Here is a 57,671-nt window from a genome sequence, read left to right on the forward strand (position 1 = left end):
GTCGCTTCATACACTTCTTCAATTAACTTGATATCGTAAATTGGCTGAGTTAAAAAATACTCCGCTCCAGCATCTATTTTTCGTTCCATTCGCTTAACCGCTGCTTTTAAGTGCCTCACGTGAGGATTAAATGCGCCGCCTACAGAAAACCTTGTCGCCGGTCCAATTGATTTCCCTAAAATTGAACGTCCATCGTTCATTTCTTTAATCATTTTAATAAGCTCAATAGAGGATAAATCATATACAGAAGTGGCACCGGGAAAATCACCAACGCGCGCTGGATCACCAGTTAAAGCTAACACTTCTTCCATCCCTAACGCCGATAAACCTAACAAATGAGATTGTAGTCCAATGACGTTATGATCTCTACACGTTAAATGCGTCAATACTGGGATATCATGCTTCGTTAATAACGCACCCATCGCCATATTAGAGACACGAGGCGATGCTAATGAATTATCTGCTAGAGTAATAGCATCTGCTCCCGCTCTTTTTAACGCTCTTGCTCCTTCAAAAAAACGCTGTGTATCTAACGTTTTCGGTGGATCTAATTCCACTACAACTGTCGTTTGTTTTTTTGCTTTCTCTGCTAGAGTGACGTGAGCCTTCGAACGTTTCTCATGCGTATGAACGACTTTTGGCCTTTGAATCGTTTCTTTTTCGATTACAGGGGTAATATTCGCAACAGCGCGCTTCATACTTTGAATATGTTCTGGAGTCGTACCACAACAGCCACCCAATAACCGAATACCTTGCTCAATAAATTTCGGTGTCATTGCTTCAAAATAAGCTGGACTTCCCTCATATACGTAACGTCCCTCTACATAATTCGGGAGACCTGCATTTGGGTATGCTGATAAATAGCCATTTTGCGGAATCGATATCATTTTGAAAGCTTCCGTCATATGAAGCGGCCCCAGTTGACAATTCAATCCAACAACATTTGCACCGTAATCTATAAACTGCTTTAATATTTCATTGACATCATTTCCATTTTGAGTCGTACCTGCTTCATGTAACGCTAATTGCGCAACAATCGGAATATTCGTTTGCTTACGCAACACTTTAACAGCATGAAGTAATTCAAATTCATCATAAAAAGTTTCTAATAGTAATCCATCAACCTGTTCTTCTAGTAAAGCCCCCGCCTGTTCAAGTAACATAAACTCCCTTTCCATATCAGTCGTTGTAACAGCTCCGATATGTTTCATACCACCAATTGTTCCTAAAATTGCATTTTTATCTGTCACAGATGCTTTCGCCAATTTCACTGCCGCTCTATTAATTTTTGTAACTTGATTTTCTAAACCATACATACGTAATTTCGCCTCATTTGCTCCATACGTATTCGTTTGAATTACATCTGCTCCAGCAGCTACATATTGTTTATGAATGGATATAATTAGATCTGGATCAGATACGTTCAATTCTTCAAAGCTACTTTGCAAACCATGTGAATGCAATAACGTTCCAACCGCACCATCACCTATTACAATTCCTTTTGATAATAAATCTAGTAATTTCACGAATCTCCCTCATTTCTATCAATATAAAAACCCCCTCTTCACTTTGAAGAGGGGGACATAATTGTTCCTCCTCTTATTATGCAAAACATTCGTTTTGCAGGTATTAGCACCGTTTCAAACATTTCGTTTGAAGGTTGCCGGGTTTCACAGGGCCTTTCCCTCCACCGCTCTCAATAAGAGTTGTCTTTATTATTTTATTTATGTAGCTAAAAGGAAATGCGTTCCCCTTTTAACAATGTTTGTTAATTTTTTAATAAATTTAGCATGCACAAAATTAAAAGTCAATGACACTTGCGGAAAAATAAAAATTATTTAAAATAAAGTTGCAATTCAATTATCTTTTATTGTAAAGTTAAAAACATAATAAAAATTTCATACGAACATTCTTATCTAGAGAGGTAGAGGGACTGGCCCTGTGACGCCTCAGCAACCATTAACATTTTGTTAATAAGGTGCTAATTCCAGCAAATTGTGAAAGATTTGACAGATGAGAAGAAGACTCTATTCAAACCGAAAGCCTTCTTCTTAGAAGGCTTTTTTTATTTTATATTCACTTAATGTTTCAATTTAAAAAGGAGGAATTTTCACATGTCAACAATCGAAACAAAACTAGCACAAATCGGAAATCGTAGTGAAACTACAACTGGAACGGTTAATCCACCAGTTTATTTCTCAACCGCTTATCGCCACGAAGGAATTGGTAAATCTACTGGCTTTGACTATTCACGAACTGGTAATCCAACTCGCTGTCTTTTAGAACAGGCGATCGCAGACTTAGAATATGGCGAACAAGGTTATGCCTGTAGTTCAGGGATGGCGGCTGTTCTCCTCGTCCTTTCTCTATTCCGCTCTGGAGACGAACTTATTGTATCTGAAGATTTATACGGGGGAACGTATCGATTATTTTCTGAGCATGAAAAAAAGTGGAATGTTCGATGTAGATACGTAAATACACAGTCTATTAAACAAATTGAGCAAGCTATCACAACTGAAACGAAGGCTATTTTCATAGAAACTCCAACTAATCCATTAATGCAAGTTACTGATATTGCTGCTGTCGCAACTGTAGCGAAAAGGCACGGACTACTTCTTATTGTAGACAACACATTCTACACACCTTATATACAGCAACCATTAACAGAAGGTGCTGACATTGTACTTCATAGCGCAACGAAATATTTAGGGGGACATAACGATGTACTAAGCGGGCTTGTCGTTGCAAAAGGAAAGGAACTTTGCGAGGAAATCGCTCATTATCATAATGCATCAGGTGCAGTTTTAAGCCCATTTGACTCATGGTTATTAATTCGCGGTATGAAAACGTTAGCGCTTCGCATGAGACAACATGAAGAAAATGCGAAAGCAGTTGTTGCGTATTTAAATGATGAAGACGGGGTGACAGATGTATTTTATCCAGGAAGAGGCGGCATGATTTCATTCCGCCTTAAAGATGAAGCTTGGATTAATCCATTCTTACAATCTTTATCCTTAATTACATTTGCCGAAAGTCTTGGTGGTGTAGAAAGTTTAATGACTTATCCAGCAACGCAAACACATGCTGATATTCCTGAAGAAATTAGAACAGCAAACGGCGTATGCAATTGTCTTCTTCGATTCTCAGTTGGCATTGAAAATAGTAACGATTTAATTCAAGACTTAAAGCAAGCCATTAAACTCGTAAAAGAAGGTGTAAGAATATGAGCTATTCTATAGATACACTCTTACTACACAACCAATATAAACATGACTCGCAAACAGGCGCTGTGAACGTTCCTATTTATAACACATCAACTTTTCACCAGTTTGATGTAGATACGTTCGGAAAATATGACTATAGCAGGTCAGGAAATCCAACTCGTGAAGCTCTTGAAGATATCATTGCTTTATTGGAAGGCGGAACAAAAGGATTCGCCTTTGCATCAGGCATTGCAGCGATTTCCACTGCATTCCTCCTTCTTTCACAAGGTGATCACGTACTCATTTCAGAAGATGTGTACGGAGGCACTTACCGAGTGATAACTGAGGTACTCTCCCGTTACGGTGTTTCACATACATTTGTTGATATGACCAATTTAGAAGAAATAAAACAAAACATGAAACCAAATACAAGGCTCTTTTATGTAGAAACACCTTCTAACCCACTTTTAAAAGTGACAGATATTCGCGAGGTTTCTAAACTCGCAAAATCTATTGGCGCTCTTACTTTTGTTGATAATACATTTTTGACACCACTATTCCAAAAACCACTTGAACTTGGAGCTGATGTCGTTCTTCATAGTGCTACAAAATTTATTGCTGGTCATAGTGATGTTACTGCCGGATTAGCAGTAGTAAAAGATGCAGAACTCGCTCAAAAGCTTGGATTTTTACAAAATGCATTCGGTGCTATTTTAGGACCTCAAGATTGTTCTCTCGTACTTCGCGGTCTAAAAACATTGCACGTACGCCTCGAGCATTCAGCTAAAAATGCCAATAAAATCGCACATTATTTACAAGAGCACGCTAAAGTACAAAATGTCTATTATCCGGGATTACAAACACATCTCGGATTTGATATTCAACAATCTCAAGCAACATCAGCTGGAGCGGTCTTATCGTTTACTTTGCAGTCAGAAGATGCACTCCGCCAATTTTTATCAAAAGTAAAATTACCTGTTTTTGCAGTTAGTTTAGGAGCTGTAGAGTCAATTCTTTCTTATCCAGCAAAAATGTCACATGCAGCACTGTCGCAAGAAGCTCGTGATGAAAGAGGAATCTCTAATTCATTACTTCGGTTATCAGTCGGTCTTGAAAATGTTAACGATTTAATATCCGATTTTGAAAATGCCCTTTCTTATGTAGAAGAACCTGTAAATGCATAGAGAAAAAGAAGATATGAGATTAGGTTTTCATATCTTCTTTTTCTGCGTTTTAGTTATATTCATTTGAATTTCTTCTTTTCTTATAGTCCATAAAAAAATAAAAGTATATCATCTATTTCTAAATAATGGATTAATTGATATATTAAGAAATAAAAAGGGGTGAAAATAATGGATATTTGTTCAGATATTTTAATCGTTATCGATTTACAAAATGGCGTATGTTATAGCGAGGAGCATTTATTTGATTTACAGAACTTACTAACAAAAGTAAATAAAAGAATTTATTCATACAGAAAATTAAATAAACCAATCCTTTTTGTTCAACATTGTGATGATGATTTAGTACCCGAGAAAGAACTTTGGGCTATTCATACCGATTTAGATGTTCAAGAACAAGATTTTTTTGTAAGAAAAACACATGCAAATTCATTTTATAAAACAAACTTAAAAGAAATTTTAGATCAATTATCTGTAAATTGCATTGAATTTTGTGGCGCCCAAACAGAGTACTGTATGGATGCTACGATTAAGTTTGCCCACGGACTAGGATACGAAAACTTTATGGTACAGAAAACAACCTCTACGTTGAATAATCCTTTTATGTCCGCAAAAGAGACAATTGATTTTTATGAGAACATATGGAATCACAGGTTTTTAACGTTGCTAAAAGATGAATTTTAGAATAAATGACTAATGACTTGATCATCCTAAGATTTATCAGCTGTAAGCAAATATTTCATTATCACCATAAAGAAGCGAATTACATTCAGCTTCTTTTCTTTTAACCTGTTTTATATTCTATATATATCATTATAATTCCTTTGTCATATTATTTTAAAAATTTCGTATATTCATTTGAAAGAATAAGAAAATCATGATAAAATTGTGTTACAAATATATCTATATCTTTCAATTTTTAAAACGCATCGAAATTTTCACCCAAAAATGTCATTTTACAAAAACATGCTAATTTACCTATTTTATTTACATCAGGGTCTCTTTTCTTACAATTTCTTTACTTTAGGACTTTTTTTCTGCAACAACTATTTTCTTTTCTTTAAATTTTTGGTATGTATAGTATGGTATAATAGCTCACACGGAGGTGGAAAAGAACATGTTAGAAACCTTTCAAAAAGAATTAGAACTATATGAAAGTAATGCAGAATTATTAAAAGTGCTAGCTCATCCTGTTCGTTTATGTATCGTAAAAGGATTAATCGAGCGCGGTCCAAGCAACGTTTCTACAATGTATACTGGCTTAAACATGCCACAATCTACAATTTCACAGCATTTAGCAAAATTAAAAAGCGCTAAAATCGTTTCTAGTGAAAGAAAAGGATTGGAAATTTATTACAAAGTAGAGAATGAAACAATCATTCAACTCGTTCGCGTATTATTAGGTTAGGGACTAATAATCGAAGAAAAAGAACGTATTCTATATTTTTCATCTCATATCTTTAATATAAATATATATCATGAGAGGAAATATATAATACTACATAAGTCGTATTAAAAAACAAGACACAGTATATACTGTGTCTTGTTTTTTATATTGTTACATATCGATCCAAATGTAAATGTTGCATATCTTTTGTATGTATAACAACATCAAATGCACTCCCTACTCCTCCATTCAAAATCATAGAACGAACGGCTCGATTTTGTTTTTGCGTTTCAGAAAAAGGATTCATATCTTGATGGCTCGTAAGCTGTTCTAATATCCCTGCAGCTAACAAGAACTCAGATTGTTTCTTATGCCATACTGCACTCATTCCTTGCATACTAAACATCTCCTTTAGCTCGTCCCAATGAATATGAGTAGTAAGATCCATTTCACCTGGATGCGCTAGTGGGTTACGTATTAGCTTATGCTGATAATACCCTCGCAAACTTCCTTCACGGTGTGCTGGATGCATCCATTCTTCTTTTGTGTATCCGTAATCAACTGTAATACATATACCTTTTTGAAACCATTTCGCAATTTCTTTTATATACTCCTCCATCACAATTGGTACTTCAAAACGTTGCCCTTCAGCAATATGAATATTATATTTCAATAAATAGCAACCAATTCTTTTATCTAACGGCCTACATACTTCTGAAAGGTTTCCTTCCTCTGTATATGTAATACGTACTTCATACAACATACCATTTCTTTTCTCAATTATTTCAACAGGAAATGCATCAAACAACTCATTCGAAAAAAGAATTCCCTCGAAAGAATCTCCCATTTCACTATAGGAGGTATAGTACGATACATTAGAAAATGAGCCAAGGTGCTCCTGCTGTAATTTTCTATGAAAAGGGCTCACTTCAATCATTGAATAGTTTAAATCAATAAAGGTTTTTGGAGATAATTGCTTCCATTCTTGTAAAACATCATAGGCAAACTTCCCTGTTCCTCCGCCAATTTCACAAATATTCGGAGCAACTTCACCATTTTCAACAAGACGAATAAAAAGTTTAGCAAAAGTTTTTGCAAACACAGAGGATACGTTGCTACTTGTAAAAAAATCCCCTTGTCTTCCAATCTTTTCACGTTCTTTCATATAATATCCATGACCTTCTGTATATAATACAAGGTTCATATACGTACTATATGAAATTGAATAATCCTTTTCTTTCCCCATCCATTCTCTTAAAATGAGCTCCATTCCCATAATGACTCCTTATTGTAAAAACGGATTATTTTCTTTTTCAAAGCCAATGCTTGTTTCTGGACCATGTCCACATAAAACCGCTGTTTCATCTGGTAATACAAATAATTTCTCTTCAATACTTCCAATTAATTCAGCGAAACTTCCACCAGGTAAATCTGTTCTTCCAATGCTCATTTGGAACAATACATCTCCTGAGAATACAGCATTCGCCTCTTTACTATAATAAGAAATACTTCCTGGAGAATGTCCTGGTGTCTCAAAAATTTCAAAATTAAATGATCCAATTGTTAATGTACCTTCTGCATCAATAATATGATCCGCTGGTTTTGCTGTAATACTGCGGTTCATCATAAAAATTTGAGAGCCGTTTACAGTTGCATCTCCTAACCAATCTGCTTCTTCTTTATGTACGTACACAGGAATATGAAAAGTGTCTCTTACCGCATCAACAGCACCGATATGATCAAAGTGAGCATGTGTTAATAAAACAGCTAATGGTTTTAATTGTTCTTCTTGTAAATATGTAACGAGCTTTTCACCTTCATGACCAGGGTCAAAGATAATGCACTCTTTTTGATCGTTCATTAAAATATAAGCATTTGTTTGTAATGGGCCTAACGGCATTTGTATCCATTTCATATGAAAATCTCCTCCAGTTATTAAACTTACTTTTAATGATACAACATTTCTTTCTCTGAGGAAAAGAAAGGATGCTATCTCGACAATCATTTTTAAAACATGTACAATATAAAAGAGTAAATATTCCAAAAACTCATAATAAGAAATGGGTAGACAGAGGAGGATATTGTATGGGCCTTGTTATTATTTTTACACTTGTCACTCTGTTAGCTGTATTTGCTACGCTTAGAACACTTCGTGAAAAAAACTTTTTCGCGAGCGGCTTTGCAATTGCAACTGTACTCGTTTTCGGATGGTTTACGATCATGACTGTTCTATATAACGGGTATCCACCAGCAGCTTAATTCGTTTACACTTTATTCTTCATCGAGATTTCACACAAAAAGAGGAAGGGTTCCCCCTTCCTCTTTTCATATTTCACAACTTATATCATCTTCGCTTCGTATTTGTGCTTTTTTACAAGCCAAGCTCCTCCGATAACACCTGCATCATTACCCAGTGTTGCAATAGCTAACTTCGTGCTCTTTACAGCACGTGAGAAAGCGTATTGCTCGAAATAGCGTTGAATTGGTTCTAATAGCGCATCTCCAGCTTTAGACACGCCTCCACCAATAACAATTTTCTCTGGGTTCAATGTACTAGAAAGGTTCGCTACAGCTAATCCTAAATAAGAGGCTACTTTTTCTACTACTTCACCTGCTAATTCATCACCTTGTCCAAGTGCTTCAAAGACATCTTTTGATGTAATACGTCCTTCTTCAGCTAACATAGAACGCAACATGCTCTCTTTATTAGTCTCTTGTATTTTTTGCATAGCAACACGTACAATACCTGTCGCAGATGCTACTGTTTCTAAGCAACCAGACTTCCCGCAATTACATGGGAAAGCATTTTCTGTAACGACTGTAATATGTCCAATCTCACCAGCAGCACCACTCACGCCGTGTACAATCTCACCATTGGCGATTACACCACCACCAACGCCCGTACCAAGTGTCATACAGATTAAATCTTTTGCACCTTCACCAGCACCTTTCCACATTTCACCAAGCGCTGCTAAGTTTGCATCATTATCAATAACAACAGGTAATCCTGTTTCTACTTCTAATAAATCTTTTAGCGGATAGTTTTTCCATCCTAAATTAACCGCTTCATAAATCATTCCAGACGCCACATGTACAGGACCAGGAGCTCCCATACCAATACCAATTAACTTGCTCTTCAATTCGCCTAATTCTTCTAGCTTTTTATCAATTGCTTTCGCAACATCAAGTGTAATATGTTTTCCTTGCTCACCTGTATTCGTAGGGATTTCCCACTTATGTAAAATTTCACCGTATACATTAATAAATGCTAATTTAATCGTTGTACCACCAAGGTCAACACCAACTAACCATTTCTCTTCCATGTTGCTTACCTACCTTTATCTAATTCTTATTTAGCTCTTTTTGAATTTCTTGCTTCAATAAAAATAAAGCTGTTTGATAGTCTTGTGGATCGATTAGCTGTGATTGATTTAATTCACGCAATTCATCTTGCATTAATTGTAAATCAGCAATTCGATCTCCCGTATAAATAATCGTACCAAATTTCTTTAGCAATTGCTGAATATCATAAATAGATACCATTTCATCACCCTCTATGCTCACTTACTATAAAAAATTATAATAAGAAAACGTTCACATATTTTATTATAATCAAGAAGAAAAAGTCTCGTCAATTTTTATTTGTCTATACAAGCTTATTTGTAAGCATTGTTCCTTTTTCTGTAATAATTTTTTCTATATTTTTATCAAATGGCTCTACCGGAATGTGTTTTACCATTTGAAAATCATACGCTAATGATAGCGTTTTCCCTTTATAATGCACGAGATAACGATCATAATAGCCACCGCCGTACCCAATTCGCTCTCCTCGTTCTGTATAAGCTACGCCTGGGACAATTTGAAGATCAATTTCATCCATATTCACTTCTTCCGTAAGCCCGGGAATCGGTTCACGTAAATTCATATACACCGTTTCTAATTGATTAAAATTATTAATTTGTCGGAAAGACATCGTTCTTGTTCCTTTATTACACTTAGGAACTACAACTTTCTTTCCTTCTTCCCAAGCTTTTTCGATAATAGGATATGTATTCACTTCATTTTCCATTGAAAGAGTAATTCCAATTGTTTTAGCTTCAACCCACTCTTTTTCCGCATACAACGAAAATGCAATCTGTTCTGATAAAGTTGTATACTGTTCTTCTGATAAAGAATTCATGTGTTCTATTATTTGTTTACGCAAACGTACTTTCTCTGCTTTCACACACTCTCCCCCTTACAGTGACACTTTACTCTATGCTGATAGTGTATCACTTTTAACATAGGAATCGAATAAAAAAAAGAAACAGTAGGAAAATATTCCTACTGCTTACTTTGTTTCACGGTGTAACGTAGACTTCTTGTCACGCTTGCAATACTTTTTAAGCTCGATACGCTCAGCGTTGTTACGTTTATTTTTCTTTGAGATATAGTTACGATCTCCGCATTCTGTACATGCTAGAGTAATATTCACACGCATTCTTATTTCCCTCCAGTACTAATAACTTAAATCAGACTATACTATAATACCACTTTTAAAATAAAAATTCTACACCTTTTGATATTGTCTAATTTTTTCTATAAGATTTTTCATGTTTTCCCTTGCTATTACTGGGTTTCTAGCATGTGAATACACCAAAAATTTTGGTTGTTTTGTGTCAGAAACGATATAAGACCACTCTTTTTCAGTATATTTGAACTGTACTCCTTCAAATATACCTTCTCCCTTCCTTTCTATATCATCCAATAATTTCCTCATAATTTCCCCTTTTTCATTCCATGAACATACCACTTCATCATAAAGTAAATAGAGCGGAGGTGATTGCTCCACTATGCTGAGAAACGTTTTTCCTTGCAATGCTATTAGCTCAAATAATTTTCCAATCCGATATAAAATATCTCGCTTCCACCTTACTTGAAACGCCTTTCTTTCATCCTGCGTATAAAATAGAAGATAACATTCCCCTAACTTCAAAGACATTGGGTAAATATTTCCTGTCGATTCGAGTAAGAAATCTGGAATATCTACCTCTTCCAAATCTGTACCTTGGTAAATATTACTATGTTTATCGTATAACTCGAAATGATTTCCTTGCTCAGAAAATATAAGAGCCATATTCGCTTTACTTGATTTCATCAAAGCTTTCACATGATCTTTTTGTTCGCTTGCATAAATCCATGTAACTGTACAACCAAGTCTTTGCAGAAAGAGCATAAGTAAATGTTGCAACGTATCATTTCTCTTATTAATAAGAAGATGAAACTTCTGCATCTGTATTTTCTCGATATCAATATGCTCCAATATAACTTCTATATACTCATTCATAGAAACATGAACCAGCTTATTACACCCCATTTCTTTCTCCATCACGTAATAAAACAATTCGGACATATATACTTGTTCTATCTCTTTTTGCTGCTTATACGTTAACGGCATGCCAGCTTGACCGTATAACTTTATAACAATCTCATTCTCATTCTCCACTTGAATGAAAACACCACCTGCACATTGCAAATGATGAACACTATATTGAAAAAGTGACTCGTTCATTTCTTTACATTCCATCGTATGAATCCCTATACCATGAATAGCATGTAAAAATAAATTTTTATAAGAGGTTGTTTCTATATTTTCTTGACTTCCAATTAATATACTTTCTCCTTTTTTAAAAAGAGAACCATACGCCATCGCAATCTTCACGATAAACTGGGGAGTAATTTCAACATTCCCTCTTCCTACAATGCGGCTTTTTTGTAACCACCCTGCACTCATTTCACTCTCTTGAATACCAGCCGCTCCTACTATCGAATGACTATCAATCGCCTTATAAGGCCATACTTTTCCTTTTTGCTTAATTACCGTACTTCTCCCGATATGACAGTGATCCGCTACAACGCTTTTTTGAAACAGTGTAACATCATCTTCAACTATTGTACGCTCTCCTATTGTCGTTTCTAATAGTTCACAATACTTCCCAATGTGGGCATTCGCAAAAACAATACTTTTTTGAAGATGAGAATAACTTGAAACGATACTATTTTTCCCAATAATAGAATATGGCTCAATTACAGCTCCTGTACCAATCTTTACTCCTTCTCCAATAAAAGAGGGGCCATGAATTTTCGTCCCTTTACCAATCGTCACCCCTTCTCCCATCCATACCATCGGTAATACTTCCGTATAAGGAATAGGTACTTGTAACTTTTTCGTTAACAAATCAAATTGTGCTTGTCGATATTGATTAAATGTGCCGATATCTAACCAATAACCTTCTGACAAATATGCGAATAATACATTTTTGTTTGCCAATAACGGAAACACATCATGACTGAAATCACAAAATTGTCTAGGCGGTATGTAAGAAAAGATTTCTGGCTCCATAATATATATGCCTGTATTCACAACATTAGATACTACCTCATTCCAGCCCGGCTTTTCTATATATCGTGTAACCTCCTGGTCTTTATTTATTACAACCAATCCAAATGAGAGCGGATTTTCTACTTCTTTCACAAACATTGTTACCATTCTTTTCTTTTGTTCATGAAACCTAATTCCTTCTGATAATTGAAAGTCAGTTAATGCATCCCCGCTTATCACAACAAATGTTTCATCTAAAAATTGTTCTGCTTGTTTAATACTCCCTGCTGTGCCAAGCGGAGGAGAGTCTTCAAAATAATACAAGTTAACTCCCCATTTACTACCGTCACCAAAATATTGCTTAATGGTCGTACTCATATATTGAACAGTAATTGCAATTTCACGAATACCATGCTGGCGTAATAACTCAATATTATATTCTAAAACTGGTTTTTCTAATAATGGTAACATCGGCTTTGGAGTATTACATGTTAATGGTCTAAGGCGTCTTCCTTTTCCTCCAGCTAAAATAACCCCCTTCATATACTTCAGCCTCCACTTATATAATGTTCAGTAACTTCATATACCATATGTATATTCCCTATCCCACATGAACTAGCAGCATAAACTTGATTAGTTAAACAAATCCTCATTTAGAAGACCATATAATTAAATTTCTCACCTATAAAAACGTACATTTCAAACAACAAGAAAGCGCTTACTATTAATTGTTAAATAATACTTATTAACGACCAACATATATACTAATTTTCCCATTACATTATGATACATCTTATCATCATAAACTAAAGGAAACAACGAGCTTTTTTTGTCATGTTTTGACTAAAAAAAGTAGGTGATTTCCCATCACCTACTTTAATTCCTACTCATTCAATAAATAATGCTTTCCTTTTACTAAATAAAAGACATTTTCAGCAATATTTGTAATATGATCTGCTACACGCTCAATATATCTCGCGACAAATGATAATTGTGTAATTTGCGTAATTGCTTCTGGTTGTTCTGGAACCGAAGATATAAACTCACGAATTGCTTTTCCATATATTTCATCAACGGAATCATCCATTTCAGCAATTTGTTTCGCAAAAGTTAAATTTTCTTGTTCATATGCTTCTAACGCTAAATGCAACATCTCATTTGCAACCGCAAACATTTCATCCAGGTTGTGCAAACTAACAGCCACTTCTTTTTCCCCAAGACGAATTGTAGCCTTTGCAATATTAACAGCATGATCTGCAATACGCTCTAAATCTGTCGCTGTTTTAATTGAAATAAAAATCCTTCTTAAGTCACTTGCTACAGGTTGCTGCTTCGTAATGAGCATAAGCGCAAGATCGTTTATTTCCTCTTCTAAATTATCCATGCGGTAATCACCATCAATGACCTCTAACGCTTTCTCTACGTCCCTTGTATGCAGACCTTCCATAGCAATCAATAAAGCCGCATTTGCTAATTCTCCAAGCTCGATCACCTTTTGCTGTAACGCTTTTAAATCACCTTGAAACTGTTCTCTTACCATTTTTCTTCCCCCTCAATATTATGTGCCATTATATAAAAGTGAAACTTTAATCAACCCTCATCAATCGGGATTTGATAGGCAGCAAGATCCCCTCCCTAACTTCTTTGCTTTCGCTAAATTTTAAGGTGGGGGTCTTACTGCCCGCAAATAGCGGGGTAAATCTCCTACATAGCCTCTTGCGCTTGTAATAAACCTTAAGATAAGGAGAAGTATTAGTTCTCTATTAACAGTAAGATAAAATAAGAAATGCCCTCTGTTAAGAGGGCATTTGCTCTTAGCTTTGAAACGATATCAACCAAAGCGACCTGTAATATAATCTTCTGTACGCTTATCTGAAGGAGTCGTAAATAATTTGTTTGTATCTGTATACTCCACAACTTCCCCGCTTAAGAAGAAAGCTGTTTTGTCTGAAATACGCGCTGCTTGTTGCATATTATGCGTTACGATAACAATACTAAAATCTTTCTTTAGCTCTTGAATTAATTCTTCTACTTTTAATGTTGAAATTGGGTCTAATGCCGATGTTGGCTCATCCATTAAAATAACGTCTGGCTCAATAGCTAAGCAGCGTGCGATGCATAGACGCTGTTGCTGTCCACCAGATAAACCGTATGCATTATCGTGCAAACGATCTTTTAACTCATCCCAAATCGCTGCTCCACGTAAACTTTTTTCAACAATTTCATCTAATGTCTTTTTGTCACGAATACCATGGATTTTTGGACCGTATGCTACATTCTCATAAATAGATTTTGGAAATGGATTTGGCTTTTGGAACACCATTCCTACATGCGTTCTTAATTCTTCAACTGGATATGATTTATCAAATATATTGCGTTCTCTATATTCAATTACACCTGTAGTTCGAACAATCGGTACTAATTCTACCATGCGATTTAATGTTTTTAAGTAAGTTGATTTACCACAGCCACTTGGACCGATAATGGCTGTAACTTCATTCTCATGAATACTTAAATTAATATCTTTTAAAGCATGGTCTTCCCCATACCATAAATTTAAGTTTTTCGTATCAAATACTACCTTCTTTGGCGCAGTCTCGATTTTCTCTTCGTTTTTCACCTGTACATTTACTACTGTTGCTACCATTTGAATTCCCCTTTCATCCACTTCCAACTTATTTTCGATTTCGTAACCATAAAACAAATATATTAATAAATAGCAACAAACCTAACAAAACAATCATCCCAGCTGCTGCTACATACTGAAATTCTTCTTGTGGCCTACTCATCCAATTAAAAATTTGAATTGGTAGAACTGTAAATCTATCAAACATACTAAATGGAACATAATTTGCAAACGCAAGTGCCCCAATAACTAATAGTGGTGCAGCTTCTCCAATTGCTCTTGATATCGCTAACGTACAGCCCGTTATAATCCCTGGGAAAGCATATGGCAATACAATTTGATACATCGTTTGCCACTTCGTAGCACCTAATCCGTAAGAACCCTCTAATAATACACTTGGTACTGATCGAATTGCTTCTTGACTCGCCACAACAACTGTTGGTAAAACGAGTAGACTCATCGTCAGTGCTGCTGCAACTATACTCTCTCCTAAATGAAGAGCATATACAAAAATAGTTAAACCAAGCAATCCAAATACAACGGATGGTACTCCTGCTAACGTTTGATTATTAATCTCTATTATTTTTTTAAATAGAGATTCCTTCGCATATTGCTCTAAATAAAGTGCTGTTCCAACTCCAAATATAAAAGAAACAGGTATAACAATACTCATAAATAATATTGTCCCTGACAAAGCTGCAGCAATACCAGCTTCTTTCGGATTACGTGAAGCGAAATTTGTAAAGAAATTTATTGAAAGATAACTTATACCTTTTTCAACAATTTGAAACAGTAACAAAAACAAAATTACCATTGAAAATAAAATTGCTATATAAAATAACAATTTGTAAATTCGATCTTTTAAAAAGCGTGATGCCATGTTTTTTTGTATTTTTTTATGATTCAACATTCGCATATTATGTCATCCTCCTAAAACGGCGCATAATAGACTGCGAAATGATGTTCATAATAAAGGTAAACAAAAATAACGTTGCACCTACAGCATACATGCTGTAATACGTAATCGTTCCATGCGGAGCATCACCTAAACTTACTTGCACAATATAGGCTGTTAACGTTTGAATAGAATGTGTCGGATCAAGCGATACATTCGGTGTGGATCCTGCTGCAATTACAACAATCATCGTTTCACCAATTGCACGAGAAGCCGCTAATATAATTGCTGCCATAATCCCTGTAAAAGCGGACGGAAACACCACTTGTTTTACCATTTCAAACCGCGTCGCTCCGAGTGCTAATGAAGCTTCTTTCGTCCCTTTCGCCACAGCTCTCATCGCGTCTTCAGATAGAGATGCAACTGTAGGCATCATCATAAATCCGATAACGATTCCTGGACTAATCGCATTAAAAAACTGCAAATCTGGTATAAGCCTTTGTAAAAGCGGCGTAACAATTGTTAATGCAAAAAAACCATATACAATTGTCGGGATACCTGCTAATAGCTCTAACATCGGCTTTAATATTTTCCGTGCACTATTTGAAGCATATTCGCTTAAAAATACGGCACACGCTAAACCGATAGGAATTGCTACAAACATAGCAATTGCAGTTATAAGGAACGTTCCACATATGAGTGGTAATATACCGAATTTAGGGTCTTCAAAAAATGGTAACCATTCTTTCTCCGTCAAAAAGGAGTATAATGATATTTTTTGAAAAAACATGATTGTTTCATTAGAGAGCGTAAAAACAATTCCAAGTGTCGTCACAATAGAAACGCTAGCAATTATTTTTAGTAATAAAGGCACTATTCGATTGATTCGCTGCGTTTTTTTTCTTTGTTTTGTATTTCTTTCAATCAAATGTTGTACAGAAAATGTAATTTGACTTTTGTCATTATGAGCCAAAGATGAAAACCCCTTTCCACCCTGACATTACCTTTTTATTTCTGTTAACATACGCAGCTGTTCATTGTATTTTTCTTTTCGTAATTTTACATACCCGACCTCTTCAGCGAGGTTACCGACATGCTGAATCATAAACTCAACATAGTTTGCTACATTCATTTTATTTCGGATAGATGCATTATTCACATAAGCAAGTAGCGGCCTAGATAACGGCTTATACTTACCTGATTGAATGGTCTCTTTCGTCGGAAATACACCATTTACTTTTATTGCTTTCACCTTATCTCGATTAGCCATATAATAAGCATATCCTACAAAAGCAATGGCATGTTTATCATTCATTACCCCTTGCATAATAACTTGATCATCTTCAGACAAAGAGACTTTTTTTACAATGCGATGATTTTGTAAGATGACATTTTGAAAATAATCATACGTACCAGAGTCTACGCCTGGTGCATAAAACTTCACTTGTTCACGTGGCCATGTTGAATGAATTTGTGACCATCGCTTCTCTCTTCCATCTTCACTCCAAAGTAGTCGTAACTCGTCTACTGACATATCGTCTACCCATGTATTATGGCGATTCACAACAATCGTAAGACCGTCGTTAGCAACCTCAAAAGGTGTGAACTGAATAGAGTTTTTCTTCATTTCATTTTTCTCGACTTGTTTCATTACTCTCGAAGCATTATTTATATCTACTTCTCCTTTACTGAAACGATTAAATCCTCCCCCAGTTCCAGAAATACTGATGGAAATTTTCACGTCTGGATGCACCTTTGTATATTCCTCCGCTACTGCTTCTATAATAGGAAAAACCGTTGAGGATCCATCAACTCTCACTTCTCCCTTATCATTTAAAGCAAATGCAGTAGACATTTCAAAACAGAGGAACCATATTGATAATACGAAAATCTTAATCGGTGTACGCATCCATTTCACGTGTTCTTCCTCCTAGAAGTAACCGGAAATAACAGGATTACAGATATAAGAATACTGCTAAACTATTAATTCGGTTTTAATTGTTTGTAAAAGTTTTGTAAAGTTCCACAAAAATCAACATACGATACAATTTTAATTCAGTAGTAGCTATTCATTTCCTCTGATGATTTCCCTATAAAATATTTATCCCCTATCCCACCATATACAAGTATCATTTATAGGGCCGCGTTTTTTAAATGTTGTATACTTGTCCACATTTATTACACGATATGCATAAACCATAAAAAAAAGCACACTATCTTTTCATATAGTGTGCTTTTTTACAACTTTTTTATTCATCATCTTGATCTTTGTTTTTATTGTCTTTATCATCTTTTGGAGCTTCACCATTTACTTCTTTGTTTTTCAAATCAAAGTAAGCGTCCATAATTTCACGACCAATATATCCATTAATACCAGTCTTATCATCATGTACCCATGGAACGACAACAGAGAATGCTACTTCTGGATCTTCAAGTGGCGCATAACCTACTAATGTTAAGTTATATGTTTCCACACGTTCACCTTTTGCATTTCTACCAATCTCTTTATCTCCACCATACACAGTTTGAGCTGTACCAGTTTTCCCAGCAGCTTTATATTTTGCACCTGTAAAGTACTTTGTAGCTGTACCACCTGAATCATTATACACTTGTCTAAATCCTTCTTGAACACGTTTAATTTGCGATTCTGGCATATCAATACGATTTAATACTTTCGGTTCCATAGATTGAACAACTTTCCCAACTTCATCTGGTTTCACTGCCGGTTGACGAATTTCTTTTACAACTTGTGGTTGCATACGATATCCACCATTGGCAATCGTCGAAATATATTGCGCTAATTGAAGCGGTGTATACGTATCATACTGTCCAATTGATAAATCTAGTAAGAAACCTGGTTGACTACTCTTACCCATCTGACCAGCAGATTCATTCGGTAAATCAATTCCTGTTTTTACACCAAGTCCAAACTGTCCGAAATAATAACGCATCGTATCAAATGCTTTTTGAGGTATATCTAACGTACCACCTCTCACATATGGAACACCGGCGATATTCATCGCTGTTTTAAACATATAAACGTTAGAAGACATTTTTAAAGCTGTAAGGTCATTAATGTATCCCATCGTTTTCCAAGACGACTTCGTAGGTGTACCTTTTAATTTAATTGGTTCATCCAATTGTACTGCCCCTGGTTGAATCGCACCAGTTTGATATCCAGTAAGTACTGTTGCACCTTTTACAGTTGACCCCATCGGATAAGAACTTGTCATGGTACCTAATGCAAAGTCATTTACTTTCGTTTGACCATCTTCGTTAACTAATTGTTTCCCCGCCATAGATAAAACTTCACCATTTTTTGGGTTCATCATTACAACAAATGCGCGATCTAAAAGAGGTTCACTTCCTTTAAACCTCATTAAATTCTTCGCAAGAATATCTTCCACGCGCTTTTGTAATTCCATATCAATTGTTAAGTTCAGGTCATTACCACTTTGTCCTTTTGATACATTAATCGTTTCTAAAATATTACCGTTTTTATCTGTAACATTTCTAACTTCTGCTTTCGTACCATGCAGGCTATCTTCATACTGTTGTTCAAGATAACTTTTTCCTACTCGGTCATTTCGATTGTAATCACGAACAAGATAGTAATCTAGTCTTTCTCTCGGTAAGCCTTCATCAGATGTCGACACCCCACCAAGTACACTTCGGAATAAATCATCGTACGTATATTTTCGCTCCCAATCAACATTCGTATCTACACCTGGTAATGCTGCTAGGTTTTCACTAATAATCGAATATTCCTTTTCTGTAGCATCCTTTTTAATAACTTGAGGTGTCATTGCATATCCGCCGTCCATCTTACTCTTAATCGCTAGTATTTCTAGATCTTTGGCGGATAATTGATTAATCTCTTCTTCTGTTACACGACTTCGCTGACGCTCGTCTAATTCTTTATCATCAATTTTTTTATCTTTAAACTCTTGACGATCTTTATTCGTAATTTTTTCTTTAGCTTCCTCTTTATGCATAGCAAGCCAATAATCTTTTTTATCGCGATCTGTTAATTTATCTGTCGGTACTTCAATCAAATCTGCTAGCTTTTTCGCTGTTTCTAAGCGATCCTCTGCAGTTGATCCTTTCATTTTTGTAAATGTAATAGTACGAATGGCTGCATTATCTACTACAGGTCGCCCATAACGGTCAAATATTTTCCCACGCGGTACAGGATTACTTATCGTTGAGTTTTCTTTCTTCTCCACTTCATTCTTATATTCTTCACCGCGAACAATTTGTACATATCCGAGCCTTACAATAACCGCGGAGAACATTAAAAACACGCAGAAAAACAACACGTTTAATCGAAAAGGAACGTGGGTCTTTTTCTTATTTTGCTTCTGCTTCTTGCTCATACAAACCCCCTCTACCAACAGCTATGTAATGTGAAAGGGACACCTTCATACAGGTGTCCTCACTGCTGTCTTACATCTTTTTCTATTCTAGCATAAAACAAACGAGAAGTTAACCTTCTGGTTCAGTTTGGTTTTGCGCGTTCCCTTGCGTTACAACACTTGTTTTACTCGCATTTCCCTCATCATATTTGACATTTTTAACTGCAAAATAAATAAGAAAATGTCCAGCACCTAAAATACATAATAAGTAAGGTAAACTTTTTTCAGGTGGAAAGAATAGTACAGCACATAAAAAACTTAAAATGGAACAGATTCTTCCGGCGTTTAACCATAACTCCCGAACAACGACATATTCCACACGCCATTCTCTCGCATTTTTTGCTCTACCAATTACGTCATATGTCATTGATCCGTACGGAACAAGTAAAATAGGGTATGCAATCGCAATACATGCTGCATAAATAAGTAATTTCGTGTATGTAACATTGAAAATAACTAAAAAGACGACAGCATATAAAATAATGCCTCCAAGTAAAATTGCTTTTTTTCGCCACTCTTTCTTTAACATACGAGCAACTAAGTAATAACATACAAAGGATACAGCAGAGTTCACTAAACTGTATTTCCCTAATGCGAACTCACTATTAGTTGCTAAATAAACATATACTGAAATGACAAAAATAAACGTTCCTTCTCTCAATCCTTGGAAAAAATGAGCTCGTGTAATCTTTCCCCAATTTTTATCAATCCGTCGTTCTTTCAATACTTGCACGATTTCATAACGCCCTTCACATTCTCTTTTAGATAAAAAGAAGCTTAAGACGATAGCAATTGCAAATAGAACTAATGAAAGAAAGAATATAACAGTATAACCACTCCATTTCTCCATACGTGAAATTGTGTATCCTGCTGCTATTGGTCCGATCATCCCAGAGAAGGATGTAAGAAGTCCAAGAAACCCATTAAAGAAATCTCTTGTTTCTGGTTCTGTAATTTCAAATGTCAATAAGTTAAAAGCCAACCAGTAAAAACCGTATCCTACTCCTAAAAGAGCCCCCATTAATAAAATATACTGAGAAGCACTTTTTCCTGCTACTAAGACAACGATAAAAAAAATTGCGAGCGTTCCTACCCCTATTCGTAATAAAATCGAGCGATCGATACGTTTCGCTAATTTCCCCCCTACAAGAAATGTGAGAGGCTGTAATACCACGCTTGCTAAATTATACAAGCCAAGATTCACATAATTTTGTGTTTGTTTCCATAAATAAATATTTACAAACGTATTCGATAAAGAAATTGCGAGCGTGTATAAACCTCCTATAAGGAGCAATAACACTAAATCCCGATTCACTTCAACGTCACCAATTATATGTTTCCATTTCATACACAACTCTCCTTTACTTCATGTTCTAGTCTTCCAAAGACAAGCCCAATTATGTAAAAGGAAAGCATAGAAAAAAGCTAGGGGCTCCCCCCTAGCTTTTTCTATATTTATTACAATTATTTTGCTTCTTGGTAACGTTTTTCAGCAGCGTTCCAATCTACAACGTTCCAGAATGCACCGATGTAGTCTGGACGACGGTTTTGGTAGTTTAAGTAGTAAGCATGCTCCCAAACATCTAAACCGATAACTGGCGTTTTACCTTCAGTTAAAGGAGAATCTTGGTTTGGAGTGCTTGTTACTTCTAACTCACCATTGTTTACTACTAACCAAGCCCAACCAGAACCGAAGCGAGTTGCGCCAGCTTTTGCGAATTCTTCTTTGAATGCATCGAAGCTACCGAATTTTGCTTCAATTGCAGTTGCAAGTTCACCTACAGGTTGTCCTCCGCCATTTGGAGATAGGATTGTCCAGAAGAATGTATGGTTAGCATGTCCGCCACCATTGTTACGTACTGCTGTACGGATTCCTTCTGGTACTTCGTTTAAGTTTGCAACTAATTCTTCTACGCTTTTGTCAGCTAATTCTGCATGACCTTCTAAAGCAGCGTTTAAGTTTGTAATGTACGTGTTGTGATGTTTTGTATGATGGATGTTCATTGTTTCTTTGTCAAAGTGAGGCTCTAAAGCATCATACGCATAAGGTAAATTTGGTAATTCGTGTTTTGCCATTGTTATATTCCTCCCAGTTTATGTATTGCCACTTAAGTGACATACAACTTCATTCTACCCTAATTGCCATAGGGTGCAAACAAATAAATCACATTGTCTTGCTATCATTAAAGTAGCAAAATTCCCACTTCTTTTCAATTAAAATGCTCATATATTCCGTAAAAAAAGCTTCCTTCTACAAGGAAGCTTCCTGCTAACATAATAAACATGTGAAATGGATATGGACCCTGTAGGACTCGAACCTACGACCGGACGGTTATGAGCCGTCTGCTCTAACCAGCTGAGCTAAGGGTCCACAATTATGTATGTAACAACATATCAAATAAAGGAATTCCTATCGGATATGCTCTTTAAGAAATGTAAGATAAATTTACCATATAGAAAAGAAAAGTGTCAATTGTATTTTTCTTATTTAAAAGAAGAAAGTTAATAAAAGAAATTTAGTTATCTCCACTATATGTAAATATAATATATCTTGAGATTCTCTAGATTACTACGTTACAATGATTTTATACATACATAAAGGAAGTGAATCTATGTCCATATTTACCCAATTCGTAAAAAGCATATACTCGCCTAAAGATATGGCGCTATTCCGTTTTCAAAAAATCGGTAAAACCATTTTGTATATTATGCTACTTTGCTTAATTACTACTATTCCAAGAACTTTTTTGTACGGTAGTTTTATCCAAGATGGTGTAAGCATGGTAAATCAAGTCATCGATAAAGATTTACCTGATTTTAAAATTGAAAATGGCGAACTAAAAGCCGATATTGATCAACCTATTGAAAAAGAAGAAGGAAATGCACTTTTCGTATTTGATCCAAATTCAACAGACCTAGAAAAATATCAAAATAAAACAGGTTTATTTGTTTTAAAAGATAAAGTAGTCTCTATGGGAAATGGTCAAATACAAACGTATTCTTATAACGATTTGTTAGGTGCATCTCTTGAGAAAAAAGATCTACAAGAATTTATTTCTTTATTCGATAATATTTATCCAATTTTATTATTTGTTATTGGATTCTTAGTGTACCTATTCCAATTATTCATCACTTTTGTAGGTGTGACTTTACTTGCGTTCATCGGTTCTGCTATGAGCGGTCAACGTAAACTATCCTATAAACAAGTTTGGACACTAACTGCATACAGCTACACAATCCCAACAATCTTCTTTATGATTATGGATGCATGTAAGATTGTCGTACCTGGATCAACATTCATCTATATCGCAGTTGTTTTAATTGTTCTGTACTTAACGATTAAAGAAGTTCCAAAACCGAAAGAAAAATAAGAACGAAAAAAAATGCCTAAATAGGCATTTTTTTTTTGGACAAGCATATATTCCTAGCAAAGGAGTGAAGAATATGAAGAGATTAGGTATATTCCTATTCGTGCTTGTTCTCGGTTATATATTTTATTACGATATAAAAATCGGTACTTTACCGATGTTAAGTTCATATAAAAAAACAACTGCTGCTCAAACGATTAAAAAAGAAAACACAGACAGTCAGCAGAATAAAGAGAACAAAACAGAAAAAGAAACGGATGTATCTTATAAAACAATTGAAGTAAAAACTGGTGAGACAGTTCTTTCTATTACAGAACAAATTAACAAGAAAAAAATTCCTTCCATAGAAAAAGTCATTGACGACTTTAAACAATTAAACAAAAGTACATCTGCTACAAAAATACAAATTGGAAAGTCTTATAAATTCCCCTTATATCAATAAGCTATCACTTAATCCTTGTCAATTACATAAAGGCGCTGATACAATAGTAAAAGTGAAACCGAGTACTTCGGTTTCTATAGCCCTATATCACGTATACTATCATTGATATGAGGGACTAAATAAGAAACTTCTTTTATAAGGAGAGCGATCTATTCGTGAATGAAATGACTCATCGTACAAAAACACGTCCAGTTAAAGTCGGTAATTTAACAATCGGCGGTAATAATGAATTAATTATACAAAGTATGACAACAACAAAAACACATGATGTTGAAGCAACAGTTGCTGAAATTAAGCGTTTAGAAGAAGCCGGCTGTCAAGTCGTCCGCGTTGCCGTTCCAGATGAACGCGCAGCAGATGCTATTGCTGATATAAAAAAACAAATCAACATTCCACTTGTTGCTGATATTCATTTTGATTATCGCCTTGCTTTAAAAGCAATTGAAGGTGGCATTGATAAAGTACGTATCAATCCAGGTAACATTGGTCGTCGCCATAAAGTAGAAGCTGTTGTAAATGCAGCAAAAGAGCGCGGTATTCCAATCCGTATTGGTGTAAACGCTGGTTCATTAGAGCGTCACATTTTAGAAAAGTACGGGTACCCAACTGCAGATGGTATGGTTGAGAGTGCGCTACATCATATTAAAATTTTAGAGGACTTAGATTTCCACGATATTATCGTATCTATGAAAGCCTCTGATGTTAACTTAGCAATTGAAGCATACGAGAAAGCTGCTCGTGCTTTTGATTATCCATTACATTTAGGTATTACAGAGTCCGGAACATTGTTTGCCGGAACTGTAAAAAGTGCTGCTGGTCTTGGAGCAATCTTAAATAAAGGCATCGGAAATACACTACGTATTTCATTAAGTGCTGATCCAGTTGAAGAAGTAAAAGTTGCTCGTGAACTATTAAAATCATTCGGTCTTGCGTCTAACGCAGCAACACTTATCTCTTGTCCAACTTGTGGTCGTATTGAAATTGATTTAATTAGCATCGCTAACGAAGTGGAAGAATACATCTCTACACTTCAAGTACCAATTAAAGTTGCAGTACTTGGTTGCGCTGTAAATGGTCCTGGTGAAGCTCGTGAAGCTGATATCGGTATTGCCGGTGCACGTGGAGAGGGATTATTATTCCGTAAAGGGCAAGTCGTTCGTAAAGTACCAGAAGAAACAATGGTAGAAGAACTGAAAAAAGAGATCGACGTAATTGCTGCTGAAATGGCTGCTGAGCGAGAAAAAGAAAAAGAGACACAAGAACAATAAAAAGAAGGTTGCCACAACATTTGTGAGCAACCTTCTTTTCTACGTAAAAAAGCTCGTCAGTTATATAACCGACGAGCTTTTACTTTGCACATTTTGGACAACGACCATATATTTCAAACTTATGCCCCGTTACTTCATAACCGGTAAAATCTTTATTCATAAAATCCATTGGGCAGGAAGTAATCTCTTTCGTTCCCCCACAATCCAAACAAATAAAATGATGATGATGTTCCATAATAGAACAAGTAAAACGAAAATGTTTTTCACCATTTAATTCCGTTTGTTCTAAAACACCAATCTCAGCAAAAACTGTTAAGTTACGATAAATCGTATCAAAACTAAGCCCCGGATAATCGTCCTTCATATGCTCTAAAACGTCTTTCGCAGTTAAATAACGATTATGTGCTGCAAATAATCTGAGCATCTCTTCTCTTTTTCCAGTATGTTTGTATCCTTTTTCTTTCATTAGGCGTAAAGCTTCTGTTAGATTCATACCTATCCCTACTTTATGCAGTTTTTTTCTTCTTCCATAAAATCGCACCGATTAAAATAAGAACTGCTATCATAACAATTGTACCACCTGGCGCTAGATCAAGTTGATACGAAGCAAACATTCCACCAATTACTGCAATTTCACCAAATAAAATGGAAAAGAAAATTGTTTGTTTAAATCCTTTAGCAATACGAATACTTGCTGCAACTGGTAACGTCATTAATGATGATACAAGAAGAACCCCCACTACACGCATTGATACTGCAATGACAAGAGCAACTAATATAATGAAAATAAAGTGAATCCATTTCGCTCTTAAACCAGTTGATACTGCGTATTCCTCATCAAATGATAATAGAAACAGCTCTTTATATAATAAAATAATTGTCGCAACAACAACAATTGCTACAATACCAATAATAATTAAATCTGTACTTGTTACAGCACTGACACTACCAAATAAATAACTAAATAAGTCTGTGTTAAATCCATTTGCAAGTGAAATGAAAATAACTCCAACCCCCATCCCTGCCGAAAGGATAATTGGAATTGCTAATTCTTGATAGTGCTTATATACAGTTCGTAACTTTTCGATTAGTAGCGCTCCACCAATCGAGAAAATCATCCCCATATATAAGGGGTTTAAAAACCCACCTGTAAAAATGGTTTTTTCAAGTAATAAACTTGCTGCAATACCCGATAACGTCACGTGACTTAATGCATCCGCAATAAGAGATAAACGACGAATAACAACAAACACACCAATTAGCGGTGCAACAAGTCCAATTAAAATACCTGCGTATAAAGAATTACGTAAAAAGTCATATTGTAAAAAATCTTGTATCATTATATCCTCCCGTGATGCTCATGTTCGTGTTCTAAACGATGAACATGATGTCCATATAAGACGGACATTTCTGCATCTTCTAACTCTCGGAACTTCTCTACATTTCCATGGAAATGTAGATGTTGGTTTAGGCATGCAACATGTGTTACTTTTTCAGTAACAGCTCCCATATCATGAGTAACAAGAATTAATGTGATCCCGAGCCTTTTGTTTAAATCCTCTAATATTTCGTAAAAACTTTCCACATTTTTTACATCGATTCCAACAGTAGGCTCGTCCAAAATAAGCAATTCAGGATCACTAACGAGCGCACGAGCAATAAATACACGCTGTTGCTGTCCACCAGAAAGCTCTCCAATGTTACGACCTTGAAACTCACTCATCCCTACATCAGCAATTGCTTTTTCTACCTTTTTCTTATCCTCTTTTGTGAAAAAGCGAAAAAGCCCTTTTTTCGAAACAAGTCCCATTGACACAACTTCAGAAACAGTTGCTGGAAAACCAGAATTGAAACTATTTGCCTTTTGGGATACATAACCAACTTTGTTCCATTCCTTAAACTTCTTACTATCAACGCCAAACACGCGAATGCTTCCTTCTTTTGGCTTTAAAACACCTAATAAACACTTAAGTAGAGTTGATTTACCTGAACCATTCGGTCCCACTAAACCTAAAAAAGCTCCCTTCGGAACTTGCAAATTAATATTTTCTAACACATTCCGATCTTCGTATCGGAATGTTAAACCTTCAATTTCTAATATATTATTCATAGCATCTCACCTATTTTAATTCAGAATGATTCCGATTTATATCTATTTGAATTATAGTACAGCTTATTATAGTTGTAAACCAATCTGCCTAAAATATATCTATTTTTTCAAGAAACCTTACTATTATAACAAAAAGCAGAGAAAAATTCTCTGCTTTCGAAAAATATTCCTATAAACTTTTTAGTGAATAGCCGATTTAAACTTACCACCATTTGTCTCTTGCGTGCTCATAATCGTAACAAACGCATTTTCATCAATTTCATGCACAATTGATTTTAACTTCGTCACTTCTAGACGCGTTACAACTGCATAAATAACTTCTTTTTCTTTATCCGTGTAACCACCTTTCGCTACAAGCTTTGTAGTTCCACGGCCAAGACGATGCAAAATCGCGTTTGATACTTCCTCATATTGATCAGATACAATTAAAACCGCCTTCGTTTCATCTAGCCCTTGAATTACTGTATCGATCGTTTTAAATGCGATATAGTACGTCATAACAGAATACATCGCTTGTTCCACACCAAACACAAATGCTGCCCATGCAAAAATAAATAAGTTCACAAACATTACGAATTCACCAACAGAGAACGGTAATTTCTTCGTTAATAAAATCCCCATAATTTCAGTTCCATCTAGCGATCCACCATGACGAATTACAAGTCCTACACCAAGACCTAAAATAAGACCACCAAACACTGTCGCTAAAATAGGTTCTGTTGTAAATGGTGGTACCGCATGTAACGTTGACTCAATGAAAGCTAACGCTACAATACCAAATGTCGAAGATAACATAAATGTTTTTCCAATTTGCTTATAACCGGAATACATAAATGGGATATTGAGAACAACGACTAAAGTAGAAAAACTTAACCACCAAATGTTAGGAGTAAGATAATCTAATATAAGAGAAATACCAATAATTCCACCATCAATAATTTTATTTGGCATTAAAAATAGTTCAATTGCTACCGCCGCGCATGCTGCTCCAAAAATAATCATAACTAAACGATAAATGAGATGAATAACACTTTCTTTTCGATGTTGCTTTTGCTCCATAAGTCCTCCCTTTACTCTTTTTCTGTAGTTTTGTCCTTATATTATAACATACGCTTCTTTTCCTCATGAAAAAAGAAACTCCATACGAATATGTACAAGCTATATGCTCATATATTTCGATAGAAGAACGCGTGAAGGAGGATAATAAGATGAACCTCATTAAACAAATTGTTAATAAAAAATTAAATCATATTTCTACAAAAGAGTTATTAAAATATAGCAAAGAATATGAAGTTCCCATTACAGCCGCACAAGCTGATCAAATCGTTTTACTTATGAAGGGTAAAAATATTAATATCTACGATAACAACGAGCGACTAGAGCTCTTAAAACAAATCGCAAAAGTAACTTCCCCTGCCACTGCCCAACAAGTAAATACATTATTTCAGCAACTATTAAAATAAGGAGGGGATTTCCCCCTCCTTATTGCGCTTTAATTTTTTCAAGAAGCCCTTCATCAAAAGTGCCGTTTTTCAGCATTTCGATTTCCAATTTGTATGGTGGCTTCTTATCTTTTTTATCTTCCCCTACATACGGTGTTTCAAGAATTTTTGGTACATGCATTAACTGTGGATGATGTACAATGTGATGCAATGCTTTATACCCAATGTGACCAAATCCAATGTTTTCATGACGGTCTTTTCCTGCTCCGCGTACATTTTTACTATCATTAATATGAAGTACTTGTAAACGATCTATACCAACGATCTTATCAAATTCGTTTAATACGCCGTCAAAGTCATTTACAATATCATATCCTGCATCATGCGTATGACATGTATCAAAGCATACAGATAGCTTTTCATTATATTTTACACCATCAATAATTTTTGCAATTTCTTCAAAGCTACGACCGCATTCTGTTCCTTTTCCTGCCATCGTCTCTAACGCAATGTTAACCGTCTGTTCTGGCGTTAATACTTCATTAAGCCCTTTAATAATTTGTTGAATACCAGCATCTGCTCCAGCACCAACGTGCGCTCCTGGGTGAAGAACAATTTGTTTCGCTACACCTAATGCCGATGTTCTTTCAATTTCCATGCGAAGAAAGTCTACTCCTAATTGGAATGTTTCTGGCTTCGTCGTATTCCCAACATTAATAATATAAGGCGCATGGACGATAATTTCCTCAATTCCGTTCAGCTCCATATGTTTTCTTCCTGCTTCTATGTTCAATTCTTCAATTGGTTTTCTTCGTGTATTTTGCGGTGCACCTGTATAAATCATAAACGTTGTTGCACCGTATGAAACAGCCTCTTCACTTGCTGCTAATAACATTTTCTTACCACTCATGGAAACATGAGATCCAATCTTTAACATACAATCACCTCTTCAATATACAATAGATATAATGATAGCATAATTTGTAGAAATATGTAGTGAATTGTTTGTTCACAAAAGATGCACTACACAAATTTATATGACTATTTATACAGACTATACTTTTCATTTAAATTAGCTGGATTAAGTGAAACTTTAATCAATACTTTTCTATCCATATTGATTACACCTCCCACAAATAGCGGGATAAAAAAAAGATAAGGGAAACCCCTTATCTTTTTTTATTGCCATATTTTTTCTTCACTTTGTCACGTTCTGTTGCAAGTTTACGTTTATAGTTTGGTTTTACTTTTTTTGGTTTTTTAATAACTTTCGTTGCCATAACATCAAGTTCGTCATTTGGTTTTTTACGGCTCTTACGACGACGACGCTCACCTAAATCGGCCCACTCATCTCCGCGTAAATCTACATGCTTGAACTCAATATGACGTTGTTTTTCTAAACTATCTAACGCTTCTTCGTTTGCTGGATCATATATCGTCACTGCAATACCAGAATGCCCCGCACGTGCTGTTCTTCCAACGCGGTGAACGAAGAAATCTAAATCTGATGGTAGCTCATAGTTAATAACATGGCTAATCCCTTCAATATCAATACCACGTGCTGCTAAATCAGTCGCAACAATATATTGGAATTCAAGGTCACGAATTTGTTTCATCATTTTTTTACGATCACGTGGTGATAAATCCCCGTGAATTCGTCCAACTTTTAAGCCACGTTCCATTAATCCATCAGCAACTTGGTCTGCCATCTTTTTCGTATTCGTGAAAACAACTGCTAAATACGGTTTAAATTGAAGTAGCATTTTATGCACTAAATCAATTTTATTACGATGTTTAGAAGGCACTAAATAGTGTTCAATGTTTCCAGCTGCAACTTGTCTTGGATTGATATGAATATGCTCTGGATTCTCCATATACTTCTTCAGAAACGGTTTTAGTTTTTGAGGAATTGTTGCAGAGAAAACTAACATTTGCAAGTTTTTAGGCATGCGTGCTGCAATTTTATCTACATCATGAATGAATCCCATATCAAGCATTAAGTCTGCTTCATCGACAATAATCGTATTTGCTTTATGAACAAATAATGCTTGCTCTTCTACTAAATCTTTAATACGTCCTGGTGTTCCAACTACGATATGAGGTTGTTTTTTCAACTTTTCAATTGAGCGTTGTTTATCAGTTCCACCAATTAAACAACGTGCTGTAATCATTTGGTCTTCCGCACAAAACTTTGTTAACTTCACGATTTCTTCGTAAATTTGTTGTGCTAACTCACGAGTAGGCGCTGTAATAACAAGTTGTACTTCTTCACGACTTGCATTAATTCTGTTTAATGTAGGAAGTAAGTATGCATGTGTTTTCCCAGAACCTGTTTGGGATTGTCCAATTACACTTACACCTTTTTTCACGACCGGGAAAATTTTCTGCTGAATTCCTGTCGGCTCTGTAAAGCGTAGTTCACGAACTGCATCTATTAAAAATGGTTTAAAATCATACTGTGTAAAAGTTTGTTGTGTCATAAGTTACACCTTCTTTCTAAAATTTCTACTGCGCGCACAAATCAGTCAAGTCTACATTATATCGAAATCTACAAGTAAAATCCATCTTTAGTTTAGGTTTTCACTTCAAAAACTAACCTTCTTCCCTTTTATTGCATATTGTATGTGTATATACCTAACTGAAGAAAGGAGGATTTCTCACATGTTTCCGAAATCCCCTACAAGGCAAATGTATCCGAATCCAGGGCAGCAACCTTATACACCATATCCAATTCCACAACTACCACCAATGGCACAAAAAAAGAAAGGTTTTCTTGCTAAGCTTTTTAAAAAACACGATCCAACCGAGCCTTTTATGCAAATGGTTCCACCTTACCGACAAATGGAAGGGCAACTGATGATGCATCAGCAACCACCACCGCCGCCACAATATCAACAGCAATATCAGCAGCAATACCAGCAACAATATCAGCAGCAACATCCACAATATCAACCATACATGCAGCAACATCCTGAGCAAATGATACCGCCTCAAATGTATGAATCAAATGAAACGCGCGGCGGCGCAACTACAGCTGCCGCAACAGCAAGCAGTGGCATCGGCAGTTTCTTTTCGAACTTAATTTCGAATCCTACTAATATGATAAACAACATCGAAAAAGTATCCCAAGTCGTTCAATCTGTAGGTCCTGTCGTCGAACAGTATGGTCCTATTATGCGTAGTCTACCAAGCATTGTTAAAATCCTCACCTCTGGAAAAAGTACGGAAGAAAATCAAACGGAAAATGTAACAGAGCCAGTTGAGGTAGAAAGTCCGCCTCCTGCACCTCAAAAAAAGAAACGAAAACGAAAGAAAATAGTGATTGAACCTGTAATAGAAAAAGAATTACCGAAAGAACCAGTTCAACAAACAGCAACAAAACCAAAACTATATGTGTAACAATCCTTTGTTTTCTATCCACTCCTCCTTTATAATGTAAAAGACTATGCACAAAAGTATCCCTTGTTTAGAAGGAGAGGATTACTCATATGAAAATTGTTAAAATTTCCCCTCGTGGTTATTGCTACGGTGTTGTCGATGCAATGGTAATTGCACGTAACGCTGCATTAGATAAATCATTACCGAGACCCATTTATATTTTAGGTATGATTGTTCACAATAAACATGTTACAGACGCTTTTGAAGAAGATGGAATCATCACATTAGACGGTCCAAGTCGCTTAGAAATTTTAGATAAAATTGATTCTGGTACTGTTATTTTCACAGCACACGGTGTTTCTCCAGAAGTTAAACAACGCGCAAAAGAAAAAGGTTTAACAACAATCGATGCCACTTGCCCAGATGTTACCAAGACGCATGACCTTATCGAAGCTAAGAAAGCGGAAGGGTATCATGTCATTTATATCGGTAAAAAAAATCATCCAGAGCCAGAAGGCGCAGTTGGTATTGCACCTGACATCGTTCACCTTATCGAAAGAGCCGATGATTTAAAAACATTAGAAATTCCAACAGATAAAATTTTAGTAACGAATCAAACAACGATGAGTCAATGGGATGTTCAACATTTAATGGAGGACATTCAAAAAAAATTCCCAACAGCAGAATTCCATAAAGAAATTTGTTTAGCTACTCAAGTTCGCCAAGAAGCTGTCGCTAAACAAGCTGATGTTGCAGACTTAACAATTGTTGTTGGTGATCCGAAAAGTAACAATTCAAATCGCTTAGCACAAGTATCACAAGAAATCGCGGGTACAAAAGCATATCGAGTTGCTGATGTAAGCGAAATTCAATTAGAGTGGCTACAAGGTGTAGAAAACGTAGCTGTTACAGCAGGTGCTTCTACTCCAACGCCGATTACAAAAGAAGTTATCGCGTTCTTAGAGCAATATGACCCAATGAATCCAACAACGTGGGAGAGAGTTAGAAAAGTACCACTTCAAAAGATATTACCTCGCGTAAAGGTGAAGAAAGAACAATAATAAAAACCGTTGCCCTAATGGAGCAACGGTTTTTATTTTTCTTATACAAATGTGAATGGATCTGTATGTAACTGCGAAGCATGAATTTGAACATTTAATTTCTTTGCATCCACTTTTTCTTGCAGTTGCTTTTGTACACCTTGTTTCATTACTTTTTCAACATTATGTCCTGGGTCAACTATATTTAAACCGAGCATCATCGCATCATGAGCAACATGATAGTACATGTCACCAGTTACATATACATCTGCTCCTTTAAATTTCGCTTGGTTTATATATTTATTACCATCTCCACCAAGTACAGCTACTTTACGCACTTTATCATCTAACTTACCGACAACTCTTGCCCCATTCACGTCTAATGATTGTTTCACATGTTCTGCAAATTGACCAAGCGTCATTTCTTCTTGTAAGTATCCTATTTTCCCCAGGCCTAACGTTTCACCTTTATTATCAAGCGGGTACACATCGTATGCTACTTCTTCATATGGATGTGCCGTTACCATTGCTTTAATCACTTTCCGCTGTAATGAAACTGGAATAATCGTTTCGATTCGTACTTCTTCTACACGTTCTAACTGTCCAGTTTCCCCGATATAAGGGTTTGTCCCCTCTTGAGGTACAAATGTGCCTGTACCCTCGCTACTAAACGTACAGTGGCTATAATTGCCGATATGACCAGCACCTGCGTCTCCTAATGCTTTCCTTACTTCTTCTGCATGAGTGACTGGCACAAACACAACAACTTTTTTCATTTCTTCTGCATATGTCGGTGCTAGAACTTCTGTATTTTGCAATCCTAACGCCTCAGCAAGTAAATCATTTACCCCACCCTTAGCAACATCCACATTTGTATGCGCTGCATAGATTGCAATATCATTTTTAATACACTTTTCAATAATTTTCCCATACGCCTTATCTGTATGAATTGCTTTTAACGGGTTAAAAATTAAAGGATGATGAGCAATAATGACATTTGCCCCTAATTGAATTGCTTCATCCACAACTTCTTCCGTTACATCTAACGCAATCAATACGTGCTGCACGGGTTTATTAAGCGCTCCAATCTGCAGGCCAATCTTATCTCCTTCCATCGCCAAATGCTTCGGATACATACTTTCAAATAAAGAAATAATTTCATGGCCGTTTGGAATTTTACTCATGATAAAACCTCCCCTATCATTTTCATTTTCGCTTCTACTTCCCCACGCTTCGCTTTTGTTTCTTCAGAATCAGCCGCACGTTCCAACTGTTTTAAAATATTTTGGAAGTTTTTTAATTCTCCTTCCCATTTTTCAACGAAAGCCTCACTTTTTTCTTTTATTAAAAATGGTCCCATAAACAATTCAGCTTGTTTATTTTCAGAGTAAGGCGCTACAACATTTCCTCGCTCCCCTACTAAAATTTCGTAAATTTTCCCATCTTCTTTTACGATTTTTTCATGGATAAGCTCCCAACCATTCTCAATAAACCATTCACGAATATGATGCGCTGCAATATTCGGCTGTAAAATTAAACGTGTTACACCTTCTAATTTTTCTTTACCACTTTCTAAAATGTCACGAATTAACGCTCCGCCCATTCCAGCAACCGTAATTACATCTACTTCTCCTGGCGCTATAACAGCTAATCCATTCCCTTTACGCACATCTACTTTATCTTGTAAACCACTTTCAGCTACAGTTGCTTGCGCAGAGCGAAATGGTCCATCTACAACCTCTCCTGCAACTGCTTTTGTAGCAATATTATTTATAATTGTATAACACGGTAAATACGCATGATCCGATCCAATATCAGCAACTGTAGATCCTACTGGTATTTCACGTACAACTTCTTCTAATCGTTTTGAAAGCTTTACTTCATTCATGTATTTCCATTACTCCTTCTCTTGTCAGTCTGTCTCCATGATAATGAATTTATAGTAGTTGTTGCAAGCCCATAACAACAATTCACCGCTCTATCATTCATCGTATTTTAGAAAATATAGAAAAACAAGCCCTTTGCATAAGCAAAAGGCTTGTCATACGGAACTTTATTTTTTCTTCGATAACCAATCAGCTACTTTAGCGGCTTGATCAGCTGGAACTATATTGGCAGGCATATTGCCTTTTCCTTTCGAAAGAATTTCTTTAATTTCATCCTTTGAAAGTTTCCCACCAATTTTTTGTAAGTTAGGTCCAACTGCCCCTTGTAACTGATCACCATGGCAGCTCGTACAGCTTTGCTTCACAATATCCTCTGGCTTTGATGCTGTTTGTGCTGGCTTCCCGCCATTTTTTGCATCAGCTAACTCTTTAGATTTATTTAGCCCCTGAAATGAAAATACAAACATAACGATAATACCCAATGCTGCAATAAGAGCGAACGGAATCAGCGGATTACGTTTCATATCTCTTCTCCCCCCTCTATACCCCTAAATAGTTAGATGATTCAGTCATTTCCATTGTACTTGAAAACGCTCTATCAGAAAAGAGTAAACTACCACTTGTTAAAAATATTCCATAAATTCAGTTTATTGTTTTTTATTGTCATATCGCTTATTATTTCGATAATTATTAACGTTTCTCATCATATTTTTCGCTTTTCTACATATATTTTTGTATATAATAAACAAAATTAATCGAAAAATCGAAAAATGAGCATTTGCAAATCAAAAGACAATTCTGTAAAATAAATTACAAGAAATTGTAATCGTTGCCGATAGCTAAATTTTAACAAAAATTAACAAAATAAAAAAGTTTACTTCACAAAGGTGAAGTAAACTTAAAAAATAACCTATTCTAAGAAATCCTTAAGACGCTTACTACGGCTTGGATGTCTTAATTTGCGAAGTGCTTTTGCTTCAATTTGACGAATACGCTCTCTCGTTACGCCGAATACTTTCCCAACTTCTTCAAGCGTACGAGTTCGTCCATCATCTAAACCGAAACGAAGACGTAGAACATTTTCTTCACGATCTGTTAGCGTATCTAACACATCTTCTAATTGTTCTTTTAGCAATTCATAGGCCGCATGGTCCGCAGGCGATGTTGCTTCTTGGTCTTCAATAAAGTCACCTAAATGGGAGTCATCTTCTTCACCAATTGGTGTTTCAAGAGAAACTGGCTCCTGTGCAATTTTTAAGATTTCACGTACTTTTTCTGGAGCAAGATCCATTTCTTCACCAATCTCTTCAGGAGACGGTTCACGACCTAAATCTTGTAATAATTGACGTTGTACACGAATTAACTTATTAATCGTTTCAACCATATGAACTGGAATACGAATTGTTCGTGCTTGGTCTGCAATGGCACGTGTAATAGCTTGGCGAATCCACCAAGTTGCATACGTACTAAATTTGAAACCTTTACGATAATCGAACTTTTCAACAGCTTTAATTAGACCCATATTACCTTCTTGAATTAAGTCTAAGAAAAGCATACCACGGCCTACATAGCGCTTTGCAATACTTACTACAAGACGTAAGTTTGCTTCTGCAAGACGACGTTTCGCTTCTTCATCGCCTTCTTCAATACGCGTTGCAAGTCGAATTTCTTCTTCTGCAGATAGTAAGTCTACACGACCAATTTCTTTTAAATACATACGAACAGGATCGTTGATTTTAACCCCAGGTGGTACACTTAAATCATTGAGGTCAAACTCTTCTTCTGTTTTTGTAATTTGGCGATTATTAGGGCCTTCTTCGTTGTCATTATCACCAACTAAATCAATGCCTTGTTCACCTAAATATTCATAGTATTCATCCATTTGATCGGATTCAATTTCAAATCCATTCATGCGTTCTGCAATCTCTTCATATGTAAGAACGCCACGTTTTTTTCCGAGCTCAGTGAGTTGTTCTTTCACTTGCTCAAGGGTCATTTCAGTTTCAATTTGTTTAGAACGAGCTGGTTTGTCAGCCATCTGTTCCCCTCCTTACGCGAGATACAAACATTCATTATACTAAAACTTTATCAAAAAAGCTATTTTCTCGCTTTTTGATTTTGTAAATATGCTACATAATATTTAGCAGCCTCTACAGGATCTGTTTTTTCCATTTGTTTCACTTTAAAGATGATCTCCATCTTTTCAAGTTTTTCCTGATGCCGTCTAAGCGTCTCCAAATGGCCTTGCAACACTTCTTCTGTGTATTCTGGATTAATAAATTCATCCGTCGAAATATCAGTGATAATATTTTTCAACTTTTCATCAGAGAGCCAACTTAAAAATGTTCCGACTGAAGGTTCATTTCCCTTTTCATAATATGCGTATAGTTCATATAAAATCCCTTTATGTTCTTCTGTATGAAAATCTTCTATATGGGATTCCATACGAACAGCTACTTCTGCACTTTGCAACATATGGTAAATAATTTCTCTTTCCGCTCTTTCAAAACCTGTTAACTTCGGTTTTGTTTGAACGACTTGAGACGGTTTAGCAACCTGCTTTATTTGTTTTTGCTGTACCTTTTGTTCTTTGCGATATTGGTGCAATTGGTTCAAAAGTGTTTCCATTGAATACGAAAATTCTTGCGATAATGACTTCAAATATGACTCTGCCTGCATCGCATCTTGTAACAACGATAACTCTTTTAAAACACTCTTCACATATTCTTCTTTGCCAGACTCATCTTGCAAATTTTTCCCTAAACGCAAATAATTTATTTTAAAACCAACAAAACTCACACTTGATTTCACAAGATTTTCAAAAGCAGTAGTCCCATATTGTTGCACATATTCATCAGGATCAAGCTTATCTGGCAAGGATGTGACTTTCACTTGGCAACCAACTTTTAGCAATAATTGCCCTGCTTTCATCGTCGCTTCTCGCCCTGCTTTATCACCATCATAGCAAAGAACAACAGTTTCAACGTTACGTCGCAGAAGTTTTGCTTGTTCTTCAGTTAAAGCTGTTCCCATTGTCGCAACAGCTTCTTCCACACCACTTTTTACCGCAGCTAGTACATCGGCATATCCTTCAAAAAGAACCACTTGCCCACGCTTTCTAATAAACGGTCTTGCTTGGTGGAAGTTATACAACAATTTACTTTTGTGAAAAATCGGTGTTTCAGGGCTATTTAAATATTTCGGAGTGTCATCTCCTAACGCCCTTCCACTAAACGCTATCACCTTACCTTGTAACGTATAGATCGGGAACATAACTCTTCCACGGAAGCGATCATAATGACTACCATCCTTCTCACTTCTTATTAGAAGGCCAGCTTGTTCCATACTAGACAGCGATAAACCTCTTTTTTGTAAAATTTTCGTCGCTGCATCCCAAGTAGGTGATGCATAACCAATTTCAAACTTCTCAATCATCTCTTTCGTAATACCACGGTTTAATAAATATGAAAGTGCTTCATTTCCCTCTTCCGTATTTACTAATAAATGATGATAATACTTTTTCAATAATTCATGAGCTTGTTGCATGATGACAGTGTCATCAGATATGTCTTCTTGTTGTCCTTGCCCTGATGTATACTCTGCAACCGCAATTCCATTTCTTTCGCCTAGCTTTTGAACAGCCTCGGTAAAAGCCAGTCCTTCCATTTTCATTAGAAAGGAAAATACATTTCCACCTTCTCCACATCCGAAGCAATGAAAAATTTGCTTATCAGATGAAACAGAGAATGAAGGAGAATTCTCACCATGAAATGGACAAAGGCCGAAATAGTTACGCCCCTGTTTTCTAAGTTGAACGTATTCACCAATGACTTCTACAATATCGGATGATGTCCGAATCTGTTCAACAACTTCTTCGGGAATTCTGTTCCCCATAACTCCATCTCCGTGTCGTATTTTGTATTCGATATAAATTAAAAAATTCCTTTATAATTCGACAATATTTTTCTAAACTTGTTAGAAAGTGTTGCCGATTACATTGTATAAACGATTTTAAACCTTTCCTATAGGTCCTTTATCTGCATAAATCGCATATACATACTTGCTATATAAAATTGTATACATTTGCTCATCTGTTACAAATGTATCTCTTAGAAACAATACATATACACCTTTTTATAAGAAGAGTAGCAAGCCACATATACTGTTTGATCTTGAGATTTGTAACTTTTTCATGTTGATCCATATAACGATCAACTCCATTTTGTTCAGTATCTACAAAGATCCAATGGCCTTGCTATTTCCTTAAAGGATGAGCATATGATGCGACAAACAAAATTCCGACATGAAATTCCGCTCCAACTTGCACAATTTCAGCCTTCACGGGATATACATCCACACCAACTAATATGTTGTCAATGCTTTGCATATTTCTGTATTCTACATCCCTTCTGTGAATCCTTCCATAATGTGCGTTTTCTTGTATAGATTTTGTCGATTTAACGTAATTACATGTCTTTTTCGTAAATCCTATCCCTAGTTTATTCTGAAAAATTAAAGTCTAAACGTAAAATATAGGTTTTTATCACAATTTTTTATTATAATATATTTTCTTCAACTACGCTACATATCCCTTTATTTTTTCATCTTACATTTCAGGATGACAAACTCACACCTTGAATATACTAAAAGACAAAGGAGTATAAGTATAACCATTACACTACAATCTATTACAAAATCCATAGGTACCATATTTCACACGAGCGAAAAAAGCACATTCACCTTTGGTAAATGTGCTAAAACATTTTTTGGTTTTGCACTGCATTCACAATAATATTTGCTGTTTCTTCAATTGCTTTATTCGATACATCGATTACTTGACAATTTATTTTACTAATTACTTCCTCAAAGTGATCAATTTCTTCTTGAATACGATTAATATTTGCATATGTTGCTCCATCACTTAATCCAAGTGATTTTAATCGTTCTTTTCGAATATGATTTAACTTATCTGGCGTAATTTTCAAACCGAAACATTTTTCTTTTGCCACTTGATATAGTTCTTCAGGTGGGTCAACTTCTGGCACGAGTGGTACATTCGCAACTTTCAAGCGTTTATTATGAGCTAAATATTGAGAAAGTGGTGTTTTTGATGTACGCGAAACACCAATCAACACGATATCCGCTTTTAAAATACCTCGTGCATCTCTGCCGTCATCATACTTCACAGCAAACTCAATCGCTTCAATCTTTTTAAAGTATTCTTCATCTAACCTACGGACAACGCCTGGCTCATATCTCGGCACTTGCCCCGTAATTTCTTCAATTTGATCAATAAGAGGGCCGATAATATCGTATGCCTCTACCCCTTCTTTTGCAGCCTCTGTTACTAAATATTTGCGCATATCAGGCTTAACTAACGTAAAACATATAAGTGCTTGATTACTCTTAGCAATCGAAATCACTTCTTTTAATGTCCCTGTATCTTCTACATACGGTACACGTCTAATATCAGGAGCAAACGGGAATTGCCCCATTGCTGCTCGAACAACCAAATCAGCCGTTTCCCCTACAGAGTCAGATACGACATATACGATTTTATTATCCATTACATTACCTCACTTTAAACAAATTACACTTATTCGTTATTTACTAAATTTACAAACGCACGTGTAATATTTGTTTTTGTAATTCGCCCAATCACTTCTAAACCTTGTTTCGTATCTTTTACAACTGGCATTGCATCAATCTGTCTTTCTATTAATTCCATCGCAATATCATATAAAGAATCCTCTCTACGACACATCGCAATGTTTGGCATCCTTGTCATGATAATATTAACCGGAAGAGAGGTTAAATCCTGCTTTCCTAAGCTCGCTCTTAATAAATCTTTACGAGACACAACACCAACTAATAGAGTCATCTGATCTACAACGAACAATGTACCAACGTCCTCTAAAAACATCGTACAAATTGCATCGTATACGGAAACATTTTTATCAATTACAACCGGTCTAGATTGATAATCTTGTACTTTAATTTTCTTAACAGCTTCAGATAATAACTGCCCCCCAGTTTTACCCGTATAAAAATAACCTACGCGTGGACGTGCTTCTAAATAACCAGCCATCGTTAAAATTGCTAAGTCTGGTCTTAGCGTCGCACGTGTTAGACCCAATTGCGCTGCAATTGATTCCCCTGTAATAGGACCGTGATCTTTTACAATCTGAATGATATGTTCTTGCCGTTTATTCAGCTCTATGATAATCACCACCTTTAATGCACAACGAAAAAAGTTATACTATCTCTTAAATATTATATACTAAATATGCTATTCGAAAAAGAAAGTATGTAAAAAGGACCGTATACGGCCCAAAATTATATTTGAAACTTATCAAGTTGTTCTAAAAAACGTCTTGATTTCAAATAAATTCCGCAATATTCATCATAATATGTATTCAATACTAAACGCATTTGTTTTTTTGTGCTATCCTTTACCGATACATTTCCGAGCCTATGTAAATCGAAATGGAAGAAAAGACGTAATAATTTATGAACAGCTTCTCCTACCGGTATACGATACGGGTCTTGCTCTGCATGACGTGAGCACAGAAAACCGCCTTCCCTAACGGAGAAGGCGACAAAGTCTGTTTCTTGATGACAAATCGCACATGTATCAAAGTACGGGCGCATCCCTAATACCGGAAGCATTTTCGTTTGATAAATTAATGATAATACTTCTGGATCAACACCCTCACACATATAATGCAACGTTTGATATAACATTTCAAATAAATACGGATTATGTTTTTTATCTTCTGTTGCTTTATCAGTTAATTCAACAATAAATGATGCATAAGCAGTTAAAAATATGTCCTCGCGAATTTCTTTCATAGTTGAAATAATCTCGCCTTGTTGCAATGTTCCAAGCCCAGATCCCATTTGAATAAGAAACTGGCCATGTGTCATTAATTGCGACACAGATGCTAATCGGCTTTTCGGTTTTTTTGCCCCTCTTGCCATTGCACTTACCTTACCAAGTTCTCTTGAGAATATTGTAACAATCTTGTTCGTTTCTCCGTAATCTGTCGTACGGATAACGATGCCCTCAACTTTTTGAAACATGTTCGTCACCATCCAAGGTTTGAACAAAACGGGTCAAGAAATTGGAGAGTCTAGATGCGCTAGCTCCTCTTCATGTTGATCCATCTCATCGTTTACGTCTTTTTCCATTTCTTTCAAAAGCAAGTACGTTTCAATGCTTCCTGTTTTGGAGAAAAACTTCCAGGTAAAATCTAGCATAAGAATCCACCTTTCTCAATAAGCGTAGCCTATAAACCAATTTCCTTTGTTGTTATTAAATTGACCCATTTTGTCCATTTTCATGTGAGAAAAATTTTTCCTAATTTATCAAAGTTCATAAAAACCAATAATCAGTGGATGAACCAACCATCCACTGATTACAGCTTGACTCTATTTTAGTACTCATCCTCGCGGAAACCTAGGTCACGAAGCTGAGACATTTTATTACGCCAATCTTTTTGCACTTTTACCCATACTTCTAAAAATACTTTAGAACCAAGTAGCGCTTCAATATCAAAACGAGCTCGCTTACCAACTTCTTTTAACATTTTCCCTTGTTTTCCGATGATGATTCCTTTTTGTGATGCACGTTCAACAACAATCGTTGCATTTATATAAACTGCCCCGCCCTCACGCTTTTGAATCGCATCGATAACAACAGCCACAGAATGCGGCACTTCTTCACGTGTTAAATGTAGTACTTTCTCACGAATAAGCTCTGCAATAATAAATCTCTCCGGATGATCCGTTACTTGATTATCTGGATAGTATTGTGGTCCTTCTGGTAAATACTTTTTAATTGTTCCAATTAAAGCGTCCACATTATTACCGTCTAATGCAGAAATTGGTACAATTTCTGCAAACTCATGTAGTTTACGATATTGATCAATTAACTCTAGTAATTGCTCTGGATGAAGTTGGTCAATTTTATTAATTACTAAAAATACTGGTTGTTTCGTTTCTTTTAACTTCTCGATGATGAATTCTTCACCACGACCAAAGCCTTCGACAGCATTAACCATAAACAGAACGATATCAACTTCTTTTAATGTCGTTTGCGCCATCTTCACCATGAAGTCGCCTAGTTTATGTTTAGGTTTATGTATTCCTGGTGTATCAATGAAAATAACTTGTGCATCATTTTCTGTATATACACCTTGAATTTTATTACGAGTCGTTTGTGGCTTATCACTCATAATAGCAATTTTCTGGCCGATAATACGATTTAAAAATGTAGATTTCCCAACATTCGGTCTGCCAATAATAGAGACAAAACCTGATTTATAACCTTTTCTATTCATGTAAATCCTCCGCTAAAAATGCTCCTGGTAACAATTCTCCGACTGTCGTCTCTTGAACGTCACCATGTAAATTTGTTAAGTATACTTTCGTATCCTGTTTACATAATTCTACCATAACTTGTCGACATGCTCCACAAGGAGGTACTGGGCGCTTTGTATCTGCTACAACCGCAATGGCTACAAATTCTTTATCTCCTTCAGAAACCGCCTTAAATAAAGCTGTTCTTTCAGCACAATTACATAAGCCATATGATGCATTCTCAACATTACATCCACGATATACTTTTCCATCGCGCGTTAATAGTGCTGCACCTACTTGAAATTTAGAATATGGTACGTACGCTTGTTTACGCGCTTCGATTGCTTCTAGAATTAATTGTTTACTATTCATATTCCCGCATCCTTCCTGTTCACAGCTATGAAGAGGTACACTCTCTCATTAAAGCCCCTTACGGCACTTCCAAAGCTTAATAAAAGCTTCGGAATGCAACTATACCATATACGGTAAAAAGATAATAGCACCAATTATAACAGCTATAATTGCAAACAATAAAACCGCTCCTGCCGCAACATCCTTTGCAATTTTTGCAAATGGATGAATATCTGCAGTCGCTAAATCTACTGTTTTTTCCACAGCCGTATTTACCATTTCTAAACTCATTACACTCCCTATTACAATAAGTAATATCATCCACTCTGTTCTCGTAATATGGAAATAAAAGCCGCAGCATATAACAATGACTGCGGCTAAATAATGGATTTTCATATTTCGCTCATGACGAAAACAAAAGAATATACCAGCTATAGCATATCCAAAACTATCTATAAGTTTTCCTTTTTTCATCGTCCTAATCCAAAAGCTTCTAAAATTTCTTTTTGTCTTCCGAACATTTCTTTTTCATCTTCTTCTGTCATGTGATCATAACCAAGTAAATGTAAAAAGCCATGTAATGCCAAAAATCCAAGTTCACGATCGAAAGAATGTCCGTACTCTTCAGCTTGCTCTTTCGCCCTTGGAATAGAGATAATAAGATCACCTAACATGCGTGGCATCTCTGCACCAACAATCTCCATTTCTCCTTCTCCCATTTCTTCCATCGCAAAGGATATTACATCTGTAGGTTGATCTTTATCTCGGTAATCACGATTAATTTCTCTAATGCGCTCATTATCTACAAATGTCACCGATACCTCCGCACCATCCTCGATATTTTCCATTTGAGCTGCTTTTTCTAACACTTCACGAATTAAACTCATATACGCTTCTTTTACTTCTTCTGTTTCATCAATAAAATCAATTAACAAACTCATTCTTTCTCCTTTTCTTCCGGAAGTTCCGGATATGTAATACGCGAATGGAAAATACCATTTAACGTTTCACACAACGTTTTTCCAACGATTTGTAGTTCCTTAAACGTCAAATCACATTCACTAAATTGACCGTCTTGTAGTCGATCTTTAATAATACTTTGCACCAAATTATTAATTTGTTCTGGCGTTGGGTGATTCATAGAACGTACCGCAGCTTCTACACTATCAGCAATACCAACAATTGCCGATTCTTTCGAAGTTGCTTTTGAACCTGGATAACGGAACATCTCTTCTGTATATTTTTCTTTATCTTCTTTAATAGCTTTATAATAAAAATATTTCAGTAACGTTGTACCGTGATGTTGCCCAGCGATATCAATAATTTCTTGTGGAATATGATATTCTTCGAGCATTCTTACTCCATCCGTTACGTGAGCAATTATAATATCTTTACTCGTTACAGGATCTAATTTATCATGCGGGTTTTCAATTCCCATTTGGTTTTCAATAAAAAATTGCGGTTGTACTGTTTTTCCTACATCATGATAATATGCCCCTACACGCGCTAATACACCATTTGCCCCGACTGCTTCACAAGCAGCCTCAGAAAGATTCGCTACCATTACACTATGATGATATGTCCCTGGCGCTTCTAACAAAATTCTGCGTAAAAGCGGATGATTTGGACTTGATAGTTCCATAAGCTTCATGCTTGATACGATTCCAAGTCCACTTTCTAAATATGGTAAAATCCCCATAGCCAAAACGGATGATATAATCCCTGAAAGTGAAGCCATTAATAATTGCGTACCAATTTCAAGAGGCGAAAAATTCCCATTACGTAATAATAAGAGCGCCGCCAATACGACTACATTTAATACAGAAACGAGTATACCAGCTTGTAAAATCATTGTACGACGATTTTTTTCTCGCAAGAAAATACTAACCGATAATGAACTTAACAATACGTAAATCCCTACACTATAATTTAATGTACTCGTTACTCCTTCATTAAACATAATACTTCCGCATACAGAAAAAATCATACTCGTTAAAAAGACAAATCGATCACCAATCATTAGTTTTACAAGTATTGTTCCCATCGCAACTGGGACAACATATGCAATCCCCGCGTATTCAAGTTTTTGAAACAAACTAATGATTTTCATTAAGACGATTGTGATAGACAAAATTGTAATATACGCTAAAACATACGGTCTATCTTCTCTTTTTCTCTTTAAAAATAATTCAAATTGTTTATGCATAAAGTATAGTAACACACCAATGAGTACCGCTAATCCAACATAAGGTTGAAAGCCGTTCCCTTTTTCTAACAAACCAACTAATTTCAACTGATTATACACATCACTTGAAATTGTTTCACCTTCTCTAACAAGAACTTGTCCTTGAAGAATATAAACAGGTGGAACTAAATCTTCCTCTGCTTTTCTCTTCTCTTTCGTTAAGATCGGGTCATAAAAATAGTTTGCTGAAATTGCATATCTTCCTAGCGCCTTAATTGACTCTTTTAAACCATTATCAACATTAACACTATTCATCTCACTTACATATCGTTCTTTCGCATCTTTCAATTCGTCCATTTTAATATGCTCAGTCATGATACTATTAATCGCTGTGACCGCAGCATCTTTCGCTAATACTAATTGGCTCGAATCTGCATTAATCAAACTTAGTAAGTTTGAATCAGATAATTCTTTCGTTAAGTCAGCGGGTAGTTTCTTTTTTAACTTCTCCACTTTCTCAGCATCAGTCATCTTTTTTTGATCATCCGGTCCAACAGCTTTAATCTCTTGCACCACTTCATCCACTTTAGCAAAGACGTCATTCACAATATCAACTTTGTTTTGTTTATACTCACTTTTATATGTATATTGATCTTCAACTTTTGTAGCGGCTTCTTTTTTCTTTTTATCCGTTGTAACTTTATCTTCAATTTTTATAGGAGAATGGATTGTCTTTTTCGCAATAGAATACATATTAACATCTAATTGCTCTGGTTTTACATTATTCATAAGCGCAAAAAACAGCACTGCTCCTAATACAACGTAAGAAATCCAACTTAGTTTTTTCGAATGTTGTAAATTACGAAACCACTTAGAAATTTCTTGAGATCTTGACATGATTTCAATACCTTCTCCTCTCCAGAAATAAAGTGAAACTATTTATAGCTTTCATTTCTTCTACCAAACGATACTTTGAGGCAACATTTTATACACTAGTACCTATAGTTTATTTTCCTTATCTTTCATGATAGTAAAAAATATGACGTTCGCCAACCTTATCATACAAAAAGAAATGATCCTGACAAATAGGATCATTCCATTTTATCATATGCCTCAATAATACGTTGCACCAATGGATGTCTCACAACGTCCGTTTGTTCTAATGTAATAAATGACAGACCTGATACACCAGATAAAATATTAGCAGCTATAGATAGCCCTGATTTTACCCCTTTTGGCAAGTCTACTTGTGAAGGGTCCCCTGTAATAACCATTTTAGAACTAAAACCTAATCTTGTTAAAAACATTTTTATTTGAGCACCCGTTGTATTTTGAGCCTCATCTAAAATAACAAATGAATCATCAAGCGTACGCCCCCTCATATAAGCAAGCGGCGCGATTTCAATTACTCCTCGCTCCATCATACGCTGCGTATATTCTTGTCCAAGAATATCATGTAAGGCATCATATAATGGGCGTAAGTATGGATCTACCTTCTCTTTCAAATCCCCTGGTAAAAAACCTAAATTTTCTCCAGCTTCTACCGCAGGTCTTGTTAAAATAATTTTCTTTACATACCCTTGTTTTAAAGCCCTCACAGCCATTACTACAGCTAAGTATGTTTTTCCAGTTCCTGCAGGCCCTATCCCAAAGACAATATCATTCTTCTTCATCGCATGAATATATCGTCTTTGCCCCATTGTTTTTACACGAATGGATTTACCTTTTGCAGTCTTGAAAATTTCTTCTTCATATAACTCTTCAAATTGAGCAATTTTCCCTTGTTGTGCAAGCTGAATTGCATACGCAACATCTCTCTCTGAAATTGATATACTTTTACGAATTACAACAAGTAATTGCTGTAAGATTTTTTCTACGAGTGTCACCGTTTCAACTGCCCCAGATACATGAACAGTTTCTCCTCTAGTTACGATCGATACATTCAGTTCTCGTTCAATTACTTTTAAATGTGCATCATTGACTCCAAAAAGAGCGATTGCTTCGTTAGTATTTTCCAATTGTTGGTTCATTTCTACTAATTGTTCTGCCATTACTCAGTCTCCTTGAATATCGGATTCGGATATTGGTTGTGGCTCTGCAATATTTTCAACCACAGTATAATGCAATGTGACCTTTAGTTGACCCGCCTCAACCTCTTTACTCAAAATCTTATCACTTACAATCATAGCATGTTCATCCAATTTTTTCTTTAGTTCTTTTTCGGCCATCTCTTTCGCTACTTTCAGCGCTTGCTTTTCTGTATATTCTCGATTCGCTTCTTCCTCTTCTCTCACAACATCTTTTTCATATGCAATCGGCAGTGTAAAACCAAATAATTTCACATCATGCTTTACACTTTCAGTACGAGAGCGTTTATACTTATCATGCTGAAATCCCCATATTTTTATTTTCGTATCCCCAAATTTAAGAAAATGTTCATTGTATACATTACCAGTATACACTTGGAATTGCGTCTTTAACGGGACATCCACCTTAGATGTATACCACGTTTCTCCATACACAATACCTTTCGCTGAAACAATCGTCGGACTTTCCTCATTACCATATATTCCTGATACGAGAATCTGCCCTTTTTCTACATGATCATTTTTCAGTACAACCGGCTTTCCAACTTCTACGAACGTCTTTGTAATAATCGCTTCTTTTTTTGCTACTAAATTTTGCGGCCTTTGTTCCTTTTCTTTCTTCGGTTCGTTTTTTTCAACAATTTTAAAATGATACGTCGTTCCTCTTACTTCTAGTCCCGCCCAAGTAATGGCATTAATATTATCTGTCAAATGGCGTTGTACATCTTCTACATTCGGCATTTGAAATTGTAGTTTCCCTTTTTTAATACCCATTTTATCCAATTCTTTCATCAATATATATTCCGTTTCAGGTTTTGCTCCTGTAATTTCAATTTTCCAAACCATATTTGACATTGCAATCACACCAAAAAAGAAAATTAAAAAACCAATTAAAAATCCACTATTTTTAATTAAACGCTTATTCCAAAAAGGAAAACCATAACGTCCAATAAAATATAATTTACATTCATTTTTTCTATAAATTGGTTTTATTTTTTTCACATCGCGTAACAACATACAAAAAACTAACGTTTCATCAGCTATCTTTTTAACATCCCAAACTAATAAATTCCTCCGTACACATTCATTAACAAACCGTTCCGCTCCTCTACCTTCAATTCGCACTTTTACATATCCAAGCCACTTTATAAACCATTTATTTTTCATTTACCACCTTCACTACCTTTCTAAAAGTAGATATACTACTTTTTATTTGAAACATTAAAATAGCTCGTACTAAAATGAAACCGAGTAAAACTGTAATCAGTCTCTATCAACGGAACTTTTACAGGATAAAGAAGAAAAACTTCACAAATGGAAGTTTCACTTCAATCACCTTTTTTTTCATTTTCTAAAAATGTTACTTGCTCAATTATCCCTTCGAGCAAAAGCTCTTCTGGAAGAATCGTTTTAATAACAAAGGATTGTCCTTTAATTAATAATTGACCGTGTTTTAAAAGCAATCGTACTTCTTTATCTGAAAACACTAATAACCCCCGATGATTTTCTATATAAATATGTATTTGCCCAACAAGAGTAATCCGAGGTAGATCCATTAATACATCCACTGGTAGGTCTACTTGTTTTGTCAACCAATTTTTCATTTGTTCTAATTTCTTCATCTCGAAAGACCCCCTCTCATCCCATATATATGTATTTCTTCACAAGTGCCTATCGTGTTATAACGACTTCACTAACATAACTATATTCTGTAAGAGTTCATATCATGTTAATTAAAACAGTCGCTATATGAAATCATATTTGTCAGGACAATGATGGATCAAAGGATGTTACCTTTAATAATAGAAGTATTAATACAAGAATATGCGCCCCTACAGGATATCAGTACAAGTTACATTAAGAAATTGAGCCTAGCGAGAAGTTAGAAACTTGAAAAAAACTGTTACAATTCGTTCTGGATGTGACATACTGACCATAGAATAAGTAGTTGTCATTTATTGGACAAATGAGATAAAGTGAAACTTTAATCCCCCCTCACCAATCGGGCTGCCCGTTAATGAGGGATAAAATCAAAAAAAAGAAAATTTCTCCACTCTGAATGTTACGTTGTAAGTAAGAATATTTTATAGATGGTTGTTATATGAATTTCAAAAAATATTAGGGTTCATTAAAAAATGAATTAATAAACGAGGAAATACGAAAGTAAATTGGCTTTAGTCAAGAAATTTCGAATGTTATAAAACAAATTATCGACAGTAATATCCGGCCATTTTATGCAACTGATGCAAAATCTAAAATAGTTAGAATCTCTTTCGTTACCTTTGAGGATTATGCTGAAGAGCAAGCTATAAAACTTCAATCTGATTTTCAGAAGGTTCGGTACTTAGCTTTTATTTGCGAAAGAAGTTTTAGTCAAGGAAGTAAGAATAGGTGTAGAATCGGAATTATACAAGGAAATAATAAATTGAAACTTTAACTAGAGGGGTTTCTATCACTTATAGAAACCCTTTTTAAACAATATAGCGTTTCTCCTTAATAAGAACAATAAAAAAACGTCTCATACGAAATGAGACGTTTTTTTACGCTAATAGCTGGATAACCAGCTTATTCACAAGTGATCCGTCTGTTTTACCTTTTACTTTCGGCATAACAGCAGTCATCACCTTACCCATATCTGCTTTAGAAGTCGCACCAACTTCAGAAATAACTTGCTTGATTACATCAACTAGTTCTTCTTCAGTTAATTGCTCTGGCAAATATGCGCTTAAAATCTGAATTTCACTTTGCAGTTTATTAACAAGGTCTTCACGACCAGCTTTTTTAAATTCAAGGAGGGAGTCCTTATACTGTTTTACTTCACGAGCTAAAACTGTTATTTCCTCTTCTTCAGTAAGAGTATGTTGCAGTTTAATACCTTCATTTTGTAAAGCAGCCTTAACCATACGAATAACGGTTAATTTTTCTTTTTGTTTATTCTTCATCGCTTGTTTCATATCATCGTTTAAACGACCGAGAAGACTCATAACTTACACCCTCTCTTAGAATTTACGCTTTCTTGCCGCTTCAGATTTCTTCTTACGTTTTACACTTGGTTTTTCATAAAACTCGCGCTTTCTTGCTTCAGCAAGTGTACCAGTTTTAGAAACCGATCTTTTAAAACGGCGAAGTGCATCCTCCAAAGACTCGTTTTTACGAACGACTGTTTTTGACATTCTCTTTCCCTCCCTCCGAAACATCACACTTACATACTAACTTCAGCATGCAAAAAGAAACACTTCTTCAGCATGTCTTTTACGATTATAATACATTTTATCACTTCAGGTCAACTATTTGGCAGAATAAAAGAAGAATAGAAGCATTTCCTTTTCAAAAGTTATGCAAATAGCTAGTATCCTTTACTGATGAAGACAACTATATTTTTATCATTTCATCTTTTTTCATACAGGGATGCATGAAACGCCTCCCCACCTTATAGTACTTAACCGCTTCAAACAAAGAAAGCATGCAAACCGTTTCCGGTTGCACGCTCTTTTTATGCGCTAGCTGATTCTTTTTTTACATCATCTTCAAGAACACGAACAAATTGCGCTTCGTTATATGGATAACCAGCTTTCGTAATTTTCACTTTCACTAGCTTACCAATTAATTCTTCTGATCCTTCAAATACAATTTTCAAGTAGTTATCTGTATAACCTACATATAAGCCTTCACGGTCGCCCTCTTTAAATTGCTCTTCCGGAATGATTTCAAGCACTTCACCTTCAAACGCTGATGCGTACTCTTTCGCTAATTGATTAGATAGCTCAATTAAACGATGAACACGATCGTTCTTCACATCTTCAGGAACTTGATCTTCCATGCGTGCTGCAGGTGTTCCTGTACGTTTTGAGTAAGGGAACACATGTAACTCAGAGAAGCGGTTCTCTTTAATGAAATTGTATGTTTCCATGAATTCTTCTTCTGTTTCACCTGGGAAACCAACGATTACGTCAGATGTAATCGCAAGGCCTGGTAACGCTTCTTTCAAACGATCTAAACGCTCTTGGAAGAACTCCATCGTATATTTACGACGCATACGTTTTAATACAGTATTAGAACCAGATTGCAACGGAATATGCAAGTGGCGTACAACTACTTCAGATTTATCTAACACTTCAATTACTTCATCTGAAATTTGACTCGCTTCAATAGAAGAAATACGAAGACGTTTTAATCCGTCTACTTCCGCTTCCATATCACGAAGTAATCCAGCTAAGTTATAATCTTTTATGTCTTCGCCGTATCCACCTGTATGAATACCCGTTAATACGATTTCTTTATAGCCTGCATCCACTAATTGTTGTGCTTGTTTAATAACTTCTTTTCCATCACGAGAACGCATTAAACCACGCGCCCAAGGAATGATACAGAATGTACAGAAGTTATTGCAACCCTCTTGTATTTTTAAAGACGCACGTGTACGATCCGTGAAATAAGGTACATCAAGTTCTTCGTACACACGTGTTTTCATAATATTACGGACAGCATTAATTGGTTGACGCTCTTTACGGAATTCTTCGATGTAACCTAACATCTTTTCACGATCCTGTGTACCAACTACAATATCTACACCCGGAATCGCCATAATTTCAGCTGGAGATGTTTGTGCATAACATCCCGTTACGCAAATAACTGCATCTGGATTTTGACGCACAGCACGTCTGATTACTTGACGGCTTTTTTTGTCCCCAGTATTCGTTACTGTACATGTGTTAATAACATATACATCAGCTTTCTTTTCATATTCTGTTCTTTCATAACCACCTTGTTTAAACAATTGCCAAATGGCTTCTGTTTCATAGTGGTTTACTTTACAACCTAACGTATGGAACGCAACAGTTGACATTGATCATCACCCCATCAATTCAAAATGATACGAAGCAGCACTTAACGCGTATAACGGCGCCGTTTCTGTTCTTAAAATTCTTGGTCCTAAACTACATGGTACAAATTTATGTTCACGAAGCGCTGTAATCTCTTCCTCAGCTAAACCGCCTTCTGGGCCAAATACAATCAATAGCTTTTGACCTGGTTTCATTGTCGTTAAAGCTTTCGCAAAATTAGATTTCTCACCTTGTTTTGCTTCCTCTTCGTAAGCAACAAGACAAACATCATACTCACCACTCATTGAAAGCAATTGCTTAAATGATGCCGGAGCATGTACTTCTGGAATTTCACTTCTATGTGATTGTTCCGCAGCTTCTTTCACAATTTTTCTTAAACGCTCAACTTTTTTATCAGCTTTTTTCGCATCCCATTTTACGATAGAGCGAGATGCTTGAAATGGTAAGAATGCAGCTGCCCCAAGCTCAGTTCCTTTTTGAAAAATTAACTCTAGCTTGTCTCCTTTTGGCAGTCCACTTGCAATCGTCACGAAAACAGGAAGTTCACTTGACGCCTCTACCCATTCTACAATAGCCGTATTAATAAATTCACTGGTAATTTCATCAATTGAACATACTGCTGTTTTTCCGTTTACACAGCAATAAATATGATCACCAGCTGACATACGCATCACTCTTGCGATATGATGTACGTCATCACCTACAATGCGAATACTTGTCTCATTTACATATTTCTCTTCTACAAAATAACGTTGCATATAATCACCTTAGTAGAGTTTCGTTCCTTTCGTAAGTCAACACTTACGAAAAGAACGAAACGTTATCATTTTTCATATAACAAACGGCAAGTCTCTCACCTTATAGTGAGAGACTCCCCTTTTCATTATAGACTAAAATCTATATTACGCATTTCGTGCAATAATTGCTACCCAATCTTCCATTCGTAACACTTCTTCAATTGTAAATCCAGCTTGTTCTAACGCCTCAGAAATTACTTTTTCCTTCGCAGCAATAATGCCCGATGTAATAAATAATCCACCTGACTTCACAACTCTTGCTGCATCTTCAGGGAATAATAGAATAATTTCTGCTAATAAGTTAGCTACGATTAAATCAACAGGACCTTCAATGCCTTCTAAAAGACTATTTTGTCCAACAGACACGATATCATCTGTTTTATTTAAACGTACATTCATTTCTGCACTTTCAACCGCAACCGGATCTAAATCATATGCTTGAACAGAAGACGCACCTAATTTTGCAGCCGCAATACTAAGTACACCAGAACCTGTTCCTACATCAATAATAGTGTCACCTGGTTGTACTGTTTTTTCTAAAGCACGGATACACATCGTTGTTGTTGGATGAGTTCCTGTACCAAACGCCATACCCGGGTCTAATTCAATGATTTTTTCATCAGGAGAAGATGGTGTATATTCTTCCCAAGTCGGTACGATTGTGAATGTATCAGAAATTTGTACTGGATGGTAATATTTTTTCCAAGCAGTAGCCCAATCTTCTTCATTGACTTCGTTAACGGTAATATTTCCAGTACCAATTTCGATGTCGTAAGATGGAAGCACATCAATAGATGATTTTACACCTGCAATCGTTTCATGTAAAGAATCCGTTTGCGGGAAATACGCTTTTATTAATACACCTTCCGCCGGATATTCATCTGGGTTCAATGCATAAATTTCACCATATTGTTGCTCGCGCTCTTTCGTTAACTCCGCTGGATCCTCAATCGCAACTCCACTAGCACCAGCTTCATGTAAAATATGAGAGACAGCTTCTACTGCTTCTTCTGTTGTATGAATACTAATTTCTGACCATTTCACAATTTACCAACTCCATTTTTTATTTCCATTATTCCCCTTTGAAAGCACGTTTAAGCTTTCCGAATAAACTATCATCCTGCTCTTCTTGTCCTGCAAATTCACGTAATAAATCTTTTTGCTGCGAAGTCAATTTCGTCGGTACAACAACACGAACGACTACATATTGATCTCCTTGGCCGTATCCACGTACGTTCGGAGCACCTTTTCCTTTTAAGCGGAATTCTGTTCCAGTTTGTGTTCCTGCTGGAATTTTCAGCTTCACTTTACCATGAACAGTAGGAACTTCCACTTCATCACCAAGCGCCATTTGCGCAAATGTTAATGGCATTTCGCAAATAATGTGATCTCCTTCACGCTCGAAGAATTCATGATTTCTTACATGAACGACAACATATAAGTCTCCTGCTGGTCCGCCATTTACGCCGGCTTCACCTTTTCCAGACACACGAATTTGTTGACCATTATCGATACCCGCTGGAATTTTAACATTGATTTTTTTACGTTTACGAACTTTACCTGAACCGTGACATGTCGTACATTTTTCTTTAATAATTTGTCCAGTTCCTGAACAATGACCACAAGCTTGACGATTTACGATACGACCAAACGGTGTGTTTTGTTCTACACTCACTTGACCAGAGCCTGAACAATGTTTACATGTTTCTTTTGAAGTTCCTGGTTTTGCTCCACTACCTTTACAAGTATCACATGGATCTTCTACTGGAATTTCCACATTTAATTCCTTACCAAAAATAGCTTCTTCAAAATCTAAAGTGACTTGATATTGTAAGTCAGCACCTTGGCGCGGAGCATTTGGATCACGACGTCTGCCGCCGCCACCGCCAAAGAAAGAACTAAATATATCTTCAAAACCGAAGCCACCGCCGAAGTCTCCTCCGCCGCCAAATCCACCGAATCCTTGATTTGCACCAGCATGACCAAATTGATCGTACTGTGCACGCTTTTGATCATCACTTAACACTTCGTATGCTTCTTGTACTTCTTTAAACTTTTCAATCGCATTTTCTTCTTTGCTTACGTCTGGATGGTATTTTTTAGCCAAACGACGATACGCTTTTTTAATTTCATCTGTTGAAGCGCCCTTGCTAAGTCCAAGGACCTCATAATAGTCTCGTTTACTCATAAATTTACAACCCCCGAATCTTTCACATAAACGTAATTTTAACACCGAAAGAAAGTGCTTTGCAACAAAGTTTCCTCACTTACAGTATGCAAAGCGAAAAACTTAAGATCCTCACACATCGCTTCTCATTCGTGAAAAAAGCCAAAGTCAAGGCACGCTTGACTTTGACTTTTTGTCATCTTACTTATTATGTTTACAGTTGAATTACTTGTCTTCTTTTACTTCTTCAAACTCAGCGTCAACTACATTGTCTTTCTTTGCGCCAGCATCTTGTGCACCTTGCGCACCTTCTGCTTGACCAGCAGCTGCTTGAGCCTGCTCGTATAATTTAACAGTTAATTGTTGTACGATTTCTTGTAAGGCATCTTTTTTCGCACGAATTTCTTCAAGCTCGTTTTTCTCAATTGCAGCTTGTAATGCTTCTTTCGCTTCTGTTGCTTTTGCAACTTCAGCTGCATCTACTTTACCTTCTAAATCTTTTACAACTTTGTCTGTTTGGAATACAAGTTGGTCAGCTTCGTTACGAAGTTCAACTTCTTCCTTACGTTTTTGGTCAGCGTCAGCATTTGCTTCCGCTTCTTGTACCATACGTTCTACTTCTTCATCAGAAAGACCTGAAGAAGATTGGATTGTAATAGCTTGCTCTTTGCTTGTTCCTAAGTCTTTCGCACGTACGTTAACGATACCGTTCGCATCAATATCGAATGTTACTTCGATTTGTGGAATACCACGTGGTGCTGGTGGAAGGTCAGTTAATTGGAAACGACCTAACGTTTTGTTGTCAGCCGACATTGGACGCTCACCTTGTAATACGTGAATGTCTACTGCTGGTTGATTATCAGCAGCTGTCGAGAATACTTGTGACTTACTTGTTGGAATTGTAGTGTTACGCTCGATTAATTTCGTGAACACGCCACCCATAGTTTCAATACCTAAAGAAAGTGGAGTTACGTCTAATAATAGAACGCCTTCTACATCACCAGTAAGTACGCCACCTTGAACTGCAGCACCTAATGCTACAACTTCATCAGGGTTTACACCTTTATATGGCTCTTTACCAGTTTCACGTTTAATAGCTTCTTGTACAGCTGGGATACGAGTAGATCCACCAACAAGAATAACTTTATCTAATTCGCTTGGAGCAAAACCAGCGTCTTTTAATGCACGACGAGTTGGCTCTAATGTTCTTTCAACAAGACCTGCTGAAAGCTCTTCGAATTTCGCTCTTGTTAACGTTAATTCTAAGTGTAATGGACCAGCAGCTCCAGCACTAATGAATGGTAATGAAATTTGAGTTTGTGTTACACCAGAAAGATCTTTTTTCGCTTTTTCAGCTGCATCTTTCAAGCGTTGAAGCGCCATTTTATCTTGGCTTAAATCAATGTTATTTTCTTTTTTGAACTCAGCTACTAAGTGATCGATAATAACTTGGTCAAAGTCATCGCCACCAAGACGGTTGTCACCAGCAGTTGAAATAACTTCGAATGTACCGTCTGCTAACTCAAGGATAGATACGTCAAATGTACCGCCACCTAAGTCATATACTAAGATTTTTTGTTCTTCGTCTTGTTTTTCTAAACCGTAAGCAAGTGCTGCTGCTGTTGGCTCGTTAATGATACGCTCAACTTCTAAACCAGCGATACGACCAGCATCTTTCGTTGCTTGACGCTCTGCATCGTTGAAGTATGCAGGTACTGTAATAACAGCTTTCGTTACTGTTTCACCTAAGTATGCTTCAGCAGAAGCTTTTAAGTTTTGTAAAATGATTGCAGAAATTTCTTGAGGTGTATACTCTTTACCTTCAACTTCTACTTTGTAGTCTGTACCCATATGACGTTTAACAGACATGATTGTAT

General features: G+C 36.0%; 58 protein-coding genes, 1 tRNA gene and 2 riboswitches (1 of these 61 only partly in view). Of the genes, 11 read left to right on the top strand and 48 right to left on the bottom strand.

The annotated features are described in order from the left end of the window. Positions 1 to 1,526, bottom strand: a 1,526-nt coding sequence (locus HMPREF2590_RS07125; RefSeq protein ID WP_070861381.1) for a bifunctional homocysteine S-methyltransferase/methylenetetrahydrofolate reductase, incomplete at its 3' end; no start/stop codon positions are given. A gap of 70 nt (positions 1,527 to 1,596) precedes the next feature. Continuing rightward, positions 1,597 to 1,706: riboswitch (SAM riboswitch) on the bottom strand. A 203-nt stretch (positions 1,707 to 1,909) separates the two neighbouring features. After that, positions 1,910 to 2,020: riboswitch (SAM riboswitch) on the top strand. 94 nt (positions 2,021 to 2,114) lie between these two features. Here HMPREF2590_RS07125 and metI point away from each other — a divergent pair. From metI to HMPREF2590_RS07145, 4 genes are all read left to right on the top strand, one after another. After that, on the top strand, positions 2,115 to 3,227 hold the full coding sequence (gene metI / locus HMPREF2590_RS07130; RefSeq protein WP_000103872.1) for a cystathionine gamma-synthase/O-acetylhomoserine thiolyase: 1,113 nt from the start codon (positions 2,115 to 2,117) through the stop codon (positions 3,225 to 3,227). Next, complete coding sequence (gene metC / locus HMPREF2590_RS07135; RefSeq protein ID WP_000122304.1) at positions 3,224 to 4,387, top strand: cystathionine beta-lyase; 1,164 nt, start codon at positions 3,224 to 3,226, stop codon at positions 4,385 to 4,387. The genes metI and metC overlap by 4 nt, the downstream gene beginning before the upstream one ends. Before the next feature lie 168 nt (positions 4,388 to 4,555). Further along, complete coding sequence (locus tag HMPREF2590_RS07140) at positions 4,556 to 5,068, top strand: cysteine hydrolase family protein (protein ID WP_000350341.1); 513 nt, start codon at positions 4,556 to 4,558, stop codon at positions 5,066 to 5,068. A gap of 433 nt (positions 5,069 to 5,501) precedes the next feature. Further along, positions 5,502 to 5,792: an ArsR/SmtB family transcription factor gene (locus HMPREF2590_RS07145; RefSeq protein ID WP_000894377.1), complete on the top strand. Its 291-nt coding sequence runs from the start codon at positions 5,502 to 5,504 to the stop codon at positions 5,790 to 5,792. Positions 5,793 to 5,934: 142 nt separating this feature from the next. On the opposite strand, the gene HMPREF2590_RS07150 is transcribed toward HMPREF2590_RS07145, so the two are convergent. Together HMPREF2590_RS07150 and HMPREF2590_RS07155 are read right to left on the bottom strand one after the other, a co-directional pair. Next, positions 5,935 to 7,047, bottom strand: a complete 1,113-nt coding sequence (locus HMPREF2590_RS07150) for a class I SAM-dependent methyltransferase (protein WP_000525137.1) — start codon at positions 7,045 to 7,047, stop codon at positions 5,935 to 5,937. A 9-nt stretch (positions 7,048 to 7,056) separates the two neighbouring features. Further along, complete coding sequence (locus HMPREF2590_RS07155) at positions 7,057 to 7,686, bottom strand: MBL fold metallo-hydrolase (RefSeq protein WP_000871233.1); 630 nt, start codon at positions 7,684 to 7,686, stop codon at positions 7,057 to 7,059. Between the two features lie 170 nt (positions 7,687 to 7,856). Here HMPREF2590_RS07155 and HMPREF2590_RS07160 point away from each other — a divergent pair, with 170 nt between their 5' ends. Then, positions 7,857 to 8,030: a DUF2759 domain-containing protein gene (locus HMPREF2590_RS07160; protein WP_000524852.1), complete on the top strand. Its 174-nt coding sequence runs from the start codon at positions 7,857 to 7,859 to the stop codon at positions 8,028 to 8,030. A gap of 80 nt (positions 8,031 to 8,110) precedes the next feature. Here the strand turns inward: HMPREF2590_RS07160 and glcK are convergent, their stop codons facing one another. From glcK to HMPREF2590_RS07230, 14 genes are all read right to left on the bottom strand, one after another. Next, positions 8,111 to 9,094, bottom strand: coding sequence for a glucokinase (gene glcK / locus HMPREF2590_RS07165; protein ID WP_000391701.1), 984 nt, complete (start codon positions 9,092 to 9,094; stop codon positions 8,111 to 8,113). Between the two features lie 19 nt (positions 9,095 to 9,113). Beyond that, positions 9,114 to 9,314 (bottom strand): YqgQ family protein, encoded by a 201-nt coding sequence (locus HMPREF2590_RS07170; RefSeq protein WP_000253699.1) that lies wholly within the window; start codon positions 9,312 to 9,314, stop codon positions 9,114 to 9,116. A 103-nt stretch (positions 9,315 to 9,417) separates the two neighbouring features. Beyond that, positions 9,418 to 9,996 carry a 5-formyltetrahydrofolate cyclo-ligase gene (locus HMPREF2590_RS07175; protein WP_000642747.1) on the bottom strand — a complete coding sequence of 193 codons (579 nt, stop codon included), beginning with the start codon at positions 9,994 to 9,996 and terminating at the stop codon, positions 9,418 to 9,420. Positions 9,997 to 10,101: 105 nt separating this feature from the next. After that, positions 10,102 to 10,251, bottom strand: a complete 150-nt coding sequence (gene rpmG, locus HMPREF2590_RS07180; RefSeq protein WP_001265616.1) for a 50S ribosomal protein L33 — start codon at positions 10,249 to 10,251, stop codon at positions 10,102 to 10,104. Positions 10,252 to 10,320: 69 nt separating this feature from the next. Further along, complete coding sequence (locus HMPREF2590_RS07185; protein WP_000679332.1) at positions 10,321 to 12,675, bottom strand: sugar phosphate nucleotidyltransferase; 2,355 nt, start codon at positions 12,673 to 12,675, stop codon at positions 10,321 to 10,323. Positions 12,676 to 13,015: 340 nt separating this feature from the next. After that, positions 13,016 to 13,672, bottom strand: a complete 657-nt coding sequence (gene phoU / locus HMPREF2590_RS07190; protein ID WP_000251240.1) for a phosphate signaling complex protein PhoU — start codon at positions 13,670 to 13,672, stop codon at positions 13,016 to 13,018. 291 nt (positions 13,673 to 13,963) lie between these two features. Further along, the gene (pstB, locus tag HMPREF2590_RS07195) at positions 13,964 to 14,779 is read right to left on the bottom strand and encodes a phosphate ABC transporter ATP-binding protein (RefSeq protein ID WP_000226681.1); all 816 of its coding nucleotides are present in this window, start codon (positions 14,777 to 14,779) and stop codon (positions 13,964 to 13,966) included. Between the two features lie 28 nt (positions 14,780 to 14,807). Next, positions 14,808 to 15,674, bottom strand: a complete 867-nt coding sequence (gene pstA / locus HMPREF2590_RS07200; RefSeq protein WP_001242564.1) for a phosphate ABC transporter permease PstA — start codon at positions 15,672 to 15,674, stop codon at positions 14,808 to 14,810. 1 nt (position 15,675) lies between these two features. Beyond that, positions 15,676 to 16,626, bottom strand: a complete 951-nt coding sequence (pstC, locus tag HMPREF2590_RS07205; protein WP_000940912.1) for a phosphate ABC transporter permease subunit PstC — start codon at positions 16,624 to 16,626, stop codon at positions 15,676 to 15,678. A 27-nt stretch (positions 16,627 to 16,653) separates the two neighbouring features. Further along, on the bottom strand, positions 16,654 to 17,571 hold the full coding sequence (locus HMPREF2590_RS07210) for a PstS family phosphate ABC transporter substrate-binding protein (protein ID WP_000871817.1): 918 nt from the start codon (positions 17,569 to 17,571) through the stop codon (positions 16,654 to 16,656). Positions 17,572 to 17,902: 331 nt separating this feature from the next. Next, complete coding sequence (locus tag HMPREF2590_RS07215; protein WP_000038982.1) at positions 17,903 to 20,029, bottom strand: peptidoglycan D,D-transpeptidase FtsI family protein; 2,127 nt, start codon at positions 20,027 to 20,029, stop codon at positions 17,903 to 17,905. Between the two features lie 109 nt (positions 20,030 to 20,138). Next, the gene (locus HMPREF2590_RS07220; protein ID WP_000871383.1) at positions 20,139 to 21,416 is read right to left on the bottom strand and encodes an MFS transporter; all 1,278 of its coding nucleotides are present in this window, start codon (positions 21,414 to 21,416) and stop codon (positions 20,139 to 20,141) included. 116 nt (positions 21,417 to 21,532) lie between these two features. Next, complete coding sequence (gene sodA, locus HMPREF2590_RS07225) at positions 21,533 to 22,144, bottom strand: superoxide dismutase [Mn] (RefSeq protein ID WP_001052035.1); 612 nt, start codon at positions 22,142 to 22,144, stop codon at positions 21,533 to 21,535. 221 nt (positions 22,145 to 22,365) lie between these two features. Beyond that, positions 22,366 to 22,439 (bottom strand) — tRNA-Ile (locus HMPREF2590_RS07230). A gap of 241 nt (positions 22,440 to 22,680) precedes the next feature. Here HMPREF2590_RS07230 and yqgB point away from each other — a divergent pair. The 3 genes from yqgB (at position 22,681) to ispG (ending at position 25,146) form a co-directional block, all read left to right on the top strand. Next, positions 22,681 to 23,439, top strand: a complete 759-nt coding sequence (yqgB, locus tag HMPREF2590_RS07235; RefSeq protein WP_000021899.1) for a protein YqgB — start codon at positions 22,681 to 22,683, stop codon at positions 23,437 to 23,439. Positions 23,440 to 23,512: 73 nt separating this feature from the next. After that, the gene (gene yqfZ, locus HMPREF2590_RS07240) at positions 23,513 to 23,878 is read left to right on the top strand and encodes a protein YqfZ (protein WP_000825416.1); all 366 of its coding nucleotides are present in this window, start codon (positions 23,513 to 23,515) and stop codon (positions 23,876 to 23,878) included. Positions 23,879 to 24,042: 164 nt separating this feature from the next. Further along, entirely contained in the window at positions 24,043 to 25,146 is a 1,104-nt protein-coding gene (ispG, locus tag HMPREF2590_RS07245; protein ID WP_153577907.1) for a flavodoxin-dependent (E)-4-hydroxy-3-methylbut-2-enyl-diphosphate synthase, read from the top strand. 79 nt (positions 25,147 to 25,225) lie between these two features. Here ispG and HMPREF2590_RS07250 read toward each other — a convergent pair whose 3' ends face one another. The 4 genes from HMPREF2590_RS07250 to HMPREF2590_RS07265 form a co-directional block, all read right to left on the bottom strand. Then, positions 25,226 to 25,639, bottom strand: coding sequence for a Fur family transcriptional regulator (locus HMPREF2590_RS07250; protein ID WP_001054516.1), 414 nt, complete (start codon positions 25,637 to 25,639; stop codon positions 25,226 to 25,228). 13 nt (positions 25,640 to 25,652) lie between these two features. Further along, on the bottom strand, positions 25,653 to 26,486 hold the full coding sequence (locus tag HMPREF2590_RS07255) for a metal ABC transporter permease (RefSeq protein WP_000613815.1): 834 nt from the start codon (positions 26,484 to 26,486) through the stop codon (positions 25,653 to 25,655). Then, positions 26,486 to 27,256, bottom strand: a complete 771-nt coding sequence (locus tag HMPREF2590_RS07260; RefSeq protein WP_001059662.1) for a metal ABC transporter ATP-binding protein — start codon at positions 27,254 to 27,256, stop codon at positions 26,486 to 26,488. The genes HMPREF2590_RS07255 and HMPREF2590_RS07260 overlap by 1 nt, the downstream gene beginning before the upstream one ends. A gap of 180 nt (positions 27,257 to 27,436) precedes the next feature. Then, positions 27,437 to 28,315 carry a YitT family protein gene (locus HMPREF2590_RS07265; protein WP_000435963.1) on the bottom strand — a complete coding sequence of 293 codons (879 nt, stop codon included), beginning with the start codon at positions 28,313 to 28,315 and terminating at the stop codon, positions 27,437 to 27,439. Between the two features lie 149 nt (positions 28,316 to 28,464). On the opposite strand from HMPREF2590_RS07265, the gene HMPREF2590_RS07270 reads away from it, so the two are divergent. Beyond that, positions 28,465 to 28,719: a DUF2624 domain-containing protein gene (locus HMPREF2590_RS07270; protein ID WP_001048954.1), complete on the top strand. Its 255-nt coding sequence runs from the start codon at positions 28,465 to 28,467 to the stop codon at positions 28,717 to 28,719. A gap of 19 nt (positions 28,720 to 28,738) precedes the next feature. Here the strand turns inward: HMPREF2590_RS07270 and HMPREF2590_RS07275 are convergent, their stop codons facing one another. Together HMPREF2590_RS07275 and HMPREF2590_RS07280 are read right to left on the bottom strand one after the other, a co-directional pair. Further along, a complete protein-coding gene (locus HMPREF2590_RS07275) occupies positions 28,739 to 29,635 on the bottom strand; it encodes a deoxyribonuclease IV (protein ID WP_000912460.1) in 897 nt (298 codons plus the stop codon). Positions 29,636 to 29,867: 232 nt separating this feature from the next. Next, positions 29,868 to 31,178: a DEAD/DEAH box helicase gene (locus tag HMPREF2590_RS07280; protein ID WP_000194024.1), complete on the bottom strand. Its 1,311-nt coding sequence runs from the start codon at positions 31,176 to 31,178 to the stop codon at positions 29,868 to 29,870. A gap of 181 nt (positions 31,179 to 31,359) precedes the next feature. On the opposite strand from HMPREF2590_RS07280, the gene HMPREF2590_RS07285 reads away from it, so the two are divergent. Together HMPREF2590_RS07285 and HMPREF2590_RS07290 are read left to right on the top strand one after the other, a co-directional pair. Next, a complete protein-coding gene (locus HMPREF2590_RS07285) occupies positions 31,360 to 32,097 on the top strand; it encodes a YqfQ family protein (RefSeq protein ID WP_000484162.1) in 738 nt (245 codons plus the stop codon). Between the two features lie 89 nt (positions 32,098 to 32,186). Beyond that, positions 32,187 to 33,137, top strand: coding sequence for a 4-hydroxy-3-methylbut-2-enyl diphosphate reductase (locus HMPREF2590_RS07290; RefSeq protein ID WP_000706660.1), 951 nt, complete (start codon positions 32,187 to 32,189; stop codon positions 33,135 to 33,137). Positions 33,138 to 33,178: 41 nt separating this feature from the next. Here HMPREF2590_RS07290 and HMPREF2590_RS07295 read toward each other — a convergent pair whose 3' ends face one another. The 25 genes from HMPREF2590_RS07295 to dnaK all read right to left on the bottom strand — a co-directional run. Further along, a complete protein-coding gene (locus tag HMPREF2590_RS07295; RefSeq protein WP_000036221.1) occupies positions 33,179 to 34,300 on the bottom strand; it encodes a Nif3-like dinuclear metal center hexameric protein in 1,122 nt (373 codons plus the stop codon). Continuing rightward, on the bottom strand, positions 34,297 to 35,004 hold the full coding sequence (locus tag HMPREF2590_RS07300; RefSeq protein WP_001006544.1) for a tRNA (adenine(22)-N(1))-methyltransferase: 708 nt from the start codon (positions 35,002 to 35,004) through the stop codon (positions 34,297 to 34,299). Before HMPREF2590_RS07300 ends, HMPREF2590_RS07295 begins: the two co-directional genes overlap by 4 nt. Positions 35,005 to 35,169: 165 nt before the next feature. After that, positions 35,170 to 35,526, bottom strand: a complete 357-nt coding sequence (cccA, locus tag HMPREF2590_RS07305; RefSeq protein ID WP_000828141.1) for a cytochrome c550 — start codon at positions 35,524 to 35,526, stop codon at positions 35,170 to 35,172. Positions 35,527 to 35,912: 386 nt separating this feature from the next. Then, on the bottom strand, positions 35,913 to 37,040 hold the full coding sequence (gene rpoD / locus HMPREF2590_RS07310; protein ID WP_000764066.1) for an RNA polymerase sigma factor RpoD: 1,128 nt from the start codon (positions 37,038 to 37,040) through the stop codon (positions 35,913 to 35,915). A 59-nt stretch (positions 37,041 to 37,099) separates the two neighbouring features. Beyond that, positions 37,100 to 38,896 carry a DNA primase gene (gene dnaG / locus HMPREF2590_RS07315; protein WP_000528224.1) on the bottom strand — a complete coding sequence of 599 codons (1,797 nt, stop codon included), beginning with the start codon at positions 38,894 to 38,896 and terminating at the stop codon, positions 37,100 to 37,102. A gap of 361 nt (positions 38,897 to 39,257) precedes the next feature. Then, a complete protein-coding gene (locus tag HMPREF2590_RS30650; RefSeq protein WP_002000855.1) occupies positions 39,258 to 39,389 on the bottom strand; it encodes a hypothetical protein in 132 nt (43 codons plus the stop codon). A 367-nt stretch (positions 39,390 to 39,756) separates the two neighbouring features. Beyond that, positions 39,757 to 40,569: a pyruvate, water dikinase regulatory protein gene (locus HMPREF2590_RS07325; protein ID WP_000368936.1), complete on the bottom strand. Its 813-nt coding sequence runs from the start codon at positions 40,567 to 40,569 to the stop codon at positions 39,757 to 39,759. Between the two features lie 29 nt (positions 40,570 to 40,598). Further along, a complete protein-coding gene (gene ccpN, locus HMPREF2590_RS07330) occupies positions 40,599 to 41,231 on the bottom strand; it encodes a transcriptional regulator CcpN (RefSeq protein WP_000583756.1) in 633 nt (210 codons plus the stop codon). Positions 41,232 to 41,338: 107 nt separating this feature from the next. Beyond that, positions 41,339 to 42,085 carry a DNA repair protein RecO gene (gene recO / locus HMPREF2590_RS07335; protein ID WP_000487013.1) on the bottom strand — a complete coding sequence of 249 codons (747 nt, stop codon included), beginning with the start codon at positions 42,083 to 42,085 and terminating at the stop codon, positions 41,339 to 41,341. Between the two features lie 33 nt (positions 42,086 to 42,118). Beyond that, entirely contained in the window at positions 42,119 to 42,262 is a 144-nt protein-coding gene (locus HMPREF2590_RS07340) for a YqzL family protein (RefSeq protein ID WP_000883924.1), read from the bottom strand. 176 nt (positions 42,263 to 42,438) lie between these two features. Continuing rightward, positions 42,439 to 43,344: a GTPase Era gene (era, locus tag HMPREF2590_RS07345; protein WP_001080229.1), complete on the bottom strand. Its 906-nt coding sequence runs from the start codon at positions 43,342 to 43,344 to the stop codon at positions 42,439 to 42,441. Next, complete coding sequence (locus HMPREF2590_RS07350; RefSeq protein WP_001086282.1) at positions 43,337 to 43,735, bottom strand: cytidine deaminase; 399 nt, start codon at positions 43,733 to 43,735, stop codon at positions 43,337 to 43,339. Before HMPREF2590_RS07350 ends, era begins: the two co-directional genes overlap by 8 nt. 99 nt (positions 43,736 to 43,834) lie before the next feature. Continuing rightward, positions 43,835 to 44,188, bottom strand: coding sequence for a diacylglycerol kinase family protein (locus HMPREF2590_RS07355; RefSeq protein ID WP_000715469.1), 354 nt, complete (start codon positions 44,186 to 44,188; stop codon positions 43,835 to 43,837). Continuing rightward, positions 44,185 to 44,655 (bottom strand): rRNA maturation RNase YbeY, encoded by a 471-nt coding sequence (gene ybeY / locus HMPREF2590_RS07360; RefSeq protein WP_000054679.1) that lies wholly within the window; start codon positions 44,653 to 44,655, stop codon positions 44,185 to 44,187. Before ybeY ends, HMPREF2590_RS07355 begins: the two co-directional genes overlap by 4 nt. After that, positions 44,652 to 46,796, bottom strand: coding sequence for an HD family phosphohydrolase (locus tag HMPREF2590_RS07365; protein ID WP_000091514.1), 2,145 nt, complete (start codon positions 46,794 to 46,796; stop codon positions 44,652 to 44,654). Before HMPREF2590_RS07365 ends, ybeY begins: the two co-directional genes overlap by 4 nt. A gap of 194 nt (positions 46,797 to 46,990) precedes the next feature. Further along, positions 46,991 to 47,950: a PhoH family protein gene (locus tag HMPREF2590_RS07370; RefSeq protein WP_000840520.1), complete on the bottom strand. Its 960-nt coding sequence runs from the start codon at positions 47,948 to 47,950 to the stop codon at positions 46,991 to 46,993. Between the two features lie 3 nt (positions 47,951 to 47,953). Further along, positions 47,954 to 49,153, bottom strand: a complete 1,200-nt coding sequence (gene yqfD, locus HMPREF2590_RS07375) for a sporulation protein YqfD (protein ID WP_000792499.1) — start codon at positions 49,151 to 49,153, stop codon at positions 47,954 to 47,956. Positions 49,154 to 49,314: 161 nt separating this feature from the next. Next, the gene (gene yqfC, locus HMPREF2590_RS07380) at positions 49,315 to 49,608 is read right to left on the bottom strand and encodes a sporulation protein YqfC (protein ID WP_000732269.1); all 294 of its coding nucleotides are present in this window, start codon (positions 49,606 to 49,608) and stop codon (positions 49,315 to 49,317) included. A gap of 918 nt (positions 49,609 to 50,526) precedes the next feature. Beyond that, on the bottom strand, positions 50,527 to 50,970 hold the full coding sequence (locus HMPREF2590_RS07385; protein WP_000054562.1) for a GatB/YqeY domain-containing protein: 444 nt from the start codon (positions 50,968 to 50,970) through the stop codon (positions 50,527 to 50,529). 15 nt (positions 50,971 to 50,985) lie between these two features. Continuing rightward, positions 50,986 to 51,159 carry a 30S ribosomal protein S21 gene (gene rpsU / locus HMPREF2590_RS07390; RefSeq protein WP_000048061.1) on the bottom strand — a complete coding sequence of 58 codons (174 nt, stop codon included), beginning with the start codon at positions 51,157 to 51,159 and terminating at the stop codon, positions 50,986 to 50,988. 320 nt (positions 51,160 to 51,479) lie between these two features. Continuing rightward, positions 51,480 to 52,832 (bottom strand): tRNA (N(6)-L-threonylcarbamoyladenosine(37)-C(2))-methylthiotransferase MtaB, encoded by a 1,353-nt coding sequence (gene mtaB / locus HMPREF2590_RS07395; RefSeq protein ID WP_000108676.1) that lies wholly within the window; start codon positions 52,830 to 52,832, stop codon positions 51,480 to 51,482. A 6-nt stretch (positions 52,833 to 52,838) separates the two neighbouring features. Continuing rightward, a complete protein-coding gene (locus HMPREF2590_RS07400; protein ID WP_001190159.1) occupies positions 52,839 to 53,588 on the bottom strand; it encodes a 16S rRNA (uracil(1498)-N(3))-methyltransferase in 750 nt (249 codons plus the stop codon). 144 nt (positions 53,589 to 53,732) lie between these two features. Further along, positions 53,733 to 54,671 (bottom strand): 50S ribosomal protein L11 methyltransferase, encoded by a 939-nt coding sequence (prmA, locus tag HMPREF2590_RS07405; RefSeq protein WP_000872103.1) that lies wholly within the window; start codon positions 54,669 to 54,671, stop codon positions 53,733 to 53,735. Positions 54,672 to 54,699: 28 nt separating this feature from the next. Next, positions 54,700 to 55,815, bottom strand: coding sequence for a chaperone protein DnaJ (gene dnaJ, locus HMPREF2590_RS07410; protein WP_000043947.1), 1,116 nt, complete (start codon positions 55,813 to 55,815; stop codon positions 54,700 to 54,702). Positions 55,816 to 56,019: 204 nt separating this feature from the next. Further along, positions 56,020 to 57,671 carry the 3' portion of a chaperone protein DnaK gene (gene dnaK / locus HMPREF2590_RS07415; RefSeq protein ID WP_000034706.1) on the bottom strand. The gene runs 184 nt beyond the window's last position, so only the last 1,652 of its 1,836 coding nucleotides appear in the window; the start codon falls outside the window, past its right edge — the gene reads right to left on this strand; it ends in the stop codon at positions 56,020 to 56,022.

This window comes from Bacillus sp. HMSC036E02, assembly GCF_001836235.1.
GTDB classification, from domain to species: Bacteria; Bacillota; Bacilli; order Bacillales; family Bacillaceae_G; genus Bacillus_A; species Bacillus_A cereus.

Excerpts from the sequence above, each read along its gene's own strand:
- pstB (WP_000226681.1), bottom strand. The coding sequence starts at position 14,779 with ATGGTAGCAACAGTAGTAAATGTACAGGTGAAAAACGAAGAGAAAATC.
- pstA (WP_001242564.1), bottom strand. The coding sequence starts at position 15,674 with ATGCGAATGTTGAATCATAAAAAAATACAAAAAAACATGGCATCACGC.
- HMPREF2590_RS07265 (WP_000435963.1), bottom strand. The coding sequence starts at position 28,315 with ATGGAGCAAAAGCAACATCGAAAAGAAAGTGTTATTCATCTCATTTAT.
- HMPREF2590_RS07355 (WP_000715469.1), bottom strand. The coding sequence starts at position 44,188 with ATGAAAAAAGGAAAACTTATAGATAGTTTTGGATATGCTATAGCTGGT.
- HMPREF2590_RS07160 (WP_000524852.1), top strand. The coding sequence starts at position 7,857 with ATGGGCCTTGTTATTATTTTTACACTTGTCACTCTGTTAGCTGTATTT.
- HMPREF2590_RS07140 (WP_000350341.1), top strand. The coding sequence starts at position 4,556 with ATGGATATTTGTTCAGATATTTTAATCGTTATCGATTTACAAAATGGC.
- HMPREF2590_RS07285 (WP_000484162.1), top strand. The coding sequence starts at position 31,360 with ATGTTTCCGAAATCCCCTACAAGGCAAATGTATCCGAATCCAGGGCAG.
- rpoD (WP_000764066.1), bottom strand. The coding sequence starts at position 37,040 with ATGGCTGACAAACCAGCTCGTTCTAAACAAATTGAAACTGAAATGACC.
- recO (WP_000487013.1), bottom strand. The coding sequence starts at position 42,085 with ATGTTTCAAAAAGTTGAGGGCATCGTTATCCGTACGACAGATTACGGA.
- sodA (WP_001052035.1), bottom strand. The coding sequence starts at position 22,144 with ATGGCAAAACACGAATTACCAAATTTACCTTATGCGTATGATGCTTTA.
- HMPREF2590_RS07155 (WP_000871233.1), bottom strand. The coding sequence starts at position 7,686 with ATGAAATGGATACAAATGCCGTTAGGCCCATTACAAACAAATGCTTAT.
- HMPREF2590_RS07215 (WP_000038982.1), bottom strand. The coding sequence starts at position 20,029 with ATGAGCAAGAAGCAGAAGCAAAATAAGAAAAAGACCCACGTTCCTTTT.
- HMPREF2590_RS07400 (WP_001190159.1), bottom strand. The coding sequence starts at position 53,588 with ATGCAACGTTATTTTGTAGAAGAGAAATATGTAAATGAGACAAGTATT.
- ybeY (WP_000054679.1), bottom strand. The coding sequence starts at position 44,655 with ATGAGTTTGTTAATTGATTTTATTGATGAAACAGAAGAAGTAAAAGAA.
- HMPREF2590_RS07270 (WP_001048954.1), top strand. The coding sequence starts at position 28,465 with ATGAACCTCATTAAACAAATTGTTAATAAAAAATTAAATCATATTTCT.
- HMPREF2590_RS07255 (WP_000613815.1), bottom strand. The coding sequence starts at position 26,486 with ATGATACAAGATTTTTTACAATATGACTTTTTACGTAATTCTTTATAC.
- HMPREF2590_RS07325 (WP_000368936.1), bottom strand. The coding sequence starts at position 40,569 with ATGGATAATAAAATCGTATATGTCGTATCTGACTCTGTAGGGGAAACG.
- mtaB (WP_000108676.1), bottom strand. The coding sequence starts at position 52,832 with ATGTCAACTGTTGCGTTCCATACGTTAGGTTGTAAAGTAAACCACTAT.
- yqfC (WP_000732269.1), bottom strand. The coding sequence starts at position 49,608 with ATGAAGAAATTAGAACAAATGAAAAATTGGTTGACAAAACAAGTAGAC.
- glcK (WP_000391701.1), bottom strand. The coding sequence starts at position 9,094 with ATGGAAGAGAAATGGTTAGTTGGTGTTGACCTTGGTGGTACAACGATT.
- HMPREF2590_RS07385 (WP_000054562.1), bottom strand. The coding sequence starts at position 50,970 with ATGAGTCTTCTCGGTCGTTTAAACGATGATATGAAACAAGCGATGAAG.
- HMPREF2590_RS07350 (WP_001086282.1), bottom strand. The coding sequence starts at position 43,735 with ATGAATAGTAAACAATTAATTCTAGAAGCAATCGAAGCGCGTAAACAA.
- ispG (WP_153577907.1), top strand. The coding sequence starts at position 24,043 with ATGACTCATCGTACAAAAACACGTCCAGTTAAAGTCGGTAATTTAACA.
- yqfD (WP_000792499.1), bottom strand. The coding sequence starts at position 49,153 with ATGAAAAATAAATGGTTTATAAAGTGGCTTGGATATGTAAAAGTGCGA.
- HMPREF2590_RS07300 (WP_001006544.1), bottom strand. The coding sequence starts at position 35,004 with ATGAATGAAGTAAAGCTTTCAAAACGATTAGAAGAAGTTGTACGTGAA.
- HMPREF2590_RS07145 (WP_000894377.1), top strand. The coding sequence starts at position 5,502 with ATGTTAGAAACCTTTCAAAAAGAATTAGAACTATATGAAAGTAATGCA.
- rpsU (WP_000048061.1), bottom strand. The coding sequence starts at position 51,159 with ATGTCAAAAACAGTCGTTCGTAAAAACGAGTCTTTGGAGGATGCACTT.
- HMPREF2590_RS07290 (WP_000706660.1), top strand. The coding sequence starts at position 32,187 with ATGAAAATTGTTAAAATTTCCCCTCGTGGTTATTGCTACGGTGTTGTC.
- HMPREF2590_RS30650 (WP_002000855.1), bottom strand. The coding sequence starts at position 39,389 with ATGCAAAGCATTGACAACATATTAGTTGGTGTGGATGTATATCCCGTG.
- HMPREF2590_RS07220 (WP_000871383.1), bottom strand. The coding sequence starts at position 21,416 with ATGAAATGGAAACATATAATTGGTGACGTTGAAGTGAATCGGGATTTA.
- HMPREF2590_RS07295 (WP_000036221.1), bottom strand. The coding sequence starts at position 34,300 with ATGAGTAAAATTCCAAACGGCCATGAAATTATTTCTTTATTTGAAAGT.
- HMPREF2590_RS07365 (WP_000091514.1), bottom strand. The coding sequence starts at position 46,796 with ATGTCAAGATCTCAAGAAATTTCTAAGTGGTTTCGTAATTTACAACAT.
- HMPREF2590_RS07340 (WP_000883924.1), bottom strand. The coding sequence starts at position 42,262 with ATGCTAGATTTTACCTGGAAGTTTTTCTCCAAAACAGGAAGCATTGAA.
- phoU (WP_000251240.1), bottom strand. The coding sequence starts at position 13,672 with ATGGTAAGAGAACAGTTTCAAGGTGATTTAAAAGCGTTACAGCAAAAG.
- HMPREF2590_RS07170 (WP_000253699.1), bottom strand. The coding sequence starts at position 9,314 with ATGGTATCTATTTATGATATTCAGCAATTGCTAAAGAAATTTGGTACG.
- HMPREF2590_RS07280 (WP_000194024.1), bottom strand. The coding sequence starts at position 31,178 with ATGACACAACAAACTTTTACACAGTATGATTTTAAACCATTTTTAATA.
- cccA (WP_000828141.1), bottom strand. The coding sequence starts at position 35,526 with ATGAAACGTAATCCGCTGATTCCGTTCGCTCTTATTGCAGCATTGGGT.
- HMPREF2590_RS07370 (WP_000840520.1), bottom strand. The coding sequence starts at position 47,950 with ATGGCAGAACAATTAGTAGAAATGAACCAACAATTGGAAAATACTAAC.
- metC (WP_000122304.1), top strand. The coding sequence starts at position 3,224 with ATGAGCTATTCTATAGATACACTCTTACTACACAACCAATATAAACAT.
- HMPREF2590_RS07275 (WP_000912460.1), bottom strand. The coding sequence starts at position 29,635 with ATGTTAAAGATTGGATCTCATGTTTCCATGAGTGGTAAGAAAATGTTA.
- rpmG (WP_001265616.1), bottom strand. The coding sequence starts at position 10,251 with ATGCGTGTGAATATTACTCTAGCATGTACAGAATGCGGAGATCGTAAC.
- metI (WP_000103872.1), top strand. The coding sequence starts at position 2,115 with ATGTCAACAATCGAAACAAAACTAGCACAAATCGGAAATCGTAGTGAA.
- dnaG (WP_000528224.1), bottom strand. The coding sequence starts at position 38,896 with ATGGGGAACAGAATTCCCGAAGAAGTTGTTGAACAGATTCGGACATCA.
- dnaJ (WP_000043947.1), bottom strand. The coding sequence starts at position 55,815 with ATGAGTAAACGAGACTATTATGAGGTCCTTGGACTTAGCAAGGGCGCT.
- era (WP_001080229.1), bottom strand. The coding sequence starts at position 43,344 with ATGAATAGAAAAGGTTATAAATCAGGTTTTGTCTCTATTATTGGCAGA.
- yqgB (WP_000021899.1), top strand. The coding sequence starts at position 22,681 with ATGTCCATATTTACCCAATTCGTAAAAAGCATATACTCGCCTAAAGAT.
- HMPREF2590_RS07185 (WP_000679332.1), bottom strand. The coding sequence starts at position 12,675 with ATGAAGGGGGTTATTTTAGCTGGAGGAAAAGGAAGACGCCTTAGACCA.
- HMPREF2590_RS07250 (WP_001054516.1), bottom strand. The coding sequence starts at position 25,639 with ATGAATCTAACAGAAGCTTTACGCCTAATGAAAGAAAAAGGATACAAA.
- HMPREF2590_RS07260 (WP_001059662.1), bottom strand. The coding sequence starts at position 27,256 with ATGAATAATATATTAGAAATTGAAGGTTTAACATTCCGATACGAAGAT.
- HMPREF2590_RS07150 (WP_000525137.1), bottom strand. The coding sequence starts at position 7,047 with ATGGGAATGGAGCTCATTTTAAGAGAATGGATGGGGAAAGAAAAGGAT.
- yqfZ (WP_000825416.1), top strand. The coding sequence starts at position 23,513 with ATGAAGAGATTAGGTATATTCCTATTCGTGCTTGTTCTCGGTTATATA.